Raw genomic sequence first — 57671 nt, 5'->3', positions numbered from 1 at the left:
CGACGATTCCAACTGAACGAGCCGTGTTAATTACGAGTGAGGGTGCCTTTAAATACTTTAGCAAGGCTTATGGTTTGAAGTCTGAGTATATTTGGGAAATCAACTCCGAAAATGAAGGGACACCAGCGCAATTAACGCGGATTATTGATTTAACAAGAGCGACGAAAATACCGAAACTATTTGTCGAAACAAGTGTCAATCCAAAGAGCATGGCAACCTTGTCACAAGAAACGAAGGTGCCGATTAATGAAGGGAAGTTATATACAGATTCGTTAGGTGTACAAGGCTCATCGGGAGCGACCTACTTAGCGATGATGGAGTGGAACATCACGCAAATTTACGAGGGGTTAAAATAAGTTTAATTATTTATCTGAAAAGGAAGCTTCTAACGCAAAAGATACTGTTGCTCCCGTATGGAGAACAACAGTATCTTTTTTATGTGTTTTGTGTTGTGAAACCATCAGAAAAATATTCGAATTGTTGATAGTTTTCCTCCGTAATACCTTGTGTAGCCAATAAGTTATGAGCTTTTTGTTGAAAAGCTGTTTCACTTATCAATGAAGCTGTTTCACTTATCAATGAAGCTGTTTCTCCATTGAAAAGGTATTGGCTAAGAAGATGTTGTAAGGAATGTTGTTGTTGTTTCGTTTGATCGAGTTCTAATTCTAACGAGAGCAATCGACTTTTTAAGCGCATATAATCATTCATAGTATTTGCTTGAGCAGAATGAGCGTTTGATGTAGCAACAGCAATGCTTGAAAGCGTGTGTAAACCATTAATTAGTTGGTGAACATCTGTTATTTTTTCAGCGTTTTCTGGGTTATGCGAAAGTATTTGGATATTGTTCATTGTATCGGAAAAAAGGCGGACGATTTCGGGATTCGAATAGCTGTGTGTTTCTCTTTGTTTGTTTTGTAATTTTCTTCTTTGTTGTGCTGATTTTTCTTCTTTTGATTTTCGTTTCCGGCCCGGTTTGCGTTTATGGATATCTTCAACTTGAATGAGCTGCTTTTTCAATTTATAAAAAGTGTTTTGTAATTGACTAGGTGTTTTGGGGAAGATTGCTGTTTCGTTAGCGCTTAGCATTACTGAAATGTCAGCGATTTTAAGGCCTTGATCTGAGCAGAAATGATAGGCGAGTAATAATAATTCCAACTCACTCTTTAACCAGCTGATATCAGAATGTTGATATTTTTCGATACCGCCTCGTTGTTCAATTTCAGTATAAGTATCACTGAGTAGTTGATTGAATTTCGATGCAGTTTCGAAATCAATGCCATATTTGATTGTTAAATCATTTAGCCTGGTGTTACTATGTTTTTTTTTGTCTGTTGGAAAATCTCTTAAATCTAAAAAAAATGAAATGAGTTCTGTTTTTTTCAATTGTTATCGCTCCAATCTAAGGTAATGTTTTATTAAATAAAATAATATTCGTTAGGATACGTTCATTCTGCCATACGACTACTAGCTTGTAAAACATAAAGAGTTAGTACAAAAGACTAAATGACAGTAAAAAAAACCCATCACCTTTGCAAAGCAAGTAGTGACGGGTTTTTTTGATAAAATTTGAGTGATTCATCAATTTATGCGTAATTCAAGGCATAAATTGATGAATCATTTAATGGTTAAAGATTGTAGCTGTTCCTCGACAAAAGAACGCTTAGCGCCCGTTGCTAAAAGGGCGGCGGCAGTGTAAGCACCTTCGATAAAAGCAGTATCGTAAATGACGATGTTTTTAGCGCTTAGTTCAGCAACCATTTCAAGATTCATCTTGGCGCTACCTAAGTCATAAAAGGCATAAATTTCGTCGCCGCTATTATTTGCTAAGGCAGCTTCAATGACAGAAAAACTCGTGCCGATTTCACCGTCATCGTTGCCACCTGAAAAAGTAATCGGCACATCTTTTGCGGCTTCTTTTAGTAAGCGAACGACGCCTTCCGCCAGTTCGGGAACGTGTGAGACAATAACAATACCAGCATTAGTCATCCAAGACACCTGCTTTCAATAAATTATTAAAGAAGAAGCCTGATGAGGCTGCCCCTGGATCGATGTGACCGATTGAGCGTTCGCCTAAGAAAGAAGCGCGACCTTTTGTAGCAAGGAGGTCTTTCGTAGCATCAACCGCCTCTTTAATCGTTGTGGTTGTAAGGTCATTTGCGCGAATGTGCGCAATGCTAGGCCCCCAAACATCGAGCATGGTCTTTTCTCCGACCGTCGATTTTCCACGCTTAGCAACCATGTCCATTCCTAATTGTAAGGCGTCGGCGAGTTCGGAATTCGCTAAAACAGTGCCGCTAATGTTGCTCATGCCCATAAAGGCAGAGCCATATAATGGGCCAGAAGCGCCGCCAACTTTGCTTAATAACGTCATTCCAGCCAGTTTGAATGTTTCTGATAAAGTGCCAGGTTGTTTTTCGATAAGTGCTTCTTTTAAAGCAAGTGCCCCACGTGACATATTGACACCGTGATCACCATCACCAATTGGTGAATCTAAATCACTTAAATAGGCTTTATTAGCAATTAAGTCATCACAAAACAAGTTGAGGGCAGTCATTAAATTAGCATTAGTTAACATTGGTTATTCCTCCTTTAATTCCATGCGATTGTTGTAACGGGTTCATTAAGCCAATCAAGATAGCGTGAGTCAGTCAAGGTTAGAACAGTCAACGAGACACCTGCCATATCGATGGCCGTCATATAATCCCCTAGTTTTTTAAAAACAATTGAAGCGCCTTTTGCTTCAAGCAGCCGTAAGGCGTCGTTAGCAAATACATATTGCTCCATCAACGGTGTCGCCCCGAGTCCATTAATTAAGACCGCAATCGATTGTTGCTCTAATGAAATACTTCGTTCCAGTGTGTCGACCAACTCGGTTGCCATTTCAGCGGATGTTTTTAATTTTTCACGACGGTATCCGGGTTCACCATGAATACCAATCCCGAATTCAATTTCATCAGCTCCTAATTCAAAACCAGGTTTACCGACTTCAGGTACCGTTGCCGGATTTATCGCAAGACCTAATGTTTTGATATTAGGAATCAGTGCATCGCCAATTGCTTTTAACTCGGCGAGCTTCAATCCCGAACGCGCAGCGGCGCCGAGAATTTTGTGTACCAAAATCGTGCCAGCAACACCACGACGCCCCTGTGTATAGGTGCTATCCTCAACCGCGATATCATCATCGACAATAACAAAGTCAACCGCAATACCTTCCATCTCTGCTAAGTCTTTCGCCATATCAAAATTCATGATATCGCCACTGTAATTTTTAATAATTAACAATACCCCTGCGCCACTATCTGCAACTTTAATTGCCTCAAGCACTTGATCAGGAGAAGGAGAGGTAAAAACAGGGCCGCAAGCAGCGGCTGCCAACATACCATCACCAACGAAACCGGCGTGTGCAGGTTCGTGGCCACTACCACCGCCGCTAACAAGTCCCACTTGGCCAGCTGACTGTGCCACTTTAGCGATTACAGAAGTGCCCGGCACACGATAAACGAGCTCTTTGTGTACAGTCGTGAGTCCCTCTAACATTTCATTAACAATATTTTCTGGTGCATTCATAATTTTTTTCAAATCAATCACTCCTTTTGTTGTATACGCTTTCATTTTACATCTTAAAGAAACAAACAGCAACTCCTTACTGGAGTAAATTCTGTTTGATTTCTTGAATGGTTGTGGCAGTGAGGCCACAGTCTTGTATTAAATACTGTTCAACCGATCCGAAATTGGTTGTAATAATCGTCAAGGCGGCATCTAAATAACTTTGACGGACCATTCTAATCGGCGCTAACGTCTCAGAACTTAAACGATTGAAACTAATCACTTTTAATAGACGAGCAGGTCCTCGTATGGAAGAGGTGAGTTCATCATTGGATGCGAGATAATGTTCTAAAACATCGTCATATGAGGCGCCAAGTAATAACTGGATGAGGGCACTGATAAAGCCTGTGCGATCCTTGCCGGCAGAACAATGAATCAGTAATGGTAATTGAGTGGCATCAGCCAGAAGAGTGAAAATTGTTTTGATTTCAGGTTGGCAATAGAGTACCATGTTTTTGTACGTATCAATCATCAACCGTTCGAAGTCAGCCTCAGTCGCTTTGCGCGTGATTAATTTCAATGTTTTTTTAGTGAAAAGTTGGCGGCTCTTATCGACTAATGGGACGTTGACAACATTATCAAAATCATATTTCGTATGTTGATAACGTTTTTCAACCAACGTTCTCAGATCACAAACTGTTGCGATACGATAAGTTGAAAAGGCTGGTGAAGCAGCTTTAACTTGCGCAAGATTACCCGATCGGTAGAGTGTTTCTTTTTTGATACATCGTCCATCTGCAATCTTTAAACCACCGATATCACGGAAATTGATAATGCTTCGTTTCATATGGGAACTTCCCTTCATTAAATGAAAACGCCAATTCAATCCGAAATTGGCGCTGCAGTATGTCTTTATTTTGCTTGGATAATTTCAATTCGATAACCATCTGGATCGGTAATGAAGTAATAAGAGGCCGCATTATTTGCTAAGCTTTTTAATGGACCAACATCAAATCCTGCTGCTAAATGACGCGCGTGCGTTGCTTCTAAATCATCAGATTCAACCGCGATATGACCATATCCTGTTCCGATTGTATACGGTTCTGTTTGGTCATAGTTATACGTTAATTCGAGTTCGTATTCATCCGTTGTTAACGAATTACTCAAATACACTAACGTGAATTTTGCATCAGGAAAATCGCGTTCTTTGACGATTTCAAAATCGAGTGCTTCTTTATAAAATGCGATGGATTCTTGTAAGTTTTTGACACGGTAACACGTGTGTAACATTTTAAATGCCATTTTTGTCAGCTCCTTTAGCTAGTTACTTTAATAGTAGTACATAAAAACAGTGATATCAACTGAATTGCTTAAAAAACACTCAGAAACAGCCTAGCTAGATTTAAAAATAACTTTCCACAAAGATAGCGGTAGCCTAGTGTTAGGTGTAAAATAGTCGTTTAATTGGAGTGAGTCTTGTTGAAGTAGTTCTATATCTTTGTTAAGGTTATAGGATAGTAGTAAGTGTTTTTTGGTGAATAAAAGGTCAAAATAACCAATTGGTTACTACGAAAGGATGGTTTAAATGTCGAAGTTCGAAGTCAAAGAATTAACAAAAGTGTTCGGTAAAAATACAATTAAAGCATTGGCTTTATTGGATAAAAAAGCATCAAAAGCCGAGATTTTAAAACAAACAGGTGCAACTGTCGGTGTTAATCGCGTCTCTTTTAATGTCGAAGAAGGAGAAATTTTCGTCATTATGGGCTTATCAGGAAGTGGTAAGTCAACACTGATTCGTTTGTTAAACCAACTGATTGAGCCAACATCGGGTGCGATGTTATTAGATGGTGAAAACTTAGCGACAATGACTAAAAAAGAATTGATTGATGTGAGACGTCGCAAGATGAGTATGGTGTTTCAAAATTTTGGTTTGTTTCCAAACCGCAGCATTCAAAAAAATGTCGAATTCGGTCTCGAAATTCAAGGTGTAGACAAAACAGAACGCTTCAAGTTAGCAGAAGAAGCCTTGAAAACAGTAGGATTAGAAGGATATGGTGAACAATACCCTAATCAATTATCGGGTGGGATGCAGCAACGAGTCGGCTTAGCACGGGCGTTGGCAAACAATCCGGATGTACTCTTGATGGATGAAGCTTTCTCAGCGTTAGATCCGTTGAATCGAAAAGATATGCAAGAACAATTGATCGAATTGCAGGCACATTTACAAAAAACAATTATCTTTATTACACATGATTTACATGAAGCCTTGAAAATTGGTGATCGCATCATGATTATGCGTGATGGTTCAGTTGTTCAAATTGGGACACCTGAAGAAATACTAATGAATCCCGCGAATACCTATGTTGAAGAATTTACAGAAGATGTCGATCGCTCGAAAGTATTGACTGCTGAAAATGTAATGATTCGCCCGACAACAATTGACATAGAACGTCGTGGCCCACGTTTCGCCTTGAAGTTAATGGGTGAAGAAGGTTTATCAAGTATTTTTGTAACGAAACAGCGTAAATTAATCGGTATGGTACATGCACTTGAAGTGTCAACCTTTATTAAAAAGAGTGAAGGTGAATTTTCTGATATCATCCACCGTGATATACCAACTACTGATGCTGATACACCAGTCAATGATTTAATCGAAGAAATGTCAAGCAGTCCTGTTCCGATTGCGGTCCTGAAAGATGAGAAGTTTATTGGGATTGTGATTCGTGGCTCATTACTAGCAGCGTTATCGGGAAATGGGGGCGATGAATAATGGATAAACTACCAAAATTACCATTAGATGTCTGGATTGATTGGCTTGTTGATAAATTAACGTTATTTGAAGGTTTTTTCAATGTCATCACAAATATTATTGGCGGTATCGTTAATGGTATTCAATGGGTATTCGATTTAATACCTGAATGGCTCTTTATTATCCTCTTGTTAGCTGTGATTTTTGCTGTTACACGAAAATCAAAAAAATATGGTTTATTAGTGTTTGCACTAGTTGGTTTACTATTGATTTGGAATCTTGGTTTTTGGCGCGATATGACACAGACGTTAACGCTTGTCATTACAAGTAGCTTAATCACCTTCATTTTTGGTGTGCCATTAGGGATTTTGATGGCTAAAAGTAAAACAGCTGAAAGTATTATTCGACCAATCCTCGATTTCATGCAAACGATGCCGGCCTTTGTTTATCTTATTCCGGCCGTTGCCTTCTTTGGTATCGGAATGGTACCTGGAGTTGTTGCATCCGTTATCTTTGCGATGCCACCAACGGTCCGGATGACGAATCTTGGTATACGCGAAGTGCCGCTTGAGTTAACCGAGGCATCCGATTCGTTTGGTTCGACAGCATGGCAGAAATTAATTAAAGTACAATTGCCACTAGCGAAACCAACGATTATGGCCGGTATCAATCAAACGATGATGCTAGCTTTATCGATGGTTGTTATCGCTTCAATGATTGGTGCGATGGGACTAGGAACACAAGTATACTTTGCTGTTGGGCGTAACGAAGCAGGTGCTGGCTTTACTGCCGGTATTGCGATTGTCATTGTAGCGATTATTTTAGACCGAATGACGCAAGCCTTTACGGCTAAAAGAAAGTAGGGTGATGAAATGAAAAAATATACATTAGTATTTTTACTGCTCATCACTACTGTTTTGTTGGCGTCATGTTCGGAGATTGCTGCGTATGATGACCACGAAAAACTTGGCAAGCAAATCAACTATACGATTACTGGCATTGATGCGGGCACCGGTATTATGAGTGGAACAGATAAGGCCTTATCTGTCTATAATTTACGAGAAGATAATTGGCAGTTACAAACGAGCTCGACAGCGGCAATGACCAGTACGTTGAGTAAGGCGATTAAACATAAACAAGCAATCGTTGTTACAGGCTGGACACCACACTGGATGTTTACCAAGTTCGATTTGAAGTTTTTAGATGATCCAGAAAATGTCTTTGGTGGTAGTGAGAACATTAATACGATTGTCCGAAAAGGCTTGAAGAAGGATAAACCAGAAGCATATACGGTACTTGATCGCTTTAATTGGAAACCAGCAGACATGTCAGAAGTGATGCTGCAGGTGAATGATGGTGATGATCCACAGGTTGCTGCTGCAGCTTGGGTGAAAAAACATGCAAATGAAGTCGCTAAATGGACGAAGGATGTACCTAAAGTTAAAGGTGAAACCTTATCGATGACGTATGTCGCTTGGGATTCTGAAATTGCCTCAACTAACGTGATTGCGGAAGCACTACGTGGTGTGGGCTATGACGTTACCATTCAAGCAATGGAAATTCAGCCAATGTGGATTTCAATCGCAACCAACAAGGCTGATGCAATGGTTGCGGCTTGGTTGCCAAATACATCAGGTAAATTGATGCAAGATTATAAAGCCGATATTGAAGACTTAGGTCCGAACTTAAAAGGTGCTAAAGTTGGATTGGCAGTACCGACCTATATGACAAACATTAATTCGATTGCCGATTTGAAGAATAACTAAAAAAAGGGTGTTCACTCGATGATATTGAGTGAACACCCTTTCTTTACATACCGGATTTTTGCGAGACTTTCTCGGTATAACTTGTCTCATATCCGTCCAAGCTTTCTAATGGCATTTTGACGATTTGTTCACCATTTTCAGCTTGTTTAGTGACAGCGGTAATTACTTGTTTCGATTGGCTTAATTTCAAAAAATCGCGTACAACTTGATCTGTTTGGTTGTCTGTACGAGTCGCGAGGATGGTGACATAAGCTTTCGGTACGACAACTTCGATTGTTAAGGCTTTGTCGTTGATAGTAAGCTTTTGCTTGCGAGCAGCTTCGTTCGTGAGAGCAACAGCTTCGTAGTCATCAAGGCGAACCTCATCAGCAGTAGTGAGTAAATGAAACTTAAGTTTCATTGGATTTTTGACGATTTTATTGAGGTCGCCTTTACCATTAAAGTTAGCGTTTAAAGTAATAACCTTGGCTTCGTTTAATAAGACAAGTGCACGTCCCAATTCGGCAGGATCTGCGGGTAAGGCAATCGTGTCGCCGTTGTGTAAATCAGTGAGTTGTTTGTATTTGCTAGAGTACAATCCGAGTGGTGCCCAATAAAGTGAACCGATTGACACAAGGGAATCAAGCTTAAGTTTCTGTTTGGAGTTATCGAAGGCACTGATTGTTTGTGAACCGGCAACATCGATTTCCTTCGCAGCCAAAGCTTGATTGAGCTCATCGTTCGTAGCATAGGTTAGGTAGGTTATTTTTAAAGAGTTATCGCTACTAGCGTCTTTAATTTGTTGCCAAATAATATTATCGGCTAAAATACCCACTTTAATAGAGGAAACAGTTTTTTGTTGTGAACCACATCCGGCTAAAACCAACGTCATTAGCAGAAGGAGGGTGAGCGGTAACATTATTTTTTTTTGCATGAGCAGTCTCCCGTAGATTGATTATGATACAACGATAATCATCAGTTAATGTAAAATAGCATAGCATACAATGGTTATAAGTCAATAATTTTGCTGAGATATGCTAAAATAATATATATGCAAGTTATCCTGACTTGTAAACTAGGAGGTTATTCAATGCAAATTAATCGATCAGAAATTAAAGTAGAAACATTTAATTTTAGTACACCTGAAAAACAGTTTGAGAAAACCACGCCAACAATTGAAACCAATATAATCGAATTAGCACCTGTCGGTACCGATGATAATGAGATGTTTAAAAAAGGGAAAATTTGTCGCCTCGAATTATCATTTGATATTCAATTAGAAGATTTTAAAGTTGTCGGTAAAATTAGTCGAATGGTTCAATTTGTCGATTACTTTGAAGCGGTTAATGAGATAGACGCGGCTATTGTCCGTGAATTGACAGAGGCGCTATTAGACTACGTCCAACGTATGACGTATGATGTTACCGAAATTGCCTTTGACAAGCCAGGTTATAAACTTCAATTTGAAGCGAATAACTAACAGATGATTTTTCAAATTCAATTGACAATGATAATCGTTATCAACTATAATTAAAGATATACTAAGAATTGAGGGGATTACAGATGATTATTGTTACGAATACAATTAAAATTGAACCTGGTTATGGTGAACATGTGATTTCACAATTTACGCAAGGTGATGTGTCACAGCGCATTGCTGACGTTGAAGGTTTCTTAGGCTTTGAATTGTTTCACAACCAAGCAAAAGACGAGTTTGAAGAAGTTGTTGTAACAAGTCGTTGGACGACTGATGAGGCGCAAAAAAACTGGGTGAAAAGCACTCATTTTAAAGAGGCTCATGGCCGTACAAAAGATACACGTCATCAAAAAGAACAACGCAAGGGTATTATTAGTAGTTCAATTAGCCGTTACGATGTTGTACATGAACAGTTACCTGTTCGTTAACATTAATTAAATAGTTATTGATTATCAAACACCGCGATTAGATATGCGGTGTTTTTTTAGTTCTCATATTACAGTCAGGCAACAAATAAGACAGCCGTTTTTTGTGCGATTAAGGAGGAAAGCTCTTGTGATAAGCGATTCTACCTCATTTTGACCGTCCATTAAATATTACAACTATAACAGTTGTGCTCGATTTCAGCATCTGAGCGTTACTAGCTCTTAATTTGAGTGTAACCCATGATATCTTTTTTGATGTTAAAGTTAATACATAATCTTAAGGAGGTTATTAAAACTTATGAATATCAAAAAATTAACGGCAACAATTATGGCAGGATTAACGCTTGCTACTGTGACATTTACAACAACTAGCGCATCAGCTAACACATATACTGTGAAAACAGGTGATTCATTATGGAAGATAGCCAATGAAAAGAACATCTCAATTGAAGAATTAAAGTCATTAAATAAATTATCATCTGATGTCATTTACGCTGATCAAGCTTTACAACTGACAGCTTCAGATGCAACCTATACTGTGAAAACAGGTGATTCATTGTGGAAAATAGCGACAGCTAAACATCTAACTGAAGTGAATCTTAAAAGTTGGAATAGTTTAACGACAGATATTATTATTCCTGGGCAAGTGTTGAAATTAACAGGTAGTTCAGCAGTTGCAACTACCACAGCACCAAAAGCAGAGCAAGCAGCACCAAAAGCAGAGCAAGCAGCACCAAAAGCAGAGCAAGCAGTACCAAAAGTAGAAGCCAATACAACAGGTGGTCGTCAAGTAACAGTGCAAGCAACTGCATATGATGCTGTCTCATTAGGTGGTCGTACAGCTTCAGGTTATCTTGTGACATCAACAAGTGAAAAAGTGATTGCTGTTGATCCGAGTGTTATTCCGTTAGGTTCAACTGTCTATGTTCCAGGTTATGGTACAGCTGTGGCCCGTGATACAGGTGGTGCGATTCAAGGTAATATTATTGATTTAAATATGTCTACAGCTGAAGCGGTTCAATGGGGTCGCCAAACTGTGACTGTGACTGTCAAATAAATATAGTTAAGTTTGGGAGATTAGCATCAGATGGAGAGCGGGACATTTTTCTTGAATAAAGAAGAGTGGCCCTAAGACAAAGTAGTAAACCGATAGGGTTTGCTACTTTTTTTGTCCTTCCAATTATGAGGGAAACAGTTGCGGGTGTTACCTTACCGCCATACTTTGGTGTGTTTTCCTAACGCAACCTCGCGTAGCCCACCTCAAAATGTTCGGAAAAAAAGCCCCACTGAAAAAACTGATTACTTTGTACATACATTTTGTTGTTATAAATTAGAGATAAATAAGGAGCTGGCGTTCCTATAGCATCCAAACAACAAATAGAAGATTGAAAGCAACTTCTATTAATTTCGATGGAAGAACTTGTGCCTAATGATAATCTTGTAGAAAAAAGTGGAGCTGCATGACATTTGATTTGATATCGCCAATGTTTAGTGGCAATAACAAACAAAGTTTCTCTATCGAAAATCAGCGATAGAGCATTCTTTTGTCTTTTTCATATCCTGAATAAGAAAAACACAATCGTTTTCACACATAAAAAGCTGCCAGTATAATGACTGACAGCTTGTTTCATTAATAAACGACGACAGGTGTTCCGACCTTAATGTTATCGTAAATCACTTTCATAACGGCGGGAGGGGTATTCACACAGCCGTGAGAACCGCTCGTTTTATATATGGTCCCGCCAAATTTAGGTCGCCAACCAGCATCGTGTAATCCGACACCAGTCCAATCAATGGGGAGCCAATAAGAAACGGGCTGTTTATAATCTTCACCAACTAAGGTAGCGTTCCGTTCTTTGTTCCAAACTGAGAAAACACCTCGAGGTGTATCGTGTTTTTTACTCGAATCACCTGTAACAACAGCTGTGTCGGTTACTTTTTTTCCGTCTTTATAAAACCACATATGCTGATCAGTTGTATCGACTTCAACATAGGTGCCACTAATCGTATGATCATTGTCACCATATCCCGAACCGAAATGGAGCGGTTCAATCGTTTGATTTTCACCTGTAAGTAGGGCGTTTGCTAACTTTTGTTCGGTATCAGAGGTGTTAAGTGACCAACCATACGTGCCACTCGCCGCTGTCGTAATGGTACCCTTGTTAGTTGTTTTGAAAGAGCGTGCTGTTTCGTTCGTATCATATTTTGCTGCTAAAGTAGCGACATAGTTTGTAATCGCACGTGTATCTGTGGCGATTTCGCCCTTATCTGTAACACGTAACGTTTCGATGATGGTCTTTTGCGGAATACGTACGCTATTTTTACTTATTGCTAATGTGATTGTTTGTTCTTTCAATTTATTTAAGGAAGCTAAACTCGCTAATAACGTTTTATTGGAGGCTAACAAAGTCGGTTTAATATAGGTATCGTTTAAATTAATCGTCGTTTTATCTTTACTGACTGTTGTTTTGATTTTCTTAATCACTTGTTGTAAATCAATTTCATCACCATAAATTTCGTTTTCGAGACTGAACTCGGTTTCGTTTTTAGCGATTGTTGCATTTTTAGACGCGGTGCGTTGACCGTCATTGAGGCTAAGTTGTTCTAATGTTCTCGTTAATTTTTTTTCATCAAGGAAGGTATTCGATGTCGTTTGATAGGACTGTTTCCTTATGAGAGCGATAGGCCAACTAAAGGCGGTCTGAGCTTGTTGTTTTGATGTTAGAAGTTGTTTGAACTGAGCCTTATAGCCAAGCTCTTTTCCTGTTAAAGTGAATCGTGTGGTCTCATTCTCAGTCAAATGATATTTTTTTGAATTGAAGTGATCGGTTAATTTTTTATCGGCTTCTTTGACTGTCAACCTGCTAATCGGTACCCCGTTAACGGATGTGTTAGGTAAGTATGTATCTTTATAGGTATAGGTGATGATACCGTAAATGCCAACTAATAACAGGATAAAGCTAATTAAAAGATTACGCGTTTTTTTAGACATCGTAATAGATGCTCCTTTCGTCTAGACAAATTCACTATTTACTAGCAAATATTACTTTAGAATACCATTTATCTGATGGGAAATCAAAATAACGCGACTGTATGTTTTTATTGGCTGGGTGTTTGTAACTATTGAGGGTGCGGTGTGTTTCTTTACACAAACAAAACAATACCTTTATTACAGCTTTACAATTAGTCGGTATAGTAATAACTGTAAGGAACACCAAACTTGAAATGGAGTGAATGAGATGAAAAAAACAATCGGGTTGTTTTCAATAATAGTGGTTGCGAGCTTAGTGCTGGTTGCATGTGGAAATAATGAAAAGGAAGGAAAAGCGTCAGCAGAAATGACTGGGACGATTACCGCTGTTGGTTCATCCGCTTTACAGCCGTTAGCTGAAGAAGTGGGCAAAGCCTTTACAGCTGAAAATAGTAAGGTGACCGTCAATGTTCAAGGTGGTGGGAGTGGACAAGGTCTCAGTCAAATTGCAGCAGGAACAGTCGATATTGGAAACTCTGATGTATTTGCCGAAGAAAAAACAGGCGTAGATACAGCGAAAATTAAAGATAATAAGGTGGCAGTTGTTGGAATGGGACCAATCGTTAATCCAGATACAGGTGTCACCAACTTAGCGAAAGAGCAATTGGTGGGGATTTTCACCGGCAAGATTACGAACTGGAAAGAGGTTGGTGGCAAAGACTTAGCGATTACGGTTATTAATCGTGCAGAGGGTTCGGGGACACGGGCGACATTTGAGAAATGGGCACTTGATGGCAAGGAATCAGTGAAGGCACAGGAACAAGATAATTCGGGGACAGTGCGTCAAATGGTCGCAAAAACACCAGGTGCGATAAGTTATTTAGCCTTCTCATATTTCGATGACGCAGTAACGGCTCTAACGATTGATAAAGTTAAACCGACAGAAGCCAATGTCCAAACAAATGATTGGAAGATTTGGGCTTATGAACATATGTATACGAAGAAAGATGCAAATAAACAAACAGAGGCGTTTATTGACTACATGTTATCTGATGATGTCCAAACAGGCGTTGTGACTGAGCTCGGCTATTCATCAGTCAATGCAATGAAAGTTGAACGTTCAGTTGATGGTAAAGTAACAACTAAATAACAACGAAAAAACCGTTGAAGCGACACTAGTTAAAGTGTTGCTTCAACGGTTTTTTTGATGCTTAATGTGAAAAGGCAATGCCTAAAATAGCAACGAGTAAAACAATATCAACAATCCACATGACAAGGCTTGTTTTTTGTTTTTTGATACGAATTAACAGCATTTCAGAAACACCCATCATGGCAATCGCTAAGACGGCCTTACCTAAGAAGGTCCAAGTAAATGAATTCATACCGCTGTTATCAATTGCTAAAAAGAGCATGCCGCAGCCAGAAACAAGCATTACGACGTACATTAAGCGCAAGATCATGTGAACGATTGTACCGACTTTGATAACCTTATTACTGTACAACATCGCAGCTGCAATCAATAGCACAATTAAAATCGCCCACGAAGAGGCATGAATCGCTAAAAAAGTTTTAAACATAAATAAATTCTCCATTCTGTAATAAATAATAAACACTCTCTTTAGTGTACCGTTTTGGCTAGCGCAAAGCAATCGTCAAATGAATGCCTAATTGTATTTACGATAGACGTATTTCTCTGCCGGTGTTTTAATTTTGCTAATGTCAGAGACTGTTAAGGTTGGGATTGTTTGTTTGAACGGCGCATAGAAGTCAGTGCCAATCGTCCCTGTTGCTTGGAGCCACGTATCATTCTGGTAATTTTGGTCGGTCGGTAAGTTTAACAGTAAGCCGAACACACCAGAATCGGCCACACAGTGTACGACACCGAAGCGGAAGAGAAAGAGTTGTTTGTTAGTGTTCGCCGTTTCTTCGTAGGCAAAGCCAGTCAGGGTTAATTGTTTGCCGGAAAATAAAGCAGGATAGTCATAAATCAATTCCATCACGGTTAAATAATTATCGTCGGTTAAGGTAATGTGCTCCTTATTAACATATGGTTTAAGTTCAGCTTGCATTGTTTTTGTATAATCTTCCTTATTATAGTAGAAACTAGTGTCGGGCTTGAGGTATTGATTGCGAACAAAGGAATCGCCAACGGCATCGGTATTTGTGGGAAACTTAAACCCTTTGGCAGCGACGATGTTTGAATCAAGTGAGACTTCAGGAAAGGTAAAGCCGGATAAGAGCGGAAAAGCTAATAGACCATAGACAATCACCTTTTTCCACCAACGATTTTCACCGGTATGAACATGTTCACCGGGAGCAGGTTTAGCGGTCACTATGTGTTTATGCGCATCCGCATCCTCGTCACGGAACACTAAAATGAGTTGAATCGTGCCTAAAATCAGGGTGCCAAAGAGGGCGATTAAACTTAAATAGGCATACTTCATATTAATGTATTGTTCGAGTTTGCCACTGACATGAAAATACGTCATTAAGGCGGCATAGCCGTATAACAAATAGACGCGTAACATTAAAAAAACCTCCTTTATATGAATAGGGCGAAAAGAATTGTAGTCACAGTTGTGGCACTGACGATAAACAAGGTCAGTTTCACTTTAAAGGCATTCATCATCATTAAGATGTTTTTGACATCAATCATCGGACCGAAAACTAAAAAGGCAACGATGGCTGATTGCGGAAACAAACCACGGAATGAGGCTGCAATAAAGGCATCGGCCTCGGAACAAAGTGAGAGGACAAAAGCCAGTACAATCATTACTAAAATCGCAGTTAATTTATTATCGCCGAGCGCACTTAAAACTGACGTTTTCACGTAGACTTGCATTGCAGCCGCTAGTAAAGCGCCAAACACTAAAAATTTACCGACCGCAAAAAATTCATCGATGGAATGTTGCAGCGAGTGCCATACTTTTACCCAAAAGTGTGGTTCGGCATGTGTGTGTGTACAATGGGCATGATCGTGGTGAGTAGCCGCAGTTTTTTTAGCAACAAAGTGTTGCAAAGCTTCACCTTTGTAACAATAAGCCACTAACGTGCCAACCACAATCGAGACGACTAAACTCCCGGCGACGCGTAACAGTGGAATCTCCCACGTGTTGCCAAACGCGATATAGGTCGATAAAAAGACGATGGGGTTAACAATTGGTGCTGTCAGCATAAAGGCAATCCCAGTATGCAAGGGGACGCCCTTCGTATGCAAGCGATGGACAATTGGAACAATCCCACATTCACACGACGGAAACAGCACACCAAGGGCTGAACCAAATAACACGCCAGTGAATTTACGTTGTGGCATCATTCGTGCAATCAATTTTTCAGACAAAAAGGCTTGGATGATGCCAGAAATAACGGTGCCAATAATAACGAACGGTAAGGCTTCGATTAATATCGAGATGAAAATGGTATTCATTTGTAGAAATGAATGAGGTAAAAAGGTAAACAAACGAGCCACATCCTTCTATTGTAAGTATCGCTAGTTTACTCTTTTTTCTTATATAATGTAAAGTGAAAGAACAATTGAAAGGGGGAGAAATAATGCAAAATAGTGGCGAACAAACAAATGCCTTTATTATGGGGGCGAAGGATTGCTTGCCGACCTTGCTCGGTTATATTAGTATCGGACTCGCCTGTGGCGTAATCGGAACGGCATCTTCTTTAACTGTATGGCAGGTGACGGTGTTAGCTCTGCTCGTCTATGCAGGATCAGCTCAGATGGTAATGGCGGGTTTATTAATGGTACATACACCCTTTCTTGTGATTGTTTTTACAGTCGCGATAATAAATCTGCGTATGCTGTTATTAAGCATGACAATCGCCCCCCACTTTAAAACCGAATCACTCGGTCAGCGCCTTTTGTTAGGGATGTTGTTAACGGATGAATCATTCGGAGTGGCAATGGTGCAGCAGGCAAAAAAGCCCCGACAGTTGCTTAATCCCTCATGGATGATGGGGTTAAATGTAACCGCCTATAGCGGGTGGTGTCTCGCCTGTTTTGTGGGTGCCTATTTAGGCGATTTATTGCCGAATCCGACGGTTTTAGGACTCGATTTTGCGTTAGTTGCGATGTTTATTGCCTTGTTGGTGTTACAACTCGAACTTGTGAGTCTCCCCGCGTTGCGAGCCTATTTAATCGCCTTGGCGAGCGCGGTGGTGCTGATGTTACTGCTGCTGGTATTTCTACCCGCTAGTGTCGCCTTGCTACTCGGTACGATCACTGGGGCAATCATCGGTGGGGGGTGTGAAAAATGCTGACGTTAGGTTATTTTAGCGCAGTCGTCGTCGGAGCAATGCTTGTGACGATTATCCCACGGGTACTTCCGTTTATCTTAGCAACTCGTTTTGATTTGCCACCTCGTGTTGTGAAGCGGCTACAATATATTCCGGTCTGTTTATTTGGTTGTTTGATTGTCGAAAACTTAATCAGTCTTAGTGATAGTGGCACCTATCGGGTTGATGAACGATTAGTAGTCGCGCTCCTAACGCTCGTTATCGCGTTGAAAACAAAAAAGTTATTGGTAACGGTTCTGTTTGGTATTCTCCTGATGGCAGGGGTGCGTTTTTTGTTTTGAAATTATCAGAATAATCTTGCGTTTTAAATGCTTTGTACGTCTATTTGCTAAAAAAACCCTTTATAATCTCTCTGAAAACGCTAACAAGGGTTATTTGTTAACGAAATCAAAAAAAAAGTTGAAAACGTTCGTGTTTATCTGTATACTGTGGAAGTGATATTAAATAGAACTTATAAAACTATTAGGGGTGAACAGTTTGTTAGACAAATTTTTTAAACTGAGAGAAAATGGTACAACGATTAAAACAGAGATTGTTGCAGGTTTAACAACGTTTTTAGCAATGGCTTATATTTTAGCAGTTAACCCAAGCCTACTTGAAATTGCCGGAATGGATAAGGGTGCTGTCTTTGTTGCTACTGTATTAGCAGCAGTGGTCGGTACGTTATTTATGGGCTTATTCGCGAATTACCCAATTGCCTTGGCGCCAGGGATGGGCTTAAATGCCTTTTTTGCTTTTACAGTCGCAGGTGCGTGGGGAATTCCGTGGCAAACGGCCTTATCAGGAGTATTCGTCTCTGGTGTTGTGTTTATGCTTTTAACTGCTTCAGGTATTCGTGAAAAAATCGTTAACATGATTCCCAGTGTGATGAAGTATTCTGTGTCGGCCGGAATCGGTTTGTTTATCGCTTTTCTTGGTTTGCAAAATGCAAAAGTTATTGTCCCTAATGAATCAACAGCCGTTGCCTTAGGTAACTTACATAATGGTTCGGTTTTACTGGCTATTTTTGGGATTGTCTTATCGGTTTGTTTAATGGCAGCTAATATCAATGGTGGTATTTTTATCGGTATGGTTGTGACAGCAATCGTTGGGATGTTAACCGGTGTGATTGCAACACCTGACGGTATTATTGGTGCTGTACCAGACGTCTCTTCAACGTTTGGTCAAGCCATTATTAACTTACCAAATATCTTCACTTGGCAAATGCTTGTCGTTATCCTCACGTTCTTCTTCGTTGATTTCTTTGATACAGCGGGAACATTAGTAGCAGTAGCGACACAAGCTGGTCTTGTGAACGAAAAACATGAAATTCCACGTGCAGGTCGGGCGTTGTTTGCCGATGCAGCAGCAACAACAGCGGGTGCTGTTTTTGGGACATCAACAACGACGGCCTTTGTTGAATCCGCATCAGGTGCGCAGGTTGGTGGTCGAACAGGTTTAACCGCCGTCGTCGTCGCGATTATGTTTGGTATATCAATCTTCTTCTCGCCGTTACTCGCTGTTATTACATCAGCAGTTACTGCGCCAGCATTAGTGGTTGTAGGGATTATGATGTTAGGTAATGTCCGTCACATTGACTGGACTAAATTTGAAGTCGCAACACCGGCCTTCTTCACGATTTTAATGATGGTGTTAACGTATAGTATTGCCGAAGGGATTGCCTTTGGGTTTGTCTTCTATGCGATTACAATGACCGTTGCTAAACGTGCCAAAGAAGTGCATCCCTTGATGTATGCCTTAGCCGTTTTGTTTATTTTATACTTCGCCTTTGTCTTACAATAAAAAATAATGAAATAAAGCAGTATCGATAGAAATTATCGATGCTGCTTTTTTGTCGTTATGTGGTAAGCTGGTCTGAGTCATTTTTTGATTGTTAGCTCTAAATCACGTATAATAAAATAAGTGTAAAACAAACGTATAATTTTGAGAAAATGGCTCAATTGTTTCTACCCGGCACCAATCTGCTGGACTACGTTAATATTATCAACACAACTAATATTAATGATAGGAGTAGATGAAAAATGTGTACGAACCATGATTATTTTATGCAATTGGCAGCTGATGAAGCGTCTAAAAACAACAAAACAAATGAAGGTGGCCCCTTTGGAGCTTGTATCGTTAAAGAGGGCGAGCTAGTTGTTGTGGCCCATAATCTCGTGTTAGCAACAAATGACCCAACTGCCCACGCAGAAGTCTCGGCAATTCGAGCAGCCTGTGCCAAATTGGGAACGCATGACTTGAGTGGTTGCACACTGTATACGAGCTGTTACCCCTGTCCAATGTGTTTAAGTGCAACGATTTGGGCGAATATCAAGGTTGTATATTACGGCAATTTAGCAGCCGACGCCGATGCGATTGGTTTTAGAGATGATTTCATTTATGATTTTATCGAAGGCCAAGCGGTTGATACAACTGTTTTACAACTGAGCCCATTAGGACGCGATAAAACAATTGTCGCTTTTAATGAGTTTGCGAATAAACAAGATAAAACAATTTATTAATTGGAGATGTTAAAGATGAACGAACAATCAATTACAGCCATGTGGGCCAATTTCAAACGTCAAAATCCAGCTGTCGGAGACGATTATGCGGCGTGGTCGTTTGGTGATTCACCACAGATGGCAGATGCGCTCGCACAACTCGTGTTAAAAGGGATTAAAACAGCGACCTCGTCAGCCTATGATCTGTATGAAGACGATAATGCGTTGCCCTATCCTGGTCTTTATAATGTCGTGTTAGATGGTAACGGTGAGGCGGTTGCCATCATTGAAACAACAGATGTGCAAGTTGTTTATTATGAGGACGTGACGGCTGAATTCGCCTATCTTGAAGGTGAGGGCGATCGCAGTATTACACATTGGCGTGAAGCGCATCGTGATTTTTTTATTAAAGAACTTGGGAGCGTCGACCTCGCTTTTACCGAAAAAATGGGTGTTGTCCTCGAAAAATTTAAAGTGGTTTTTAAGTAAATGACCTTGGTAGTTTATGAAAAAGTTGATTCGTTAGTTCTAGCGAATTAGCTTTTTTTTTACGAAATTCTTCATACTTTATCATGAAATCATCAGAAAAATGACATAATTAACTGTTAAACTGATATTAGATAGTAATCCATAGGAGGATTTCATTTATGAAAAAACAAACAGTTAAAAAACGTCAATTACTCGCAATCAATATCAATGCTTATATAGAAAAGATGCAAATAACACCACAAACATTTGTAAAAAACGTCGGTTTACAAATGACGACCTTTCTGAACCTCATTAGTGGTGCGAGTCTGTCGCACCAAACGTACGTCGATTGCATTGCAAAAGTCGCAAAATACGTCGGTATAACAACTGATGCGGTCTTAAAGCAGTTTTCAGAATGGCCGGCAGAAAAAGGATATAACTATCAACAGGCTGAACAACTCAGTTTGCTGTTGGCGCTTGAGAAACAAGCACAAGTTCAAACACATTGTTAAAAGGAGAATCAGATGATGGAAACATTGCCCCCAGTGACGGAGTTAAAAGAATGGCGTCAACTATTGTTATGGAATCAATTTGCGCTCGATGAAATGACGACGAAATTGAAAATATTAAATGAAGAATGTCAACATCATGATGAAGGGACACCGATTGAACACATCAAATCACGTGTTAAATCACTTGAAAGTATTGCGAAAAAATTAGAACGGAAAAAACAACCGTTCACAGCTGAGGCGGCGAAGGCCCATATTCATGATTTAGCGGGTGTCCGTGTTATTTGTTCTTTTACGTCGGATATTGAGAACATTTTTATGATGTTATCGCAACAAAATGATATCAATGTGATTAAGATTAAGGATTATGTGACGAATCCGAAAGCGAATGGTTACCGTAGTTTTCACATGATTGTTGAAATACCGATTTTTTTAAAGGAAGGGATGCAACTCATGCGCGTTGAAATTCAGTTGCGAACGATTGCGATGGATTTTTGGGCCAGTCTCGAACATAAAATTTATTACAAATTTGACCAAGTTGTGCCAGACGGATTAATTGCGGAATTAACGAGTACAGCAGCGATTGTTAATGAGTTAGATGATCGGATGCTATCGATTAACAGGCGGATTAAACATTAACGAGGGAACAAAGTTGGAAAATCATTCTGGCAGACGTTATAATAAAGAAAGCGTTATCACTTTAATGTTGGAAGGTAGGATGAAATGACAAAAAAACTATCGCTTTATTTTATTCGTCACGGACAAACATACTTAAATAAATATGAGCGGATGCAAGGTTGGTCTGATGCACCGCTCACACCAGAAGGCTTGGAAAATGTTAAAGCAAGTGGGCGTGGTTTAGCGGATGTTGAATTTATTGCGGCTTATTCAAGCGATTTGCAACGGACGGTTGCAACGGCAAATGCGATGCTCAAAGAGAATAAACATGCCTATGGGCTAGAGCTCGAACAACGTCCTGAATTCCGCGAAACTTTTTTTGGTTCATTTGAAGGGATGAAAGGCGACGAGGCTTGGCGGACAATCGCTGCTGAACGTGGTCTTGCCACAGCACAAGAATTGTTAGATCAATCGACCGTTCCACAAATTCTGAATGCGACCCGAGCAGCTGACCCAGCGGACGATGCTGAGGATTTCGAGATGTTTTGGTCACGGGTCGAAAAAGGTTTTTTAGATATAATTAATCGTCATCGTTCGATTGGGGGGAATGTTTTTATTGTGGCACATGGCGTGACAATTAGTAATATCATTCATGAGCTCGATCCTTCAGTGACACAACGAAGTTCATTAGACAATGCCAGTGTATCAATCTTGAGTTATGAAAATGGATTGTTCAAAGCAGAAAAGGTTAATGATACCTCTCATTTTAAGTTTGAATAAAACAAAAACGACATCCCGATGCGGATGTCGTTTTAGACTGAAGATAAACGCTGTTCTAGGTCGTCAATGCGTGCGTTTTCGGAGTCGAGTACCATTTGTACACTCACCTCGAATGCTCATTTTTCCTACTGTAACAGCATGTCTATTCAGACTTATCATCTTGTAACCAAAGTCGCTTGAATTATATTCACAAAAAAATAAGTTGAATTCAACTTTGTCTACAATCTGGAACGACCTCCTTTTTTGGAGGTCGTTTTTGTTTATTTAGCTCTATCATCCTTTGATTCGCTCGTTTTTACTGCTTCTGACGAGACTTTAACATCAGGTACTTTGTTACCGAACAGTGTTTCTAAATCGGATTGGGGCAAATAAATTTTAATGTCATAAATACCGGCAGTTAAGCCATTTCCCAAATCCCTTGTGAGTCGTTTAAACGTGATGTGGCGTTCGTTGTCCCAGCTTAAGAATAAATAGCTCTCGTTGGGTTCGAAATGAATGGCAGTCCAGCCGGTTTCCGAAACGAGTTGCTCGTTCAAGGCATAGGTAAAAGTAATCCGTTCACCTTTTAACAGCTTAACCATGTTGTTGCTATCGATTAAGTTCGCATCGTTTTCGCTACTGCGTTCAGGGATGCTAGACGGCAGTAACCCAGTCGAGTCTATAAAATGGTTAACTGAGATTTTGCCTCTTTCTTCTTCAAATTTAAAGAGCAGCTGTTGTTGAGTGGGTAACGATTTGATAAAGGGAATCGCTGTTTTTTCTTTCCATTTTTGGGCTAGAACAACTTTTCGATTGATGTTCTCACTGTCGATCATTGCATGAGTGTAGATCATGAATGAAAGAGAACAAAGCCCGGTAAAGAGTGACAGTGAGAGTATAGTTGTCAGTAATGTTGAGTGTAGAAAGTATTGAATGGACTTACGAAAGAAAACAGTGACTGCTAAAATGATAAGTAAACATATAAGCATGATAACAATGCTAGAAAACTGTTCGAAAATAATTGTCCATCGAGCGGTATCTAATAATTTGATATGACCTTTCGATATAACTGTTTCCATGAGGTCGCCTACCTTTAATGATAATATTGTAGAAAAATTCGCTATGTAGCGTATGTTGTCAGTCTGGAATGGAAAGCTTTATTTATACTACCTCATTAGTTTAGCAAATTATAATGAAAAGAAAAGAAGAAACACTTGTTCAGTGTAATCACTTTTATAGATAAGACCAATCGTTAAAAAGCATCACGTTTCGTGGCATATTGGCAATTGTATGAATTGTCTAATTTTTTTATAGACTGATAATTCAGAAATATACAGATTGATGAATAAAAATGAAGATGGATAAAGCGTTATCAATCGATAATAACGATGAAAAAGCGATTGGTTGGGAGTTTTCTATACTCTTTGTGAATAAAAAGTCATTTCAGACGTAAAAATATTCATTCGAAAGGTGATTGTCAGAGTAAAACTATTAGTATATAATAGACCTATTACCAAAAAGAACGAGCAGTTCGAAAATGTTTTTAAAGTTTATTTTCAGAATTTTTGATTTAATCAATCAACAGGAGGACTAAGATGGTAAGATATATTCTAAAACGTGTATTATACATGTTAATCACACTTTTCATTATTGCATCAGCAACATTTTTCTTAATGAAGTTTCTACCGGGTACACCTTTCAGTGCGCAAGAGAAGTTGTCAGCAGCACAGAAAGCAGCAATTATTGCACATTATGGTTTAGATAAACCGTTAATCGTACAATATTGGCATTACATTGTTAACCTCTGCCAGTTTGATTTAGGCACGAGTTATCAATTCCAGGGTCAAAGTGTTACTGATTTAATCATGGCACGTATTTCACCTTCGGCACAATTAGGTGTACAAGCACTTATTTTCGGTACTGTTATCGGAATCGTGTTAGGATGTATCGCAGCTATCTTCCAAAATACATGGGCAGATACAACAAGTACCTTTATCGCCATTGTCGGTAAATCAATTCCGTCATTCGTATTTGCAGCGTTATTACAATATTTTGTAGCTGTCAAATTAGGTCTGCTACCTGTTGCCTTCTGGGATGGGCCAGAGTACACAATCTTACCGACCATCGCTTTGATGATGTTCCCATTAGCGATTGCAGCACGTTACATGCGAACCGAGTTAATCGATGTACTTGGATCGGACTACATTTTATTAGCGAAAGCGAAAGGTAATTCAGCACCAGCCATTGCCTTTAAACACGCCATTCGTAATGCCTTAATTCCATTGATTACCGTTTTAGGACCGTTGGCTGTTGGGCTAATGACAGGTTCAATGGTTATTGAACAAATATACGCAATACCAGGAATTGGAGAGCAGTTTGTTAAAGCGATTCAATTAAATGATTATTCTTTAATTATGGGAACTACGTTACTCTACTCAGCGATGCTGGTAGCTGTCATCTTAATTACTGATATTCTCTATGGTATTATCGATCCTAGAATTCGTTTGGGAGGAAGTAAAGCATGATATATAAAGAAAATGATAAAATTCCTTCTGAAATGTTTACTCAAGTTGGAATTAGTACTGAAAAAAGCGAGAAAATTTCACGTCCGAGTCTGACTGCTTTGCAAGATAGTTGGATGCGGATTCGTAAAAACAAAGCAGCAATCGTCAGTTTGGTGATTTTAGTGCTAGTGATTATTATGGCGATTGCGGGTCCGTGGATGTCACCACATTCACCTAACGCCCAAAACGTTGAGTATTCCAATTTACCACCAAAGGTACAAGGCTTTGAAGATATGCCTTTTTGGAATGGTAAGCAAGACGTCGCAGGTGTTGAAACTGATGTTTATAAAGAAAATAACGTTAAAGAGTATTACTGGTTTGGGACCGATTCGCTCGGACGTGATTTGTTTTCACGTACATGGATAGGAACACGTATTTCACTATATATCGCTCTAATTGCAACGGTGATTAGTTTAGTAGTTGGGGTGACTTACGGAATGGTGTCTGGCTATGTTGGTGGACGTGTCGATAACTTCATGCAACGTATTATCGAGATTATTTCAGGGATTCCGAACTTAGTAGTTGTTATCCTTATGTTGCTAATAATGAAGCCGGGTTTAAATGCGATTATTATTGCAATTGCGATTACCGGTTGGATTAATATGGCAAGGGTTATTCGGGCGCAGGTGCTCATGTTGAAACAACAAGAGTTTGTTATGGCAGCACAGGCAATGGGCAAACCAACGGCCGGAATTTTGCTTAAACATTTAATTCCGAACTTATCGGGTGTTATTATTATCAATACAATGTTTACGATTCCAGATGCGATTTTCTTTGAATCATTCTTAAGTTTCATCGGGATTGGTTTACAACCACCGACAGCATCACTCGGAACATTGATTGAAGAAGGCTACAAATCATTGCGTTTCTTACCGTATCAAATTATTTATCCAGCAGTCGTTATTTGTTTAATTATGATTGTGTTTAACTTAATTGCTGATGGTTTACGTGATGCATTTGACCCTAAAATGCGTGATTAATTTACAGAATAGAGGTTGTATCAATGGATAAATCAAAGATTTTAAAGGTTGATAACCTCAATGTCTCTTTCCACACATTTGCTGGGGAAGTAAGAGCCATTCGAGGCGTAAGTTTTGAATTATACAAAGGTGAGACTTTAGCGATTGTTGGTGAGTCTGGTTCTGGTAAATCAGTATCATCGAAAGCAATCATGGGCCTTTTACCACCACGGAATTCAGAAATAACTAACGGGAGTATTACGTTTAAGGGTAATGATCTTGTGAAATATAGTGAGAAAAAAATGCAAAAAGTACGTGGGAAAGAAATCGCGATGATTTTTCAAGATCCAATGACATCGCTTAACCCGACGATTTCAATTGGGAACCAAATTATGGAACCCTTACGTAAGCACCAAGGTTTAGGTAAAGAAGCTGCGCGCAAGCGTGCGATTGAATTACTCGAATTAGTAGGGATACCTAACGCTGAAAAACGTTTGAAAGAATACCCGCATCAATATTCAGGTGGTATGCGCCAACGTGTTGTTATTGCAATTGCATTAGCTTGTGATCCAGAAGTGTTAATCGCAGATGAGCCAACAACGGCGTTAGATGTAACGATTCAAGCCCAAATTTTGGAATTATTGAAAGATATCCAAGCCAAAACGGGTACAGCCGTTATCTTTATTACGCATGATTTAGGTGTTGTTGCCAGCATCGCCGACCGTGTTGCCGTAATGTATGCGGGTGAAATTGTTGAAATCGGCACAGTCGATGAAATTTTCTACAATCCGAAACATCCTTATACATGGGGATTGATCAGTTCAATGCCGAGTTTAGAAGCAAGTACAGAAGCACTGTATGCGATTCCTGGGTCGCCACCTGATTTACTTATTCCACCAAAAGGCGATGCCTTTGCACCGCGTAACGAATTTGCCATGACGATTGATAGCGAACAAAAACCACCGTTGTTTAAAGTGTCGGAGACTCATTTTGCAGCCACTTGGTTATTGCATCCAGATGCTCCAGCAGTAGAAGCACCGGCGGAAATCCAACGTCGTCAAGCCGTTTTCGCTAAATTAGAGGAAGGGAAGCGTGTTTGATGGAAGATAAACGTCGTAAATTATTAGAAGTTAAAAACTTAAAACAATATTTTAACGCCGGTACTAAAAAAGAAGTACGTGCGATAAATGATATTTCATTTGATATTTATGAGGGTGAAACTTTCGGCCTTGTTGGCGAGTCGGGTTGTGGGAAATCTACGACCGGACGGACGATTTTACGTCTTTATGAAGCAACGAGCGGTGAGGTCGACTTTGAAGGAACTGACGTTCATGCGGTTAAATCACGTGAACAAATGTTAGCCTTCCGTCGTGAAATGCAAATGATTTTTCAAGATCCTTACGCATCACTTGACCCACGCATGACAGTACGTGACATCGTTGCTGAAGGTATCGACATTCATAAGTTAGCGAAGGATAAGGCTGAACGTAATGCGATGGTCGATGATTTACTTGAACGTGTGGGGTTAAACCGCGATCATGCAAGTCGTTACCCACATGAATTTTCAGGTGGACAGCGTCAACGGATTGGAATTGCTCGTGCACTAGCAGTGAAGCCCAAATTCATCATTGCCGATGAACCAATTTCAGCTTTAGATGTATCAATTCAAGCTCAGGTTGTTAACTTGTTAAAAGAATTACAATTAGAAAACAACTTAACGTATCTGTTTATTGCGCATGATTTATCGATGGTTAAATACATCAGTGATCGGATTGGTGTCATGTACGCGGGTCGTATTTTAGAGTTAGCGACATCAGATGCGCTCTATCAAACACCATTGCATCCGTACACGGAATCATTGTTATCAGCAATTCCAATTCCTGACCCCATTTATGAACGTTCACGTCAACGGATTGTCTATGATACAGCAGCGCATCAATACACTGAATCTGATGATGCCCAATTACGTGAAATTGAAGAGGGGCACTTTGTCTACTGTAAAGCGGATGAGGTTGCCATTTACAAACAAAAATTAGCAGCTAAAAAAGTTCAAGCTTAAACACACGGTTCATTGCGAAAAAACTTGCTGAGCATCCACATAGTGGATGCTCGAACCATGTAACAGTAATATGTTTTTTTAAAAAAGAAACAGGGGGAGAAATAAAATGAAAAAAATGAAATTATCAGTTGTAACAGCACTTGTCTTAATCGTTGGGTTAGTATTAGCAGCCTGCGGTGGTGGATCAAGTGCAACAAAAAAAGAAGCAACTAGCAGTAAAGAACAAACGATTCGCTTATTGGAAGCTTCACAAATTGCGACAATGGATTCAGTTATGTCAACCGATGTTGTATCTGGAACAGCGATGGACCAAGTATTTGAAGGTCTCTATATATTAGGTAAAGATGATAAATTTGAACTTGGTGTGGCAGCAGCAGAGCCAACAATCAGTTCTGATAATAAAACATACACGTTTAAATTACGTGAAGATGCAAACTGGTCAAACGGAACACCTGTAACAGCACAAGATTTTGTGTACGGTTGGAAAAAAGCAGTGAATCCAGACACAGGTTCACAATACGCCTACATGTTTGATGGATTTATTGCCAATGCCTCTGATATTATGGCTGGTAAAAAGGAACTTGATAGTTTAGGGGTTAAAGCAGTTGATGATAAAACATTAGAAGTGACGTTAGAGCGTCCAACTACATATGCCAAGTCATTATTTGCCTTTGTAACGTTCTTACCACAAAATGAAAAATATGTGAAAGAACAAGGTAAAAACTATGCGAAATCAAGTGATAACCTCATCTATAATGGTGCCTTCACCATGAAAGATTGGGATGGTAACGGTGACTCATGGGAATATGTTAAAAATGATAAATACTGGGGTGCCGAAGATGTGAAATTAGCAAATGCTAAAATTAGCGTTGTTAAACAACCTTCAACAGGAATTAACCTCTACACTAAAGGTGAAGCTGATGCGGTAACCTTATCAGCTGAGTATGCGAAACAATATGCGAATGATGATGATAAAATTACTGTGGCTCAAGCGTCAGTCTTTTACATGAAATTCAACCAAAAACGTAATGGTAAAGCAACGATTCTTGCAAACGAACACGTGCGTAAAGCGATTGCTCAAGCTTACAACAAAGAAGCCTATGTGAAAAACATCTTAGCAAACGGTTCAGTTGTGTCTGATCAACAAGTGCCAGCTGGCTTAGCTAAAAATGAAAAAACAGAAGAAGATTTCACTAAAACAGCAGCGGCAGCAAATGATTACTTAACATTTGATGTTAAAGCAGCACAAAAAGAATGGAAATTAGCGCAAAAAGAAGTGGGCGAAAAAGTGACGCTTGAATTATTAAGCGATGATACTGACAATGCTAAATCGTCATCACAATACATGAAAGATCAATTAGAAACAAACTTACCAGGCTTAACAGTTAGCCTTAAAAATGTACCATTTAACAACCGTGTTGATTTAGATAGTAAATCAGACTTCGATATTGAATTATCAGGTTGGGGTGCGGATTTCCAAGATCCATTAACATTCTTAGAGTTATATGTAACAGGTGGTACAAATGCAAACATTAACTACAGCAACAAAGAGTACGATGCCTTAATCAATGCAAGTAAATCAACAGATGCGTCTGATCCGCAAAAACGTTGGGATAACTTTGTGAAAGCGCAAAACATGTTAATCAATGAGGATGCAGCGATTTCACCAATTTACCAACGTTCGTTAGCAATCTTACAAAACCCAGCAATCAAAGATCTTTACCGTCATAACTTTGGTTCTGATTACAGCCTAAAAGCTGCTTATATTAAATAAAACAAAAAAGAGTCGCTTTATTATCGAGCTTAATCGATGATAAAGCGGCTCTTTTTATGTAATGAATAAGATGATGATGTAAACAATCGCTAAAACAGCGACGAGCAACCAAATTTTTTTTAATAAACCATTCATTGCAGCACCTCCGACTAGTAATGTAAGTATAACAAGAGTGGACTGCTTTTCAAAATGCGACTGAAAGCTGTACTTTTGATAGTTATTAGAAAATTCACATAAAAAAGTTATTTAAATGTCAGAATCTTGTGATTAATGAAACAACTTATGATACAATAGTGTTATAGCACATACTTGTTCGAACAAACAGGTATGTAATAGCGAGAAAGAAACTTATTTTTAGGGGAGGAATTTGTTTATGAAGAAGTTTAAGGCATCTGTGGTAATGGCAATCGTTTTAGTAGTAGGTCTTGTGTTAGCGGCCTGCGGTGGGGGAAGTAGTTCATCGAGTGATAAAAAAGAATCGAGTAAAGAAACAAAAGAGCAAAAAATCAGCTTACTTGAATCATCACAAATTTCGACAATGGATTCAGTAATGGCAACAGACACTGTCTCATTCACTGCGATGGACCAAGTATTCGAAGGACTTTATACATTAGGTAAAGATGATAAATATGAATTAGGTGTTGCTGCTGAAGAACCAAAAATCAGTGACGACAATAAGAAATACACGTTTAAACTACGTGAAGATGCCAAATGGTCAAACGGTGATGATGTCACTGCAGCCGATTTCGTCTTTGGTTGGCAAAAAGCTGTCAATCCAGAAACGGGTTCACAATATGCGTATATGTTTGATGGTGTTGTTGAAAACGCCTCAGATATTATGACAAAGAAAAAAGCTGTTGATACATTAGGTGTTAAAGCGATTGACGATAAGACACTTGAAATTACGTTAGAACGTCCGATCACATATATTAACTCATTATATGCATTTGGTACTTTCTTGCCGCAAAATGAAAAATACGTTAAAGCACAAGGCAAAGAGTACGGTAAAACAAGTGAGAACATTATTTATAACGGTGCTTTCAAAATGAAAGACTGGGATGGTAGTGGTGATACATGGGAATATGTTAAAAATGATAAATACTGGGATGCTAAAAACGTTAAGTTAGAAAGTGCAAAAATCAACGTGGTTAAACAACCATCAACGGGTATTAACTTATACACTAAAGGTGAAGCTGACGCAGTGACTTTATCAGCTGAGTATGCAAAACAATATGCAAACGATAAAAACCGTATCAGTGTACCGCAAGCGTCTGTTTTCTATCTTAAATTCAATCAAAAACGTGATGGAAAAGAGACTGCTTTAGCAAATAAAAATGTTCGTACAGCAGTTGCGCAAGCATTTGACAAAGAAGCTTACGTTAAAAACATTTTAGCGAACGGTTCAGTTGCGACAGATCAAGAAGTTCCTGAAGGTCTTGCAACTTTAGAAGGTGAAGACTTTACAAAGGCAGCAGCTTCTGCTAATGATTACCTCACATACGACGTGAAAGCAGCCCAAAAAGCGTGGGAAGCAGCTAAAAAAGAAGTAGGCGACAAAGTGACACTTGAATTATTAAGTGACGATACTGATAACGCCAAATCTTCATCACAGTACATGAAAGATCAATTAGAGAAAAACTTACCTGGCTTAACAGTTAGTCTTAAAAATGTACCATTCAACAACCGTGTTGATTTAGATAGCAAATCTGACTTCGACATTGAATTATCAGGTTGGGGCGCTGACTTCCAAGATCCAATGACATTCTTAGACTTATATGTGACTGGTGGAACAAATGCGAACATCAACTACTCTAACAAAGAATATGATGCATTAATTACAGCTAATAAAACAACAGATGCAGCAGATCCTGCCAAACGTTGGGACAACTTCATTAAAGCACAAAACATCTTAATTAATGAAGATGTTGCAATTGCACCAATTTACCAACGTTCATTATCAATCTTACAAAATCCAGACATTAAAGATATGTACCGTCATAACTTTGGTGCTGACTATAGCTTAAAAGCAGCTTACGTCAAATAGGCCACAAATAATCAGCTACCGTCACTAAGGGAGTAATCTTAGTGGTGGTAGCTTTTTGTTTGTTTGACAAAAGTGAGTTATAATAAGGTTAAGATACATTAGATGAGAGAGGAACATTTATAGTGAAAAAGAGTGGCTTTTATTTAGGCTTGAGTCTGTTGGTTGTCGTGTTAATTGTCACGTTTAAACAACCAGGATGGACCGTTGAAAATTTCATGAACGTTAGTTTTTTAGTGGGCATTATTTTCTTGTTACTCGGTTTATTATTAATGGTCGTACGTGGTGGCTTTTTTGATATTTTTCATTCATCGATGCGCTTGTTTTTTAATTTTGGACCGAATAAACGATCACAGGAAGACATTCAAGAAGCAGGGATGTTATCGGAATTAATCACCTTAACCTATGCACATTTTTTGTTGGTAGGGTGTGTTTATCTTGGTGTGAATCTGTTGTTGCTATTCATTTTTTATTAGAGGAGTAAAACAGTAAAAAAAGCAGAGTTAGAATCGAAGTGTCACGCGATTCTAACTCTGTTTTTTTATTTTATCAGCCCTTGTCGGTAAGCTGTGAGCAGCGATTTGAGATCGTTAATTTGCTGTTGTAAGTGCTGTCCGATATCAGTGTCTTTAACACATTGTCGTATAGTCTCTGTTTCAATAATACGACGGGTAGAAATAATGTCAGTTTCGTTCATAATGGCATCTTCTGTCGATGTGAATGGTTGGTGCTTCACTAACTGTAGCCCATAAGCATTATAGATTAAGGTGTATCCGGCAATGCTAGTCACGCTTTGATAAGCTTTGGAGAAGCCGCCATCAATCACAAGTAGCTTGCCATTGGCTTTGATTGGGCTTTCGCCAGCGCCTTCTTTCACAGGTGTGTGGCCGTTAATAATATGACCATCATCGGGTGAAAGATTGAACTCACGTAAAATAGTGGCGACTGTTTCCTCGTCATTGCGTTTAAGATAGTACGGATTCTTAACTTCGTGATGAGTTTCTGCTTCAGCGATGAAATAACGCTCGAAGGTGGTCATTGCCGTCTTGCCGAAAAGCGGTGATGTTTCGCCGGTCCATAAGTACCAAACGTAATCGAGCGCTGCTTCTTTCTCTTTCGACCCTTCAGGTTGTGAAAAGGCTTGTCGGGCATACTGATCGAATTTATCAAACAAGGCTCTCCCAGTATACGGTTTATTAGCAATCGTCAACGCTTTAAAGGAACCATCCTCATTTAATGGAATACAGCCATGGTAGATTAAATTGCCATTATAGCGTAAATACATGCTGCCTTTCGCATAGAGGAAGGCAACGTGTTCCTGTAATTTAGCAGAGTTGATAAAACCTAATAACAGCCGCTCAATCACATCGTTTTCTTCGGGAGTGAGTGTATAAGGATTAGCTGGATCAATCGTCGGGAAGTCGGTGTCAGTTAACGTGTAGGTGTGGTTGTTAACTGTGATAGTACCGTTAGTATAATTGATTTTATTCAACAGGAGACGGTCTGTCATATTGAATTCAGGGTGTCGCTGAATGATGGCACCTTCAAGTTTGAATTGAATAATGGCTATTGCTTTATGCATTCGAGCGATTTGATTGATTTCAGATGTTGTTTTAGCGCTTTCTTGGCTCTTTTTAGGCATAAAAGCGGTCGATGTGTTTTCGTACGTCGTGTCAGCGAAAATCGCAAGTGGACGCAGTGAGATACCATAGCTGTCTTCTACCGTATCGAGATTCAAATAGCGGGCTGAAATCCGTAAAACATTGGCGATGCAAACAGCAGACCCGCTCGCTGCTCCCATCCAAATCATATCATGATTGCCCCATTGGAAGTCGAGCGACTGGTGTTTTGTTAAACGGTTAATGATTTTGTCAGGCGCTGGACCACGGTCAAAGACATCACCGACGATGTGTAAATGATCAACCACCAAGCGCCGAATTAAGGTCGCTAGGGCGTGGATTAAATCAGCTGCGCTGTTCAGTTCAATCACGCTCGTGAGAATTTCATGATAATACGCCTCTTTTTCAATTTGATCATTATTTTGGTAAAGTAGTTCTTCAATGATGTAAGTGAAGTCTGGCGACATTAGTTTCCGTACTTTAGAGCGTGTGTATTTCGAAGAGACAAAACTTGTTAACTTAATGAGACGTAATAAGGTAATACGGTACCAGTCATTCTTTTCAGTAGCAGAAAAAGTCCGTAAGATGATACGCATTTTGGGACGGGGGTAATAAATTAAGGTAGCTAAAGTCGTCAATTCGGTCTCAGATAGTTCGTTGGCAAAGAGAACGCTTAGTTTCCGTTTAATGACACCGGATCCGTTACGAAAAACCTGTTCAAACGCATCATATTCACCGTGTAAATCACTTAAAAAATGTTCGGTTCCCTTTGGCAGATTAAGGATAGCCTCCAGATTAATAATTTCGGTAATCGTTTGTGCGGGTGTTGGATAATGTGAAGCAAGTAATTGTAAATATTTTGTTTGTGAATTGCTCATCAAAACGCTCCCTTCGCTGAAACTAAGTATAGAATAGGCTGCACATTACTATCATTCTAGAAAAGAAAGTCCAGTCATGCAAGGAAATGAGCATTGAAAATAAAAATAAGACGATTGGGGTAGACCGATTCAGTTAAAATGCATCTAAAAAGCCCCCCCAACTGCTTTCCACAAAGCAAAGATGTTGAGGGGGCTAGTGCAGTGACTATTTCACACTGCGCAGCGGACAGAACACGCTGCAAAAGACTCATCGCAAGTACTCAGTATAGCATACTTTCCAGCGTCTGACTATCTTTAAAAAAAGACATGAAAAAAGACCTACCCGAGGGTAGGTCTAACAGTTACTTACGCTTTTTCAACGTTAGCAGCTTGAGGTCCACGTTGTCCATCTTCAACTTCGAAGTTTACAGCTTGGCCTTCTTCTAAAGTTTTGAATCCTTCAGATTGAATAGCTGAGAAATGTACGAATACATCGTCACCGTTTTCGCGTTCGATGAAACCAAAACCTTTTTCTGAGTTAAACCATTTTACTTTACCTGTTTCCATTATAAAAAACCTCCAGTTATGCACTAAGTGCAAATAGTTGTAGTCTTGTTTAGGCATAAAAAGAAGTTTGAATTCATTTATTTACCTATCAAAAGCACATGTTTATCATACCACGTTAAAACAATAATAGCAAAACAATTCCAAATATATGTTATTCTTAATAGTATAAAGGAGTTGATTTATGTGTCAGAGAAAAAAGAAATCGTACCAGTAGGAGAAGTAGGCGACTTAGTTAAGTTTAAACGTGAGGATATGTCGGGTGAAGGTATCATTATTAAGTTTTTAACAAACTCAGCGGTGTTAACTATCACTAAACGAGATTCAGCAATTGAAGAAGTTAAAGCGAACCCAACAACAGTCGTAAACTTTAAAAACTATAAAGTGATTAAATAAGGCAAAAAAAGAAAGGGCAATCGCCCCTTCTTTTTTTTGCCTTATTTTTCGAACGGATAAGACATTCCCCATTGTTGGCGGACCTCAGTTAGGATGCTGATAACATCGTTGCTCAGTGATAAGGTATGTTCTTTCTGACTGGTAACAGCCGTTTCAAACGCATCAATCTCATACTGGAAGGCATCTGCAGCACGGCCAGCTTCAATCAATGTTGTTGTGCCAGTTTCGGTATTGAAAAAAGAGGCTTGTGTACCACGAGGGTAGTCTGTAATTGAAAAATAACCTTTATCGCCACCGATAATCGCTGTTTTGGGCATTTTTGCGCGGATACTTAGATTGATAACAGCGATTTCGCCTTCTTTCGTCTGCAATAAAATCCCAGACTGTTCATCGACACCTGTCTCGAATGGCAACATCGTTGTTTTAATGACGGTTGGTTGACTGCTTAAAAAATAGCGGGCGAAGGATACGGCATAGGTGCCAATATCGAGTAAGGCGCCACCAGCTAAGGCTGGATCAAAGAAACGATTCGATACATCGTCTTCCTTGACACTCCCGAACGAGGCTTGAATCATTTTAAGTGTTCCTAAGTCGCCTTTGTTAATCAATTGTTTGATTTTTTTGAAGAGCGGCATATGGAAAATGGTCATCGCTTCAGCCACAATTAACTGTTTTTGTTTGGCTAAGGCGGTGATTTCAGCTAATTGTAAGTTGTTGACAGTGATGGCTTTTTCACAGAGTACGTGTTTGTTATGAAGCAAACTAGCGATAATATATTCATAGTGATTGCTGTGTGGTGTCGCGATATAAACGACATCAATGTTTTCATCCGCCAGCATCGTCTCGTAGGAGCCGTATACAGCCGTTACATTATACGCAGCTGCAAATGTGTTTGCTTTTGTTTGTGAACGTGAAGCGACGGCATAAATAGTGCCATGTGCCTCTTGTAGAGCAGCTGCCATCTCCGTTGCGATTGAACCTAAACCGAGTATTGCCCAATTTAAATGAGTCATTTCTGCACCTCTTTCTATCATGATATAATCAGTATAGCAGTAATTAATAAGAGTCGTATCTCAAAAATATACACCTGTCACAAAATGGACATAAAAGGTGGTTGAAGGCGTCATTTTGTGTGTTAATCGTGACAGAGATTTTGCTATACTAACGGTAAGCGTTTAAAGGAGCGGTTTCAATGTTGAAAAAAAGACGATTTCATTCTGATAGTAAGATGGACGGGATTGTAAATGAGGTGAATGCATGTTGCAATTGCGTATAAGCCAACTCGGAACATTAATAGGATTGATTGTAGTATTGACGCTGATGCCATTGCAACTTGTATCGGCTCATGCTTATGTGCAACAAACAACCCCAGCGATGCAAGCGAATGTCGAGGAGAGCCCAGCACAGGTGTCGGTTCAATTTGATGAAGCGATTCAAAATCAAGCACCGACCATCGCGGTAACAGATGAAGCGGGGAATCGTGTCGATAAAGGGGCTGCTTTTATTGAACAAGAGAGCAACCGTATCGTCAGTGTCAAATTGACTGACGCTTTAAGTAAAGGGATTTATAGTGTGAATTGGCGGGTGATTTCAGCGGATGGGCATGCTGTTTCTGGCACGTTTATGTTTGGTTATCAAGCCACAGACGCGATTCCCGATGCAACCAGTGATCAGTCGAACACACCAATCATGCAATCGCTTGTTAAATGGCCGCTTTATATTGGTCTCAGCATGATTGCAGGTGTTCAATTAGCCTTGCTCTATCTTATTCCGACCGCAAGTAAACAGGCGTTAAAAAGCGCATTGAAAACACTGGTGATGACCGGAATGATGTTAGTGATTCTGGCGTTTATCCTCCAGTTTATTGCTCAAACGGCCCTGTTAAATAATGTCAGTCTTTGGCAAGCATTAGATTTTAAGTTAGCTTGGCAAACGCTCACCGAGACGACATTTGGTCGGCTTTGGTTTTGGCGATGTTGTGCCTTAATGGTCTTTGCAGTTAGTGGCCATTTTTATTTCAATCGTTCGACAGATAAATGGGCACTTAAACTGAGTGTTATGACGGTTGGTTTCATTGGGATGACACTCGCGACAGCAACTAGTGGTCATTCACAAGCGGCAACGATTATCGTGTTATCGACAGTGACCGACTGGCTCCATTTAACAGCGGCTAGCGTCTGGATTGGTGGGGTGATGATCATTTTAACCTTATATCTCACGCTACGTCGTGAATACTCCACCACAGTCAAGTTGGCGTATGACACAAGTCTCCAACGCTTTGCGCCAGTGGCCTTTGGCGCGGTGCTGACCTTGATTATGAGTGGTATTTTGTTAAGTGCGTTATATTTTAGTTCAATCATGCAAGTATTCACATCGACCTATGGACGAACACTGTTAATTAAAGCGCTAGTGGTGTTTATTATGGGTGTGATTGGGATTGGTCATTTCGTGGCGCGGGCAATGAAGCGTACAAATGTGCCAAATAAAGGCACGTTATGGGCTGAAATTGGAGCGGGAATTATCATTCTAGGCTTAGTCGGTTTTTTAACAAATACGGCGACACCACCCCCACCTGAGCCTACGCCACTCGTTTTAAAGAGTACGCTCAAGCAGCATCAAATCAATTTAACGATTGCGCCAGCAATCGTTGGTGAAAATGTCTTTGATGTGCAACTGGATCAAGCTGATGTTAAGGCTGATTGGCAGCAAGTTCAAATGATTGTTGCCAAAAACCGGAGCGAGGTATCAACCACAACCACCTTAGACTGGGATAAAGAGGCGCAACGTTATCGTGCCAAAGGGTTGTTTATTAGTCAAACTGGTAAATGGCAGGTGACGATTAAAGCCTTATCAACCGACTTTGAAACGGTTGAAGATACATTTGAAATTAGAATTAGCAGATAAGAAGGGAGCAAGACGAATGAAACAACTTAGCGTTATGATAGCTGTATTAATTGGTGTATTTGGATTTTCAATGTCGGTCAGTGCTCATGTTACGGTGAGCCCGGCAACTTCTCAAACAGAAAGCTATGAAACATATACAATGAAGGTGCCGAATGAAAAAGACAATGCGACTATAAAGGTGGTACTCGTTGTCCCTGAAACGGCCAACTTTTTAAACTATCAACCGCTACCAGGTTGGAAGGTAACGACCACCACAAATAAAGCAGATAAGATTGAACGTGTCACATGGGAAAAGAAAAATGAAGAGGGTGGAATTGAACAAGGTCAATTCCAATCGTTTCAATTTGTGGCTCAAAACCCTGCTCAAACAGGAGCGATGGACTGGAATGCCTACCAATACTATGAGGATAAAAGCATCGTAGAATGGACAGGTGACGCCGATGCTGATACACCACATTCGCAGACGATGATTGAACAAGCAAACACAAAAACAGATGCACATGGAAAAACAGCAACTGTGAGCAATCACGAAAAAACTGCTGAAACAAGCCAATCGATTGGACTTTGGTTTGTCAGTGGTCTTGCATTACTGTTAAGCTTAGCAGCGTTAGTCGTAGTTATTAGAAGAAAATAAAAGTTGAAAGTTTCTGGTTGATTGAACTAGAGAAATAAAGTTGAAAGCTTCTGGTTGATTGAACTAGAGAAATAAAAGTGAAAGCAACGCAGTCAACAGCATTGCTATTCAGTCTACATTCCCAAACCACAACTCGCTGTTGTGGTTTTTTATTGCTATTTGTGCATCTGTTGAGGAGAAGAACAATAATATAGTATGATGTAAGAGACAGTATACGCAGGAGGAGACAAATGAAAAAAGCATACAAAGTAATCAAACATAATTTCACACAATATATTTGTGCTTTTATGATTCCGTTAGTGGTAATGGCTTTGGTCTATTATAGCCTAGGTATTTATTGGGGCAGTGAACGCTCAATCTTAGCAAGTGATAGTTTTTCACAGTATAGCAATTTTTATGCAAGTTTTAATAATGTATTACATGGAAAGGGAAGTCTTTTTTATAATTGGAATTTAGGACTAGGCTTTAATTATTACGCCTTTATGTCTTATTATTTAGGCGGTGTTTTTCCGTTTTTAGTGTACTTTTTTTCGAATGCCAATATTCCCGATTTCATTTATTTATTAACGATTGTTAAAGTCGGTCTAATCGGTCTTACGTTTTGGATATATGCAAAAGCGACATTTAAGATTCATCCACTCATACAGATTGGTTTAAGTGTAGCTTATGCCTTGATGTCTTTTGTGGGGGCTTATTCAATGTCAATCATGTGGCTTGATGGTTTGATTTATCTCCCATTAGTTGTATTGGGTGTGAATCGTCTGATGGAGCATTTTAAGCCGACGTTATTGTTTGTGGCGTACGCCTTATTGTTTATTTCTAACTATTATATGGGCTTTATGATCGGCATTTTTAGTGTGTTATACATGTTTGCCTTACTCGTTATTGAGCCGCAAAAACGATTGCGCAAACTGGTGCTGTATTTTGCAACAGCTCTCTTAGCGGGCTTATCAGCGATGATTATGATTCTGCCGATGGTGTTGGATTTACGCAACAATGGTGAAGCACTTACAAAGGTGACCAGTTTTTTTACGAGTGAAACACATCTATGGGATGTTGTTGTTAAATCTATGATCGGCGTTTATGATACCACCAAATATGATAGTATTCCATTTACATATGCCGGGTTAATCCCCTTGATTATGGCGATTTACTTTTTTGTTACTAAAAAATGCAACTTGCGGACGAAATTAGCGTTTGGCGCTCTAGTGTTGATTGTCTTTATCAGCTTTAATATTTCGGCTTTGAATTTATTTTGGCAAGGAATGCATTCACCTTACATGTTTTTATTCCGCTATTCATTCTTGTTTTCATTTATCGTCGTGATGTTAGCGGGTTACGGTTTTACTAACTATCAACGGAGTGATAATGGCCGTGTAATTACAATTATTATTAGTTTAGCAGCGCTGTTTTTAGGCGTGAAATACTTACTGCCAGAGTCTCTCTATACGTATTTAGAACAAGATTCGCTCTATTTAACTGTAATCTTTTTAATCATTTATGCGATTGTATTTGCAATTTCCAGTTTGAACCGCACAATTATGAAAAAGTTAGCAGTTATATTGGTGATTGTGATGGTGAGTGAGGCTGTCATCAACATGAAAACAATGCTTAATGGCGTGTTAGAAGATTGGAATTATCCCGCGAGAACTTCGTATCAGCTCCCTTACACAAGTTATCGAGAAGTGATTGAGAAAACAATCACAGCCGATGCAACGACGTTTTATCGCACCGAAACAATGGATCCCGTTTCTGCCAATGATGCGATTAATTATGGCTTTAATGGGCTGAGTCAGTTTTCATCGGTCCGTAATCGTAACACGTTATCCTTTATGAATGACTTAGGATTTAAATCACGAGGTACAAACTTGAATATACGATATGCCAATAATACCTTGTTAATGGATTCGTTGTTTGGCGTGCGCTACAACATCACTAAAATGCCGATTAATAAATTTGGGTTTAGTCAATATTCGAATGATAAAGGCTACTATTTATTTAAAAATGAAAATGCGCTACCGTTAGGTATCTTAACCGATGCGAATATTAACAAATTCAAAGTGAAAAAAAATGATAACTTAGGAACACAAACGCAGCTGTACAGTCAATTAGCGCAATCACACAACACTTATTTTACGAGCGCAATACCAACTGTTATCTCGACCGATAATGTGTCCACGGTTACTGATCCAAACACTGAAAATGTGACGTATACAGCAATTAAAAATGAAGTTGATAAAAAAATCACTTGGAAGGTGCATGTTCCTGCCAATAAACAAGCATACATGAGTATTTGGCCAACAAACTATGGTCAGATTGGTTCATCATCGGTATTACTAACTGTTAATGGTGTTAATAAGGCAACCCAATTATCAATTAACGGACAATACTACGATTTAGGTTATTATCCAATGGCCCGTGATATTGAGTATACAACGAATTTTTATGGGACGGATGCCGTTTCGATTGGCAAGCCAATCGTGATTTTTCTGGATGTGAATCAATATCAAGAGGATGCGGGACGGATTAAACAAAGTGGCGTAGAATTTAAGGTCGACGGTCGGAAAGCGTCAGCGACTGTCAATGTTAAAGCGCGTAAGCAAACGCTCTTTACAACGATTCCAGCCGATAATGGTTGGGAGGTCAAAGTTGATGGTAAGGTAGTTGAAGCTAACACTGTTGACGATGCCTTTCTCTCAATTCCAGTAACAAAAGGGGAACATACAATTGAAATGGTGTTTACCCCCGAAGGATTTATGCCGGGTGTCATATTGTTCTTTGTTAGCATCTTTTTGTTTTATGGTGTGTTTACCATTAATCGACGTATGAATAAATATGAATGATCGTGAATTTAATTAGGAATAAAACCGTTTTTAGTGTAATATATCAGTATATTACTGTATAAAAAGGGGATGCAATCTTATGGCTCAATTCGAAATGGCAGACGTTGTAAAATCGTTGCCGATTAATTACTTCAGTGAGATAGACGATCGAATCAATGCAAAAATAAAGGTTGGTGACGATGTCATTGATTTAGCGAGTGGGAGTCCTGATCTAGCGACTGACCCTGCGATTCAAGCAGCGATGCAAGCGGCAATCATTGATCCGAGCAATCATAGTTATCCACCGTTTATGGGTAAGGATAATGTGAAAGACGCGGTGGCACAATTTTATAAGCGTGTTTACGATGTTGAGATTGATCCTGCTACAGAGGTGATGATTGTGAGTTCATCGGGTGTGAGTGTTGTAGCAGTGCCACAAACCTTACTCAATCCAGGTGATACCATTTTGTTGACGAATCCAGCCTATCCACCTTATTTCGCCGCAGCAAAATTAGCACAGGCAACGATATATGAAATGCCGGTGACTGCTGAAACTGATTTTTTACCTGATTTTGATGCGATTCCGGAGGAGGTTGCTGTAGCGGCAAAGGTGATGATGTTGAACTATCCGAACAATCCAACCGGAGCGGTTGCAACACCAGTCTTTTTTGAAAAGGCGATACGTTTCGCTGCAAAATATCAGATTGCAATTGTGCATGATTTTGCATATGCAGCGATTGGTTATAATGGCGTAACGCCGTTAAGTTTAATGCAAATGAAAGACGGTAAAGCACAAGGTGTTGAGTTATATACAGCTTCAAAAACATTTTCGATGGCTGATTATCGCTTTGGCTTTGTCGTCGGGAACGCCTCGATTATTGCCGCTTTAAAAAATTACCACAGCAATGCTTACACGATGGTGCCTGGCTTTATCCAAGATGGGATGACGCAAGCCTTAACAGGTTCACTTGAGCAGGTTGAAGCGAATCGTCTCGTGTATGAAACACGACTTAATACCTTAGTGAAGGGCTTGCAGGCAATTGGGTGGTCGGTCGAAGCATCGAAAGGTTCTTTATTTGCTTGGTTTAAAGTGCCAGATGGTTTTACAGGCGCTTCCTTTGCGAACTACTTACTTGATGAAGCGCAGATTGCGGTGGCACCCGGAGAAGGTTTTGGTTCGATGGGAGCTAATTATGTGCGAGTCAGTGTGTTGCAACCAACTGAACGTTTAGTAGAAGCGGTAGCTCGCATCGCAGCCTTAGGTTTATTTGGGGAGGCGAGATAATGAGCCAAACAAAACGTCGTGTGGGTGTTCTTGGTATTGGCAATGTCGGTATCGCAGCTGTATCAGCGTTAACGCATCAACAGCTTGTGGATGAAATACTCGTCTATGATTGTGATACAGATAGAGCAGAGGGTGAAGTGCTTGATTTTATGGATGGTATCGAAGTAACACAGACAGCTACTCAGGTTAAACTTGTTTCATTAACCGATTTAGCCAGCTGTGATATGATCCTCGTCGCCTATACTGAACGAGCAACTGCGCTTGAAGAAGACCGCTTGATGCTACTTGAAGGTTCGGCAACAATTGCTCGAAGCGTTATTCCAAAATTGAAGGAAGCGGGCTTTCTTGGCAAGTATGTGATTGCCACCAATCCTTGTGATATTATTACCTATTTAATTTGGCAACTATCAGGTTTGCCGCGAGCCTATGTGATTGGTACAGGTACAGCCTTAGATAGCATGCGTTTACGTCGGCAATTGTCACAACAGTTGGCAGGTGTTAATCCGAGCAGTATTCAAGCATTTATGATTGGTGAACATGGCAATTCGCAATTTGCTTGTTTTTCTCACGTCCGTATCGGCGGGCTAGCGTTAGCGGATTATGAAACATTACTTGGTCAAACAGTCGAACGCTTAGCGCTCGAAAAAAAGGTTGTTTACTTCGGTTTTGATATTTTTGAACGGAAGGGACATACACAGTTCGGTATCGGTAACGTACTTGCCGCCTTTGTACAGGCCATTTATAATGACGCCAAAATTATTACCGCGGCTGCTGCTGTCTTAGATGGTGAATATGGTGTAACGAAGATGGCGATGGGTGTTCCTGTTCTACTGGGCGCAGGAGGCATCGAGCGGATTATTCCACTAACGTTTGATTCACGTGAAACAATAGCGCTAGATAAGACGGTCGCAGTGATACGGGCAAATATTATGAAGTTAAACTAGAAAAAGAGCGATTATCCCACTAGGGATAATCGCTCCAAACTGAAGATAAACGCTGTTCTAGGTCGTCAATGCCTCGCCTTATCGGAGTCGAGTACCATCTGTACACTCACCTCCAAGGCTCGTGTTTCCTAGAACAAAAGAATTTAAAGCCGTTCTAAACGGCAGTGATTGGAAAAAATAACGTCTCGACTATTTCCCGTCGATGCGTTATTTTTGAAATCACCCAAGTTTAGGATTTAAATACGAGAGGATATAACAACATTTCTATTCAGTCTTATCATCTCGTACACAAAGTCACTGTAATAGCATTACAAAGAAAATGAAGTATGTTTAGACTTTGTCTACAATCTAAGCGATTATCCCACTAGGGATAATCGTTCTTTTCAATTACATGATAATAATCAACCCGAGCAAAATCACAGTCACACTCAAGTGAATCCATTTATGCAACATTAAAATAGCAACGTATTCACGGACGAAGGCGGTGGGTAAATAATAGGGTGCTGTGTGGGCACCGATACCGCCACTGTCGAGATGGGCACGCTTGGCAAAGATGCCGGCACGAAACGTATGGTAGTTATTCGTTACGAAAATACTGCTGTACGTATCTTTGAGACCATCCATGATTTTTTTTGAAAAGCGCATGTTTTCAGCTGTGGTGGTGGATTTGTCCTCTAGTAATAAATGCTGTTCAGGAACACCTTTACTTAATAAATAGTTTTTCATCGCAAAGGCCTCTGCGACAATTTCATCAGCACCTTGCCCCCCTGATAAAATAATCCGCGGGGCGGTCGTCCGATGTTTTTGTTTTAAATAAAAACTCAGCGCGCGATTTAAGCGACTCGCTAACAAGGGTGTTACTTTATCCCCATTCAATCCACAACCGAGGACAATGATAAAATCCTGATTGAGACGAGGGCGATTAAGTTGATATAAGGCGGCTGAGATAACACAGTTTACAAAAATAAAGATGTAATAACCAACGATGACAATAAAAACAAGATAGACTTTTTTGATAAATTCAAACTGTAAAAAGCCGTCTGTAAATGTCAGGCTAACAAAGAGACAGAGAACTATTCCGAAAGCCAATGATAAAATATTAGGAAGGGTACGTCCTTCTTTCTTAATGACGACAAGGCCATTAAGAATAAGAGCAAGACCGATTAAAATCACAAACAGACGTCCGACGAGGTAACCGTAATAAAGCGCATCACCGTTAATGTCATCTTCAACCCACATGACGAGAAACCCTAACAATAAAATGAATAGTCCGATTGTTAAAAATAACGAGTTGCTGACACGGCGATTATCGATTGCATTGAATAAAAAGAAAAAACTAATAAAGAGTAGTCCTGGAATGAGGAAATAAAACAAAAGCGTCACCTACCAATCTATGAGTGTATAACTTGTGGATATGTTTTCTCTCTTTATTATACAATAGCATTGGCAGATAAAGAAATTACAAATACAGTGCTTCATGATAGAATAGTAAAGAGAACCTTATTAAAGGAGAGATAGCGATGAATCCAAAAGCAATCATCTTTTTCGATTTAGATGGCACTTTATTAACAGGTCCGAACCAAATCGCGCCGAGTTCCTTAGCTGCGATTGAACGTTTACGTCGCAATGGCTATTTGCCAGTAATTGCAACCGGACGTGCGACGCATGAAATTGAAGGTGTCCTGCAACAAACAGGTATCGATTCGATTGTGTCGATGAACGGGCAATATGTTGTCAGTCAGGGCAATTCAATCTACACTAACCCCTTTCATCAAACAGACATCGAGGCGCTCAAAGTCGCGGCTCAGCAAAAGAACTATAATTTAACCTATTACAGTGACAGTGAAATCACGGCAGAAAAAAGCGATGATCATTGGACACGTGTTAATTATGAATCGTTACATAGTTCGTATCCACAATGTCATCCGCAGTTGTATTTAACAAAGGAGATCTATCTCATAATGCTCTTGAGTGAGCATGCAGATGCGGCCTTTGAAGCACAGTTTCCACAACTAACGTTTTTAAGAAATACGCCCCACGGCTATGACGTTGTTCCCAACGGTTCATCAAAAGCTGTCGGTATTGAAGCGTTTATCAAAAAACAACAGTATGAGAACATTCCAACCTATGCGTTCGGTGATGGCATTAACGATTTAGAAATGTTCAACTATGTTGATACCGCAGTAGCAATGGGCAATGCGGTTGAGCCATTAATAGCAGCTGCGGATTATGTGACCGCTGATTTTAAAGCAGATGGCATCATGAAAGCTTTAATCCATTTCGGTTTAATTGAGGAGGAAAAAGAATGTACGAACTAATTGCATTGGATTTAGATGAAACGTTATTAAATAATAAGGGTGAGTTATCCACAGGGAACCGTGACGCCCTAATTGAGGCGCAACTAGCAGGCAAAACAGTCGTGTTGGCATCGGGGCGTCCGTATGAAGGAATCACTGCTTTGGCAAAAGAATTACAATTAGAACAACATGGCGGCTATATTTCAGCGTATAATGGTGGTTATGTGTATAACTGTAAAACAAAAGAACCCCTCTTTGCCAAAATGATTCCAGTTGAACTAGCGCAACAAATGACAGCTGAAGCGGTTAAACGCGACCTTGATATTTTAACGTATAGCGAGGGCTCAATTTTAACGCGTCGTCAGAATGAGTGGGCAACGTATGAAGGCCAACTCGTGTCGATGCCTGTGATTGAAACGGCGACAATGAGTGAAGCCATTACACAACCGGTTAATAAGATGATGTTTTTAGCTGCAGAAGAAGATTTAGATGTGGTGGAACCGTTGATTAAGGCGGTTTTTTCGGAGAGCTTGCAAATTGTCCGTTCGAAACCATTCTTTTTAGAATGTACGATGAAGGGGATTACGAAAGCCTCTAGCTTAGACGTGCTTGCTAAATCACTTGGCTTAACCGCTGAAAATGTGATTGCTTGTGGTGATAGTAACAATGATGAGAGTATGATTATTTATGCCGGATTAGGTGTAGCGATGGCCAATGCTAATGCGAATATTAAGAGCCATTCCCAGTACGAAGCACCGAGCAATGAGGACGATGGTGTCGCAGCTGTTGTACGTAAATTTATGTTAAAACCGTAATTAGAGAAAAGAGGAAAAGAAAAATGTTAACATTTGAACAGAAAGAAGCGATTCTAGATCGTTATGCTGAACTAACGAAACAACCCGTATCATTAAAACGGGTGAACTACCACTATAAAGCGAGTGAACAAGCAAAAACAATGGTGGTTCGTCACTTACATCCTAATGGCAACATTTGGATATATGCTCCTTTTTTAACAATGGATGAGACGGATGAGAAAGGCTATGTCAATGGACGTGACTTTAGTAAAACCCAATTGATTGAAGCCATTGAAGCGGCAATTGATGAGTTGCAAAAAGATGAATCAGGCTTTAAGGCTGATTATAAAGAAACGTGGGAAAATACCCGCCTACACCAAACGTTGATTTTGGCACATGAAAAAGATATGTGGCAAGTGTTAACCGATGATGGCAAGGTCGAAATGGCTTTTTATGCGAAATCAGCAGCTGAAAGTTATTTAGATGACGAAGGTTTCTTCCGAACAGATAAATAACTATCCACAGCTTATACCACTAACGTGGATAAGTTAGTATCGAAAAAAGTTATCCACATGTGGGTAACTTTTTTGTTTGATTTACTTTTTGATGGTCTATCGTTATAATAACTAAAACACTAAAAAGGGGAGCGGAACAATGATAACGAAGAGTAGCATACAACAACGCGTGGCTGCAGCAACGAAAACAGTTATTGCTGATTTAGTAATTAAAAACGGACAGGTCTTTAATGTCTTTGATGGCACATGGCTGCAACAAGATATTGCAATTGCGAATGAAACAATTATTGGATTCGGTCACTATGAAGCGCAAGAAACAATTGATGCAACAGGGAAATACATCGTGCCTGGTTTTATTGATTCCCATGTTCATATTGAAAGTTCAAATGTGACGCCACAGGAAATGGGCCGTATTTTGTTACAAAACGGAGTGACTTCAATTGTGACTGATCCGCATGAAATTGCCAATGTCGCCGGTGTTAAAGGCATTGAATTCATGATTAAAGATGGTGAAAAAAGCAAGTTAGACACGTATTTTATGCTCCCTTCTTCAGTGCCGGCTGTTTCCTTTGAACATGCCGGTGCTATTTTAAAAGCATCCGATTTAAAACCGCTTTATCGCGAACAATCAGTGATTGGTTTGGCTGAGGTAATGGATTACCCCGCGGTTTTTGGAGCGGCATCCGATATGATTGAAAAAGTGACCGATGCGCTCGACGCAGGAGGTCATGCCGATGGACATGGCGCTGGTTTGACTCCTGAGCAGGTCAATGTATATATGGCAGCAGGCATTCGTACCGACCACGAAAGTACAACAGTGGAGGAAGCTCGGGCCCGTTTACAAGCAGGGATGTATGTTTTTATTCGTGAAGGCACGATTACACGTGATACCTTAAATGTAATTGATGCGGTCACACCCCAAAATGCACGCCGCTTTTCTTTTTGTACCGATGATAAGTTAATTAACGACCTCATTGATGAAGGCTCAATTAACTACTCGATAAAGTTAGCGATTGAAACGGGGATCACACCTGAGATTGCCTATCAAATGGCATCGCTGAACGCGGCGGAAGCACATCAATTACAGCATATTGGAGCGATTGCTGCCGGTTATCAGGCGGACTTAGTCATATTAGATAATCCAAAAACAGTGGCGATTAATCGTGTTATTAAACGCGGACAAGCGGTTGTCGTAAACGGAACACGTCAAGAAGATTACTTTGTGCATGAACCGTCAGCATTCGAGTCACCGGCCATTGTTCATAATGTCACAGCAACTGATTTGAAATTACCGTTGCAGAACGGAGCGGTTCATGTGATTGAGATACAGCCGAATCATGTTGAGACCAATCATCTAGAGTTACAGGTGACACCTCAAAATGGTCAGTTTGAAGCCGATTTAACACAGGATATCGTTAAAATGGTTGTTGTTGAACGTCATCAGGGAACAGGTTGTGTCGGTATTGGACTTGTAAAAGGTTTCGAATTAAAGGCGGGTGCCTTTGCCACAACCGTCGCGCATGATTCACATAATATTGTGGCAGTCGGCACATCTGACGAGGCAATATTAAAAGCAATTGAGCAGGTGACAACGATTAAAGGTGGTGTGGCAATGATTGATGCGAATTTAAACGTCATTGCGCAAATGCCATTGCCAATCGCGGGATTATTGTCAGACCAACCTTATGAGCGTGTCAATGAACAGCTACAGGCCCTGCAAGCCGGTTTTGAAACATTGAGCACAGCGCGAGGCTTTGATCCTGTTTTGACGTTATCATTTTTAACCTTACCAGTCATACCATCCCTGAAACTGACTGATCAAGGCTATTATGATTTTCATCAAGAACAGTTTATTGCGGTTGAGAAAAAAGGGTAAGCAAAAAGCGCCTTCCATTTTGGAAGGCGCTTTTAATATTAACGAGGTGTATCATCGTATAAATCAGTCTCGATTCGTAAAACTTTGAAGATGTATTGAACGAGCACTTTTAAGACAGAATAACCAGGGATTGCTAGTAAAATACCAACAATACCAAACAGATGACCTGCGATTAAGATAGAGAATAAAATAGTTAAAGGATGAGCGTCTAATGAACGTCCCATAATTTGCGGTGTAACAAACTTTCCTTCAAGAAACTGTACACAGCTCCAAACAATTACGAGTTTTAATAGCATCGCCGGTGACGTTATTAAAGCTAAAATTAAGGCCGGTGAAATCGCGATAATTGGTCCTAAATAAGGGACGATGCTAGTAGCCCCTGCTAAGACAGCCAAGGTTAAACTGTTAGGCATGCCGATAATTAAATAGCCAATATAAAACAGGATAGCAAGCACAAGCGCAACAAAGAGTTGACCACGAATGTAATGACTAACTTTTGAATTCATATCGCGTAACATTTGCGCTAACATTGGCCGTGCTTTTGTCGGGAAAGGTTTCACTAAAGCGGGCAATAACTTTTTATCGGCATCTTTTAACATGTAAAACAAGACGAGTGGTATTGTGACAATTGTTAAAACAACGGTTGATAATGCACTGAAAAAAGATGTCGAACCTGCGAAAAAGTTTTTGGTCCATTCAATGCCGTTGGTAGATGCAAGGTTGCCGATGTTACTAATCATATCGTCAATTTGTGTTTTATAGCGTGAGAGTATCCCGGTACTTGTTAAGTCGTTTAATTTGTTCTCTAGTAAATTTATGTAGTCAGGAATATCGTCGAACAATTGGACGATTTGTGTTTTGACGACAGGTACAATCCAAAAACCGAGCAATACAAGAATTCCGATGGTCATTAGAAAAATAATCGTAGTCGATAACCAGCGTTTCACTTTGTGGTGTGAAAGGAATTTTACAATTGGATTAAGCACATAGTAAATCGCACCAGCGAATAAAATTGGGTAGAAGACTGTTTCAATTACGACTGCTAATGGATGAAAAATAAATGAAATCTGAGTCAATCCCATAATAACGAGAATTATCAACAGGCAAACAATAAGTGTAATGATGTATTTATTATTTAAAAATGCCTCGCGAAAGGATGTTTTTTGTGTAGGTTTCATAAGAACGCCTCCTGAATCTTTATAGTTTTAATATTCCCTTTCGTTATCTAGTATAAACGATTAAACAGAAAAAACTAAACCAAAACATTGTAAGCGTTTTTATTAAAAAAAGACTATTTTCCGACCGTAAATAGGAGTATACTAGTTTTAATTAACTGACAATTCAGACAAAAAGGAGCTGTTCTTATGAATAGAGTACAAACAGACCGAAAATTGACGATGATGGATTATGTGTACCGTGTATCAGCAGGTGTAGCGAATGCGGTGCTTGTCATGTTAGGAATCGGATTGTTGATCGAAACTATTGGAGGCTTTATCCATTGGCCGGCGTTTGCTGGGATTGGTACAATCGCTAAATCGTTATTAGCACCAGCATTTGGAGTGGCGATTGCCTATCAATTAAAAGGAAACACCTTGGTTGTCTTTAGTGCGATGGTTGCTGCAACTGTCGGCGGTGCGGCGGTTCAATTTGTTGATGGAGCGAATGCGGCGACTGGTGGTGTAGGTCTCGTTTTCGTCTCTGGTCAACCAATTTCAGCTGTGATTGCGGGTATTATTGCAGCAGTGGTAGGAATTTGGTTAACTGGAAAAACAATCTTAGATATGGTCTTTATTCCACTAGTTGCAGTCGTAGTCGGCGGAGTTGCTGGATTGGGACTTGCTGCCGTGACAACACCGCTGTTGGTCGATTTGAGTGCTTTTATGGCTCAATCTATCACCATTTCACCATTAATTGGTTCAAGTGTGATTGCGCTTGTTTGGAGCGTATTACTAATGACACCCGCGTCATCAGCCGCTTTAGCGATCGCAATTCAGCTCGATCCTGTGTCGTCAGCCGCTGCCTTAATCGGTTGTACTGCTCAGTTTGTTGGCTTTACAGTGATGTCTTTCCGTCAAAATGATCTAGGCGGTAACCTCGCGCAAGGATTGATTACGCCAAAAGTTCAGTTTCCTAATTTAGTGAAACATCCACAACTGGTAGCGGGTCCATTTTTAGCGGCGCTTATTTGTGCTCCGATTGCGACCATGTTATTCGGTTTTACAACAAGTTATGAGTTAGCGGGATTAGGACTCAATTCCTTGATTGCTCCGATTGCTATTTTTGGGAAGCAAGGTCAAAGTGATTTTATCATCTATGTAATCGTAGGAGTTATATTGCCGGCTATCATTACGTATAGTGTACATCGTATCATGCTAAAATGTGGTTGGGTAAAACCGAAGGATCTTTCGATGATTGTCATGTGAAACTTTCTTTACCAGAGATAAAAGTCCAATTTTGTAAGGATTATAACATATCCGAAACATGCATACACTAGTGTTTGAGTAGCTTTTAAGGTATGATAAACATAAGTCAATAAAAAGAAGGACGGAATAAGTGCATGTATGAAATTAAGAAATGGGCAGTAAGTAACATCAATGGTGGTTTTCCGCTAATTACAAAAGATATCTTCTATAACAAAGTACCGAAAGAAGAAGGTACGGTTGTAGAATTAATGAATGAAAAAAAACATTATGTCGCTACGGCGTTAATTGGTAAACAAAATAAAGGAATTGGTTGGGTCATCTCGACTGAACAAGGGCAAGCATTTGACTATGCATTCATCCTTATTAAAATACGTGAAGCGATTGAAAAACGCGATATGTTATTTAAATCAGAAGAAACAAATGCGTTTCGTTTGTTTAATGGTATCAGTGATGGTATTGGTGGTTTAACAATTGATTGGTATGACGGATTCGTGCTGTTTAACTGGTACAGTGAAGGTATCTTCTTACACTCAGATACGATTTACTCGGCCTTTGAAAAGGTTGTTTCTTTTAAAGGTATTTATGCGAAGAGTCGTTTTGGTGAACAAGGTAAATTTGTTGAGGATGATAACTTCATTAAAGGTGAAAAAGCGCCAGAGCCGTTAATCATTAAAGAGAGTAACATTAATTTTGCGACTTACTTAAATGATGGGGCGATGACTGGTATTTTCCTCGATCAACGCGATGTTCGTCGTTACATTATGGAAGAACTGTCAGCAGGTAAACGTGTGTTGAATACGTTCTCTTACACCGGTGCTTTTTCGGTTGCAGCAGCAATGGGTGGTGCTGTTCATACAACGAGTGTTGACGTTGCTAACCGTAGTCGTGCAAAAACAGCGGAACAATTCGAAGTGAATAACTTGGATCCGAAAGATCATAGTATCATTGTTGAAGATGTGTTTCACTATTTCAAATATGCCAACCGTAAGGAATTGGAATTTGACTTAGTGGTGCTTGATCCACCAAGCTTCGCAAAAACGAAGAAAGTGACATTTAGTGCCGCGAAAGATTACGGAAGTCTACTTGAGCAGGCGATTACTATCACCGCTAAAAAAGGTCATATTATTGCGTCGACAAACCATAGTGGTATTTCAATGGCTGATTTCAACCGCACAATTAAAGCGACCTTTGCTGCTCAAAATCGTCCGTATGAAATTGTGACAACGTTTGAACAACCAACTGATTTTGCCTCGCTAAGTAGTTTCCCAGAGAGCGCATACTTAAAAGTTGTTGTTATTAAAGCGTTAGCGTAGATAAACGAAAGAGGGTATTGAATATGACGGATCAAGTAGCGGTAAAAAAAGTAACCTATAATGTTGCAGAGGAGATTGCTAATGCCATCACACATGGTATTGGCTTCCTATTAAGTATTCCTGCATTAGTCTGTTTAATTGTAGTGGCAGCATCAAGAGGAAGTGCGATTGAGGTTGTCAGTTTTACTATTTTTGGAATTTCGTTAATGACGTTATATTTTTGCTCAACGATGCTTCATAGTTTAAAACCATCTAAAACAAGGTATGTTTTTAACATTCTTGATCATGCCGCTATCTATTTATTAATAGCGGGAGGTTATACCCCTTATGCACTCATTAGTTTAGGTGGGGCGTTGGGATGGTCACTGTTTGGTGTCATCTGGGGGATGGCGTTATTAGGGATTGTTTATAAAGTGTTTTTCTTGGAAAAATTCCGTGTGGTGTCAACGATTGTTTATGTCATTATGGGATGGGGCATCGTTTTTGCGATGAAACCGCTCTACTATGCGATTACTGGTGATGGCATTATGTTGCTTATTATCGGTGGGCTTATTTTTACGATTGGTGCTGTGATATACAGTTTTCCAAAGTTGAAGTTTGGCCATGCAATTTGGCATCTGTTTGTGCTAGCTGGTACGGGGTTTATGTACTTCAGTGTTTTATTATATGTATAGAAAAAGCCTTTCTCATCTTTGTGAGAAAGGCTTTTTTATGGTGTCATGTTTTTGTCAACGTTTAGTTAAGGTTGCTGTGGTCACTCCTTTAATTCCGAGTAAAGTCAAGACAGTTAGTAATACACGTTGTGGCCCTAAATGTGAATCTGTTGGATCGAATGATTCGTTGGTGGAATGTTCGTCATAGGCTTTGCCGCCGCCTCCAATTGCAATTGCCGGAACGCCGATGCTAAGCGGTGCGTTGATATCGGTACTGGCAGGCTCTGACAATCTCGGCGTGAGTCCCAATGAGCGAGCAGCATTCATCGCTGCTAAGACGGGAATAGCTGTATCGGATTGTGATCCGGCGGGTCGATCACCTTTTAATTCAGACATTACGTTAATAGCAAAGGGAGAATCCGTCATTGACCAGTGTTCATTTTCTTCATCAACAGCCTGAGCAACAAGATTTGTTATTTGCGAGTGAAGTAATGTTAATGCATTTGCATCGATTGAACGCATATCAACGTATATCATCGCTTCTTCCGCGATGGCAGTTGGGATTGTTCCGCCGTTCATCACACCAACATTAAAAGTAGTTTTCGGATTTGTTGGTGGCGTTAAATTGGCGATATGTGTAATAGCTCGAGCTGCAGCATGGACAGCGCTTGGGCGTCCAAAATCACTATAACTATGACCACCGCTACCATTAAACGTATAGATATAGCGTAAACTACCAGTTGCACGATAAATAACTTCATTAGGTGCATCGATATCAACTGAGATAAAGGCGTCTACTTCCGGATGGGTTTTAAAGAAGTATTTAGCGCCTCTTAAATTACCGGGGCCTTCTTCACCTACTGTGGCACCAATCATTAATGAAGCATCTAACTCGATATTGAATTTGTTCAATACAGCAGCAATCGAAATGACCACCGCTAAACCTCTTGCGTCATCATAAATACCAGCGCCATAATACTTATTATTTTTATACGTAACGGTTACGTCAGTTTCAATCGCAAAAACACTATCTAAATGAGCTGCTAAAAAAAGTGTGGGACGACCCGCTACATGATGATAGTAACCATAGACGTTCCCTTCGCTGTCAATTGTGAGATTATTAAGGCCGGCCTCGGTTAGTAATTTAATGAATAGCTTTCGGCGTTTATCTTCATTAAATGGTGGGCTAGCAGTTTCTGCTAGTTTAATTTGTTGTTTGATTATGTGTTCATTGCTGTTAATTAAGTGAGCTAACGCTTGTTTGACATTGTTGTCGCTAGTTAATGAGGTTAAAGTTTGTTGAATCGTTGTTTCTACTGAATTAATTGACATCTGGAGTCCCTCTTTTCTAATACTAATTATACAACAAATAAAATATAAAAAGAAAAACACAAATTATTAAGCTTAATTATTTGTTAATGTATGTTATTAAGCTGTGATTGAAGAGTGAATCGGAGCGAGTCGTGATTTTTTTAGTGAAACACAGAATAAGTTTAAAAAGAGAGGGGGGATCCTAACTAATCGTAATACTAATGATGTTGACAGAGTTGATGAAACATAGTATATTAATAAAGTTCTTAAGAAACACCTTCGTCTTTTTAGAAGTTGTGTGAAATAATAAGAATAAATATTTTTTAAAAAAACGTTGACGAAAGTCAATAGATGTGCTATACTAAAGTAGTTGTCAGCGAGAGCCGATAACGATTGACCTTTGAAAACTGAACGAACAAAAAGATGTTATATGCTTAAACTCTTAGGAGTTTAACCAATTAATTTCGTAACGACAATAAGTAATAAATTTTTAGCTAGCGAACTAGTTAAGGATCATTTGACGGTTTAAACACCGTTACTTTTTAACGAGAGTTTGATCCTGGCTCAGGACGAACGCTGGCGGCGTGCCTAATACATGCAAGTCGAACGAACGGATAAGGAGCTTGCTCCTTTGAAGTTAGTGGCGGACGGGTGAGTAACACGTGGGTAACCTGCCTCACAGCTGGGGATAACATCGAGAAATCGATGCTAATACCGAATGTGCTGAACATCATAAGATGTTCAAGTGAAAGACGGTTTCGGCTGTCACTGTGAGATGGACCCGCGCTGGATTAGCTAGTTGGTAAGGTAATGGCTTACCAAGGCGACGATCCATAGCCGACCTGAGAGGGTGATCGGCCACATTGGGACTGAGACACGGCCCAAACTCCTACGGGAGGCAGCAGTAGGGAATCTTCGGCAATGGACGAAAGTCTGACCGAGCAACGCCGCGTGAGCGAAGAAGGCCTTCGGGTCGTAAAGCTCTGTTGTTAGAGAAGAACAAGGGTGAGAGTAACTGTTCACCCCTTGACGGTATCTAACCAGAAAGCCACGGCTAACTACGTGCCAGCAGCCGCGGTAATACGTAGGTGGCAAGCGTTGTCCGGAATTATTGGGCGTAAAGCGCGCGCAGGCGGTCTTTTAAGTCTGATGTGAAAGCCCCCGGCTCAACCGGGGAGGGTCATTGGAAACTGGAAGACTTGAGGACAGAAGAGGAGAGTGGAATTCCAAGTGTAGCGGTGAAATGCGTAGATATTTGGAGGAACACCAGTGGCGAAGGCGGCTCTCTGGTCTGTTACTGACGCTGAGGCGCGAAAGCGTGGGGAGCAAACAGGATTAGATACCCTGGTAGTCCACGCCGTAAACGATGAGTGCTAAGTGTTAGGGGGTTTCCGCCCCTTAGTGCTGCAGTTAACGCATTAAGCACTCCGCCTGGGGAGTACGACCGCAAGGTTGAAACTCAAAGGAATTGACGGGGGCCCGCACAAGCGGTGGAGCATGTGGTTTAATTCGAAGCAACGCGAAGAACCTTACCAGGTCTTGACATCCTTTGACCATTCTGGAGACAGAACTTTCCCTTCGGGGACAAAGTGACAGGTGGTGCATGGTTGTCGTCAGCTCGTGTCGTGAGATGTTGGGTTAAGTCCCGCAACGAGCGCAACCCTTGATTTTAGTTGCCAGCATTAAGTTGGGCACTCTAAAGTGACTGCCGGTGTAAGCCGGAGGAAGGTGGGGATGACGTCAAATCATCATGCCCCTTATGACCTGGGCTACACACGTGCTACAATGGATAATACAAAGGGTCGCGAAGCCGCGAGGTGGAGCCAATCCCATAAAATTATTCTCAGTTCGGATTGCAGGCTGCAACTCGCCTGCATGAAGCCGGAATCGCTAGTAATCGTAGATCAGCATGCTACGGTGAATACGTTCCCGGGCCTTGTACACACCGCCCGTCACACCACGAGAGTTTGTAACACCCAAAGCCGGTTTGGTAACCTTCGGGAGCTAGCCGTCTAAGGTGGGATAGATAATTGGGGTGAAGTCGTAACAAGGTAGCCGTATCGGAAGGTGCGGCTGGATCACCTCCTTTCTAAGGAATAGGAACACACCTTCGGGTGTGATAAGTTACATTAATTGTTGTATGACATCTGCTTGTTCGTTTAGTTTTGAGAAGTCAATCTTCTCATTTATGTTTGTTCTTTGAAAACTGAATACTAATTGATATGAAATAGAAAGACCAAGTAACAACCGAGACTCATTTTAGGTGATTTATAATCATCAGGTCGTATCGCACGACCAACCAGACATATGTTCATTATGTCGAACTAAAAGCCGTAAGGTGATTAGTAAAGAGGCGTTAGTAGTTGTTTAACAACGAACACAAATCTGAAGGTTAAGTTAGAAAGGGCGCACGGTGAATGCCTTGGCACTAGGAGCCGATGAAGGACGGGACTAACACCGATATGCTTTGGGGAGCTGTACGTAAGCTTTGATCCAGAGATTTCCGAATGGGGAAACCTACTATGCTTGATCGCATAGTGTCTACAACTGAATACATAGGTTGTTTGACGGCAGACGCAGGGAACTGAAACATCTTATTACCTGCAGGAAGAGAAAGAAAAATCGATTTCCTGAGTAGCGGCGAGCGAAACGGAAACAGCCCAAACCAAAGAGCTTGCTCTTTGGGGTTGTAGGACATTCTACACGGAGTTACAAAGGAAGCGTTTAGTTGAGTAACCTGGAAAGGTTAACCAAAGAGGGTAACAGTCCCGTAAACGAAAAGCGCTTCTCTCCAGAATGTATCCTGAGTACGGCGGAACACGAGAAATTCCGTCGGAATCCACGGGGACCATCCCGTAAGGCTAAATACTCCCTAGTGACCGATAGTGTACCAGTACCGTGAGGGAAAGGTGAAAAGAACCCCGGAAGGGGAGTGAAATAGTTCCTGAAACCGTGTGCCTACAAGTAGTTAAAGCCCGTTAATGGGTGATAGCGTGCCTTTTGTAGAATGAACCG

Annotated in this window: 54 protein-coding genes, 2 rRNA genes and 1 riboswitch (2 of these 57 running past the window's edge); of the genes, 38 read left to right on the top strand and 18 right to left on the bottom strand. The window is 40.1% G+C overall.

The window, feature by feature from the left end:
- A protein-coding gene (locus tag ACJYYY_RS10385) for a metal ABC transporter substrate-binding protein (RefSeq protein WP_035313632.1) crosses the window boundary here: on the top strand, positions 1–356 show its 3' end. The gene continues 580 nt to the left of window position 1, outside the view; only the last 356 of its 936 coding nucleotides appear in the window; its start codon lies beyond the left edge, outside the window; the stop codon is at positions 354–356.
- A gap of 79 nt (positions 357–435) precedes the next feature.
- On the opposite strand, the gene ACJYYY_RS10380 is transcribed toward ACJYYY_RS10385, so the two are convergent.
- The 6 genes from ACJYYY_RS10380 to ACJYYY_RS10355 form a co-directional block, all read right to left on the bottom strand.
- Positions 436–1383 (bottom strand): DNA-binding domain-containing protein, encoded by a 948-nt coding sequence (locus ACJYYY_RS10380; RefSeq protein ID WP_051456852.1) that lies wholly within the window; start codon positions 1381–1383, stop codon positions 436–438.
- A gap of 231 nt (positions 1384–1614) precedes the next feature.
- Complete coding sequence (dhaM, locus tag ACJYYY_RS10375) at positions 1615–1986, bottom strand: dihydroxyacetone kinase phosphoryl donor subunit DhaM (RefSeq protein ID WP_035313631.1); 372 nt, start codon at positions 1984–1986, stop codon at positions 1615–1617.
- Positions 1979–2575: a dihydroxyacetone kinase subunit DhaL gene (dhaL, locus tag ACJYYY_RS10370; RefSeq protein WP_035313629.1), complete on the bottom strand. Its 597-nt coding sequence runs from the start codon at positions 2573–2575 to the stop codon at positions 1979–1981. The genes dhaM and dhaL overlap by 8 nt, the downstream gene beginning before the upstream one ends.
- A 14-nt stretch (positions 2576–2589) precedes the next feature.
- Positions 2590–3579 carry a dihydroxyacetone kinase subunit DhaK gene (gene dhaK / locus ACJYYY_RS10365; RefSeq protein WP_035313700.1) on the bottom strand — a complete coding sequence of 330 codons (990 nt, stop codon included), beginning with the start codon at positions 3577–3579 and terminating at the stop codon, positions 2590–2592.
- Between the two features lie 64 nt (positions 3580–3643).
- A complete protein-coding gene (locus ACJYYY_RS10360) occupies positions 3644–4393 on the bottom strand; it encodes a tyrosine-protein phosphatase (RefSeq protein WP_051456851.1) in 750 nt (249 codons plus the stop codon).
- A 65-nt stretch (positions 4394–4458) separates the two neighbouring features.
- Entirely contained in the window at positions 4459–4848 is a 390-nt protein-coding gene (locus ACJYYY_RS10355) for a VOC family protein (protein ID WP_035313628.1), read from the bottom strand.
- A gap of 283 nt (positions 4849–5131) precedes the next feature.
- Here ACJYYY_RS10355 and ACJYYY_RS10350 point away from each other — a divergent pair, with 283 nt between their 5' ends.
- Genes ACJYYY_RS10350 through ACJYYY_RS10340 form a run of 3 tightly spaced genes read left to right on the top strand, consistent with a single transcriptional unit; the run spans position 5132 to position 8061 of the window.
- The gene (locus ACJYYY_RS10350) at positions 5132–6316 is read left to right on the top strand and encodes a glycine betaine/L-proline ABC transporter ATP-binding protein (RefSeq protein ID WP_035313626.1); all 1185 of its coding nucleotides are present in this window, start codon (positions 5132–5134) and stop codon (positions 6314–6316) included.
- Positions 6316–7158, top strand: a complete 843-nt coding sequence (locus ACJYYY_RS10345) for a proline/glycine betaine ABC transporter permease (RefSeq protein WP_035313624.1) — start codon at positions 6316–6318, stop codon at positions 7156–7158. The genes ACJYYY_RS10350 and ACJYYY_RS10345 overlap by 1 nt, the downstream gene beginning before the upstream one ends.
- 9 nt (positions 7159–7167) lie before the next feature.
- Positions 7168–8061 (top strand): glycine betaine ABC transporter substrate-binding protein, encoded by an 894-nt coding sequence (locus ACJYYY_RS10340; RefSeq protein ID WP_035313622.1) that lies wholly within the window; start codon positions 7168–7170, stop codon positions 8059–8061.
- A gap of 43 nt (positions 8062–8104) precedes the next feature.
- Here the strand turns inward: ACJYYY_RS10340 and ACJYYY_RS10335 are convergent, their stop codons facing one another.
- Complete coding sequence (locus tag ACJYYY_RS10335; RefSeq protein ID WP_408868913.1) at positions 8105–8974, bottom strand: MetQ/NlpA family ABC transporter substrate-binding protein; 870 nt, start codon at positions 8972–8974, stop codon at positions 8105–8107.
- A 156-nt stretch (positions 8975–9130) separates the two neighbouring features.
- On the opposite strand from ACJYYY_RS10335, the gene ACJYYY_RS10330 reads away from it, so the two are divergent.
- The 3 genes from ACJYYY_RS10330 to ACJYYY_RS10320 all read left to right on the top strand — a co-directional run bounded on the left by ACJYYY_RS10330 (position 9131) and on the right by ACJYYY_RS10320 (position 10999).
- Positions 9131–9520 (top strand): DUF1149 family protein, encoded by a 390-nt coding sequence (locus ACJYYY_RS10330; protein ID WP_035313618.1) that lies wholly within the window; start codon positions 9131–9133, stop codon positions 9518–9520.
- 83 nt (positions 9521–9603) lie between these two features.
- A complete protein-coding gene (locus tag ACJYYY_RS10325; RefSeq protein ID WP_408868912.1) occupies positions 9604–9945 on the top strand; it encodes an antibiotic biosynthesis monooxygenase in 342 nt (113 codons plus the stop codon).
- Positions 9946–10240: 295 nt separating this feature from the next.
- Complete coding sequence (locus ACJYYY_RS10320) at positions 10241–10999, top strand: 3D domain-containing protein (RefSeq protein ID WP_051456850.1); 759 nt, start codon at positions 10241–10243, stop codon at positions 10997–10999.
- A 573-nt stretch (positions 11000–11572) separates the two neighbouring features.
- Here the strand turns inward: ACJYYY_RS10320 and ACJYYY_RS10315 are convergent.
- Complete coding sequence (locus tag ACJYYY_RS10315) at positions 11573–12934, bottom strand: L,D-transpeptidase family protein (protein WP_035313616.1); 1362 nt, start codon at positions 12932–12934, stop codon at positions 11573–11575.
- A gap of 247 nt (positions 12935–13181) precedes the next feature.
- Here ACJYYY_RS10315 and ACJYYY_RS10310 point away from each other — a divergent pair, with 247 nt between their 5' ends.
- Positions 13182–14063, top strand: coding sequence for a phosphate ABC transporter substrate-binding protein PstS family protein (locus ACJYYY_RS10310; protein ID WP_035313614.1), 882 nt, complete (start codon positions 13182–13184; stop codon positions 14061–14063).
- A gap of 61 nt (positions 14064–14124) precedes the next feature.
- On the opposite strand, the gene ACJYYY_RS10305 is transcribed toward ACJYYY_RS10310, so the two are convergent.
- The 3 genes from ACJYYY_RS10305 to ACJYYY_RS10295 form a co-directional block, all read right to left on the bottom strand.
- Positions 14125–14490, bottom strand: a complete 366-nt coding sequence (locus tag ACJYYY_RS10305) for a DUF1516 family protein (RefSeq protein WP_408868911.1) — start codon at positions 14488–14490, stop codon at positions 14125–14127.
- Between the two features lie 87 nt (positions 14491–14577).
- Positions 14578–15441, bottom strand: coding sequence for a TIGR03943 family putative permease subunit (locus tag ACJYYY_RS10300; protein WP_035313612.1), 864 nt, complete (start codon positions 15439–15441; stop codon positions 14578–14580).
- Between the two features lie 14 nt (positions 15442–15455).
- Complete coding sequence (locus ACJYYY_RS10295; RefSeq protein WP_408868910.1) at positions 15456–16373, bottom strand: permease; 918 nt, start codon at positions 16371–16373, stop codon at positions 15456–15458.
- A 92-nt stretch (positions 16374–16465) separates the two neighbouring features.
- On the opposite strand from ACJYYY_RS10295, the gene ACJYYY_RS10290 reads away from it, so the two are divergent.
- From ACJYYY_RS10290 to ACJYYY_RS10255, 8 genes are all read left to right on the top strand, one after another.
- Complete coding sequence (locus ACJYYY_RS10290) at positions 16466–17182, top strand: AzlC family ABC transporter permease (protein ID WP_035313609.1); 717 nt, start codon at positions 16466–16468, stop codon at positions 17180–17182.
- The gene (locus tag ACJYYY_RS10285) at positions 17176–17499 is read left to right on the top strand and encodes an AzlD domain-containing protein (RefSeq protein WP_035313608.1); all 324 of its coding nucleotides are present in this window, start codon (positions 17176–17178) and stop codon (positions 17497–17499) included. The genes ACJYYY_RS10290 and ACJYYY_RS10285 overlap by 7 nt, the downstream gene beginning before the upstream one ends.
- A gap of 196 nt (positions 17500–17695) precedes the next feature.
- Complete coding sequence (locus ACJYYY_RS10280; RefSeq protein ID WP_408868909.1) at positions 17696–19000, top strand: NCS2 family permease; 1305 nt, start codon at positions 17696–17698, stop codon at positions 18998–19000.
- Positions 19001–19111: 111 nt separating this feature from the next.
- Positions 19112–19210: riboswitch (purine riboswitch) on the top strand.
- 29 nt (positions 19211–19239) lie between these two features.
- Positions 19240–19719: a nucleoside deaminase gene (locus ACJYYY_RS10275; RefSeq protein WP_198015689.1), complete on the top strand. Its 480-nt coding sequence runs from the start codon at positions 19240–19242 to the stop codon at positions 19717–19719.
- 15 nt (positions 19720–19734) lie between these two features.
- A complete protein-coding gene (locus tag ACJYYY_RS10270) occupies positions 19735–20187 on the top strand; it encodes an ASCH domain-containing protein (protein WP_035313606.1) in 453 nt (150 codons plus the stop codon).
- A gap of 158 nt (positions 20188–20345) precedes the next feature.
- Positions 20346–20678, top strand: a complete 333-nt coding sequence (locus tag ACJYYY_RS10265) for a hypothetical protein (protein ID WP_035313604.1) — start codon at positions 20346–20348, stop codon at positions 20676–20678.
- A 15-nt stretch (positions 20679–20693) separates the two neighbouring features.
- Positions 20694–21314, top strand: coding sequence for a GTP pyrophosphokinase family protein (locus tag ACJYYY_RS10260; protein WP_035313603.1), 621 nt, complete (start codon positions 20694–20696; stop codon positions 21312–21314).
- A gap of 84 nt (positions 21315–21398) precedes the next feature.
- Positions 21399–22073 (top strand): histidine phosphatase family protein, encoded by a 675-nt coding sequence (locus ACJYYY_RS10255; protein ID WP_035313601.1) that lies wholly within the window; start codon positions 21399–21401, stop codon positions 22071–22073.
- 260 nt (positions 22074–22333) lie between these two features.
- Here the strand turns inward: ACJYYY_RS10255 and ACJYYY_RS10250 are convergent, their stop codons facing one another.
- Positions 22334–22906, bottom strand: coding sequence for a hypothetical protein (locus ACJYYY_RS10250; protein ID WP_408868908.1), 573 nt, complete (start codon positions 22904–22906; stop codon positions 22334–22336).
- 741 nt (positions 22907–23647) lie between these two features.
- On the opposite strand from ACJYYY_RS10250, the gene opp3b reads away from it, so the two are divergent.
- The 7 genes from opp3b (at position 23648) to ACJYYY_RS10215 (ending at position 31925) form a co-directional block, all read left to right on the top strand.
- Complete coding sequence (gene opp3b, locus ACJYYY_RS10245) at positions 23648–24577, top strand: oligopeptide ABC transporter permease (protein ID WP_035313597.1); 930 nt, start codon at positions 23648–23650, stop codon at positions 24575–24577.
- On the top strand, positions 24574–25596 hold the full coding sequence (gene opp3C / locus ACJYYY_RS10240; RefSeq protein ID WP_084038489.1) for an oligopeptide ABC transporter permease: 1023 nt from the start codon (positions 24574–24576) through the stop codon (positions 25594–25596). Before opp3b ends, opp3C begins: the two co-directional genes overlap by 4 nt.
- 23 nt (positions 25597–25619) lie before the next feature.
- Positions 25620–26675 (top strand): ABC transporter ATP-binding protein, encoded by a 1056-nt coding sequence (locus ACJYYY_RS10235; RefSeq protein ID WP_035313596.1) that lies wholly within the window; start codon positions 25620–25622, stop codon positions 26673–26675.
- On the top strand, positions 26675–27634 hold the full coding sequence (locus ACJYYY_RS10230; protein WP_035313595.1) for an ABC transporter ATP-binding protein: 960 nt from the start codon (positions 26675–26677) through the stop codon (positions 27632–27634). Before ACJYYY_RS10235 ends, ACJYYY_RS10230 begins: the two co-directional genes overlap by 1 nt.
- Positions 27635–27740: 106 nt before the next feature.
- Entirely contained in the window at positions 27741–29408 is a 1668-nt protein-coding gene (locus ACJYYY_RS10225) for an ABC transporter substrate-binding protein (RefSeq protein ID WP_408868907.1), read from the top strand.
- 373 nt (positions 29409–29781) lie between these two features.
- The gene (locus tag ACJYYY_RS10220; protein ID WP_035313593.1) at positions 29782–31452 is read left to right on the top strand and encodes a peptide ABC transporter substrate-binding protein; all 1671 of its coding nucleotides are present in this window, start codon (positions 29782–29784) and stop codon (positions 31450–31452) included.
- A 122-nt stretch (positions 31453–31574) separates the two neighbouring features.
- Positions 31575–31925, top strand: coding sequence for a DUF3899 domain-containing protein (locus ACJYYY_RS10215; RefSeq protein WP_035313591.1), 351 nt, complete (start codon positions 31575–31577; stop codon positions 31923–31925).
- A gap of 65 nt (positions 31926–31990) precedes the next feature.
- On the opposite strand, the gene ACJYYY_RS10210 is transcribed toward ACJYYY_RS10215, so the two are convergent.
- Entirely contained in the window at positions 31991–33946 is a 1956-nt protein-coding gene (locus ACJYYY_RS10210) for a fructose-bisphosphatase class III (protein ID WP_035313589.1), read from the bottom strand.
- A gap of 345 nt (positions 33947–34291) precedes the next feature.
- Entirely contained in the window at positions 34292–34492 is a 201-nt protein-coding gene (locus ACJYYY_RS10205; RefSeq protein ID WP_035313588.1) for a cold-shock protein, read from the bottom strand.
- Between the two features lie 183 nt (positions 34493–34675).
- Between ACJYYY_RS10205 and ACJYYY_RS10200 the strand changes: the two genes are divergently transcribed.
- Positions 34676–34885, top strand: coding sequence for a DUF2187 family protein (locus ACJYYY_RS10200; RefSeq protein ID WP_035313586.1), 210 nt, complete (start codon positions 34676–34678; stop codon positions 34883–34885).
- Between the two features lie 41 nt (positions 34886–34926).
- On the opposite strand, the gene ACJYYY_RS10195 is transcribed toward ACJYYY_RS10200, so the two are convergent.
- Positions 34927–35898 carry a Gfo/Idh/MocA family protein gene (locus ACJYYY_RS10195; protein WP_035313584.1) on the bottom strand — a complete coding sequence of 324 codons (972 nt, stop codon included), beginning with the start codon at positions 35896–35898 and terminating at the stop codon, positions 34927–34929.
- 244 nt (positions 35899–36142) lie between these two features.
- Here ACJYYY_RS10195 and ACJYYY_RS10190 point away from each other — a divergent pair, with 244 nt between their 5' ends.
- The 5 genes from ACJYYY_RS10190 to ACJYYY_RS10170 all read left to right on the top strand — a co-directional run bounded on the left by ACJYYY_RS10190 (position 36143) and on the right by ACJYYY_RS10170 (position 43474).
- Positions 36143–37789, top strand: coding sequence for a copper resistance protein CopC (locus ACJYYY_RS10190; protein WP_035313582.1), 1647 nt, complete (start codon positions 36143–36145; stop codon positions 37787–37789).
- Between the two features lie 16 nt (positions 37790–37805).
- The gene (locus ACJYYY_RS10185) at positions 37806–38423 is read left to right on the top strand and encodes a YcnI family protein (protein WP_035313581.1); all 618 of its coding nucleotides are present in this window, start codon (positions 37806–37808) and stop codon (positions 38421–38423) included.
- Between the two features lie 230 nt (positions 38424–38653).
- Positions 38654–41266: a YfhO family protein gene (locus ACJYYY_RS10180; protein ID WP_408868906.1), complete on the top strand. Its 2613-nt coding sequence runs from the start codon at positions 38654–38656 to the stop codon at positions 41264–41266.
- Positions 41267–41345: 79 nt separating this feature from the next.
- Positions 41346–42530 carry an aminotransferase class I/II-fold pyridoxal phosphate-dependent enzyme gene (locus ACJYYY_RS10175; protein ID WP_035313580.1) on the top strand — a complete coding sequence of 395 codons (1185 nt, stop codon included), beginning with the start codon at positions 41346–41348 and terminating at the stop codon, positions 42528–42530.
- The gene (locus ACJYYY_RS10170; protein ID WP_408868905.1) at positions 42530–43474 is read left to right on the top strand and encodes a lactate/malate family dehydrogenase; all 945 of its coding nucleotides are present in this window, start codon (positions 42530–42532) and stop codon (positions 43472–43474) included. The genes ACJYYY_RS10175 and ACJYYY_RS10170 overlap by 1 nt, the downstream gene beginning before the upstream one ends.
- A 387-nt stretch (positions 43475–43861) precedes the next feature.
- Here the strand turns inward: ACJYYY_RS10170 and ACJYYY_RS10165 are convergent, their stop codons facing one another.
- The gene (locus ACJYYY_RS10165; RefSeq protein WP_408868904.1) at positions 43862–44848 is read right to left on the bottom strand and encodes a YdcF family protein; all 987 of its coding nucleotides are present in this window, start codon (positions 44846–44848) and stop codon (positions 43862–43864) included.
- Positions 44849–44994: 146 nt separating this feature from the next.
- Between ACJYYY_RS10165 and ACJYYY_RS10160 the strand changes: the two genes are divergently transcribed.
- The 4 genes from ACJYYY_RS10160 to ade all read left to right on the top strand — a co-directional run bounded on the left by ACJYYY_RS10160 (position 44995) and on the right by ade (position 48956).
- A complete protein-coding gene (locus ACJYYY_RS10160) occupies positions 44995–45792 on the top strand; it encodes a Cof-type HAD-IIB family hydrolase (protein WP_035314522.1) in 798 nt (265 codons plus the stop codon).
- Entirely contained in the window at positions 45780–46586 is an 807-nt protein-coding gene (locus tag ACJYYY_RS10155; protein WP_035314524.1) for a Cof-type HAD-IIB family hydrolase, read from the top strand. The genes ACJYYY_RS10160 and ACJYYY_RS10155 overlap by 13 nt, the downstream gene beginning before the upstream one ends.
- A gap of 23 nt (positions 46587–46609) precedes the next feature.
- Positions 46610–47080, top strand: coding sequence for a hypothetical protein (locus ACJYYY_RS10150; protein ID WP_035314525.1), 471 nt, complete (start codon positions 46610–46612; stop codon positions 47078–47080).
- Positions 47081–47219: 139 nt separating this feature from the next.
- Positions 47220–48956 (top strand): adenine deaminase, encoded by a 1737-nt coding sequence (gene ade / locus ACJYYY_RS10145; protein ID WP_035314527.1) that lies wholly within the window; start codon positions 47220–47222, stop codon positions 48954–48956.
- Between the two features lie 38 nt (positions 48957–48994).
- Here ade and ACJYYY_RS10140 read toward each other — a convergent pair whose 3' ends face one another.
- Complete coding sequence (locus ACJYYY_RS10140; RefSeq protein WP_035314529.1) at positions 48995–50134, bottom strand: AI-2E family transporter; 1140 nt, start codon at positions 50132–50134, stop codon at positions 48995–48997.
- A gap of 186 nt (positions 50135–50320) precedes the next feature.
- Here ACJYYY_RS10140 and ACJYYY_RS10135 point away from each other — a divergent pair, with 186 nt between their 5' ends.
- The 3 genes from ACJYYY_RS10135 to ACJYYY_RS10125 all read left to right on the top strand — a co-directional run bounded on the left by ACJYYY_RS10135 (position 50321) and on the right by ACJYYY_RS10125 (position 53366).
- On the top strand, positions 50321–51379 hold the full coding sequence (locus ACJYYY_RS10135; RefSeq protein ID WP_035314530.1) for a PTS transporter subunit IIC: 1059 nt from the start codon (positions 50321–50323) through the stop codon (positions 51377–51379).
- A 134-nt stretch (positions 51380–51513) separates the two neighbouring features.
- Complete coding sequence (locus ACJYYY_RS10130) at positions 51514–52692, top strand: class I SAM-dependent rRNA methyltransferase (RefSeq protein WP_035314532.1); 1179 nt, start codon at positions 51514–51516, stop codon at positions 52690–52692.
- Between the two features lie 23 nt (positions 52693–52715).
- Complete coding sequence (locus ACJYYY_RS10125; RefSeq protein WP_408868903.1) at positions 52716–53366, top strand: hemolysin III family protein; 651 nt, start codon at positions 52716–52718, stop codon at positions 53364–53366.
- Positions 53367–53420: 54 nt separating this feature from the next.
- Here ACJYYY_RS10125 and ACJYYY_RS10120 read toward each other — a convergent pair whose 3' ends face one another.
- The gene (locus tag ACJYYY_RS10120) at positions 53421–54677 is read right to left on the bottom strand and encodes a M20/M25/M40 family metallo-hydrolase (protein WP_408868902.1); all 1257 of its coding nucleotides are present in this window, start codon (positions 54675–54677) and stop codon (positions 53421–53423) included.
- 520 nt (positions 54678–55197) lie between these two features.
- On the opposite strand from ACJYYY_RS10120, the gene ACJYYY_RS10115 reads away from it, so the two are divergent.
- A 16S ribosomal RNA gene (locus ACJYYY_RS10115) occupies positions 55198–56745 on the top strand.
- A gap of 301 nt (positions 56746–57046) precedes the next feature.
- Positions 57047–57671: ribosomal RNA gene (locus ACJYYY_RS10110) — 23S ribosomal RNA — on the top strand; it runs 2305 nt beyond the window's last position.
- Together the 16S and 23S rRNA genes form the textbook arrangement of a ribosomal RNA operon.

The sequence above is a fragment of the Brochothrix campestris genome, assembly GCF_046058945.1.
Taxonomy (GTDB): Bacteria; Bacillota; Bacilli; order Lactobacillales; family Listeriaceae; genus Brochothrix; species Brochothrix campestris.
Note: the sequence above shows the minus strand (reverse complement) of the source record. Positions and strands in the feature narration are given on the sequence as shown.

Bases quoted from the DNA above. Each gene is read 5' to 3' on its own strand.
- ACJYYY_RS10345 (WP_035313624.1), top strand. From the start codon at position 6,316: ATGGATAAACTACCAAAATTACCATTAGATGTCTGGATTGATTGGCTT.
- ACJYYY_RS10285 (WP_035313608.1), top strand. From the start codon at position 17,176: ATGCTGACGTTAGGTTATTTTAGCGCAGTCGTCGTCGGAGCAATGCTT.
- ACJYYY_RS10185 (WP_035313581.1), top strand. From the start codon at position 37,806: ATGAAACAACTTAGCGTTATGATAGCTGTATTAATTGGTGTATTTGGA.
- ACJYYY_RS10355 (WP_035313628.1), bottom strand. From the start codon at position 4,848: ATGGCATTTAAAATGTTACACACGTGTTACCGTGTCAAAAACTTACAA.
- dhaL (WP_035313629.1), bottom strand. From the start codon at position 2,575: ATGTTAACTAATGCTAATTTAATGACTGCCCTCAACTTGTTTTGTGAT.
- ACJYYY_RS10275 (WP_198015689.1), top strand. From the start codon at position 19,240: ATGTGTACGAACCATGATTATTTTATGCAATTGGCAGCTGATGAAGCG.
- ACJYYY_RS10230 (WP_035313595.1), top strand. From the start codon at position 26,675: ATGGAAGATAAACGTCGTAAATTATTAGAAGTTAAAAACTTAAAACAA.
- ade (WP_035314527.1), top strand. From the start codon at position 47,220: ATGATAACGAAGAGTAGCATACAACAACGCGTGGCTGCAGCAACGAAA.
- ACJYYY_RS10320 (WP_051456850.1), top strand. From the start codon at position 10,241: ATGAATATCAAAAAATTAACGGCAACAATTATGGCAGGATTAACGCTT.
- ACJYYY_RS10205 (WP_035313588.1), bottom strand. From the start codon at position 34,492: ATGGAAACAGGTAAAGTAAAATGGTTTAACTCAGAAAAAGGTTTTGGT.
- opp3C (WP_084038489.1), top strand. From the start codon at position 24,574: ATGATATATAAAGAAAATGATAAAATTCCTTCTGAAATGTTTACTCAA.
- ACJYYY_RS10180 (WP_408868906.1), top strand. From the start codon at position 38,654: ATGAAAAAAGCATACAAAGTAATCAAACATAATTTCACACAATATATT.
- ACJYYY_RS10155 (WP_035314524.1), top strand. From the start codon at position 45,780: ATGTACGAACTAATTGCATTGGATTTAGATGAAACGTTATTAAATAAT.
- ACJYYY_RS10340 (WP_035313622.1), top strand. From the start codon at position 7,168: ATGAAAAAATATACATTAGTATTTTTACTGCTCATCACTACTGTTTTG.
- ACJYYY_RS10220 (WP_035313593.1), top strand. From the start codon at position 29,782: ATGAAGAAGTTTAAGGCATCTGTGGTAATGGCAATCGTTTTAGTAGTA.
- ACJYYY_RS10130 (WP_035314532.1), top strand. From the start codon at position 51,514: ATGTATGAAATTAAGAAATGGGCAGTAAGTAACATCAATGGTGGTTTT.
- ACJYYY_RS10270 (WP_035313606.1), top strand. From the start codon at position 19,735: ATGAACGAACAATCAATTACAGCCATGTGGGCCAATTTCAAACGTCAA.
- ACJYYY_RS10170 (WP_408868905.1), top strand. From the start codon at position 42,530: ATGAGCCAAACAAAACGTCGTGTGGGTGTTCTTGGTATTGGCAATGTC.
- ACJYYY_RS10135 (WP_035314530.1), top strand. From the start codon at position 50,321: ATGAATAGAGTACAAACAGACCGAAAATTGACGATGATGGATTATGTG.
- ACJYYY_RS10195 (WP_035313584.1), bottom strand. From the start codon at position 35,898: ATGACTCATTTAAATTGGGCAATACTCGGTTTAGGTTCAATCGCAACG.
- ACJYYY_RS10235 (WP_035313596.1), top strand. From the start codon at position 25,620: ATGGATAAATCAAAGATTTTAAAGGTTGATAACCTCAATGTCTCTTTC.
- ACJYYY_RS10300 (WP_035313612.1), bottom strand. From the start codon at position 15,441: ATGTTACGCGTCTATTTGTTATACGGCTATGCCGCCTTAATGACGTAT.
- ACJYYY_RS10210 (WP_035313589.1), bottom strand. From the start codon at position 33,946: ATGAGCAATTCACAAACAAAATATTTACAATTACTTGCTTCACATTAT.
- ACJYYY_RS10335 (WP_408868913.1), bottom strand. From the start codon at position 8,974: ATGCAAAAAAAAATAATGTTACCGCTCACCCTCCTTCTGCTAATGACG.
- ACJYYY_RS10330 (WP_035313618.1), top strand. From the start codon at position 9,131: ATGCAAATTAATCGATCAGAAATTAAAGTAGAAACATTTAATTTTAGT.
- ACJYYY_RS10290 (WP_035313609.1), top strand. From the start codon at position 16,466: ATGCAAAATAGTGGCGAACAAACAAATGCCTTTATTATGGGGGCGAAG.
- ACJYYY_RS10310 (WP_035313614.1), top strand. From the start codon at position 13,182: ATGAAAAAAACAATCGGGTTGTTTTCAATAATAGTGGTTGCGAGCTTA.
- ACJYYY_RS10315 (WP_035313616.1), bottom strand. From the start codon at position 12,934: ATGTCTAAAAAAACGCGTAATCTTTTAATTAGCTTTATCCTGTTATTA.
- ACJYYY_RS10325 (WP_408868912.1), top strand. From the start codon at position 9,604: ATGATTATTGTTACGAATACAATTAAAATTGAACCTGGTTATGGTGAA.
- ACJYYY_RS10250 (WP_408868908.1), bottom strand. From the start codon at position 22,906: ATGATCTACACTCATGCAATGATCGACAGTGAGAACATCAATCGAAAA.
- ACJYYY_RS10350 (WP_035313626.1), top strand. From the start codon at position 5,132: ATGTCGAAGTTCGAAGTCAAAGAATTAACAAAAGTGTTCGGTAAAAAT.
- ACJYYY_RS10125 (WP_408868903.1), top strand. From the start codon at position 52,716: ATGACGGATCAAGTAGCGGTAAAAAAAGTAACCTATAATGTTGCAGAG.
- ACJYYY_RS10150 (WP_035314525.1), top strand. From the start codon at position 46,610: ATGTTAACATTTGAACAGAAAGAAGCGATTCTAGATCGTTATGCTGAA.
- ACJYYY_RS10190 (WP_035313582.1), top strand. From the start codon at position 36,143: ATGTTGCAATTGCGTATAAGCCAACTCGGAACATTAATAGGATTGATT.
- opp3b (WP_035313597.1), top strand. From the start codon at position 23,648: ATGGTAAGATATATTCTAAAACGTGTATTATACATGTTAATCACACTT.
- ACJYYY_RS10360 (WP_051456851.1), bottom strand. From the start codon at position 4,393: ATGAAACGAAGCATTATCAATTTCCGTGATATCGGTGGTTTAAAGATT.
- ACJYYY_RS10140 (WP_035314529.1), bottom strand. From the start codon at position 50,134: ATGAAACCTACACAAAAAACATCCTTTCGCGAGGCATTTTTAAATAAT.
- ACJYYY_RS10260 (WP_035313603.1), top strand. From the start codon at position 20,694: ATGGAAACATTGCCCCCAGTGACGGAGTTAAAAGAATGGCGTCAACTA.
- ACJYYY_RS10225 (WP_408868907.1), top strand. From the start codon at position 27,741: ATGAAAAAAATGAAATTATCAGTTGTAACAGCACTTGTCTTAATCGTT.
- ACJYYY_RS10305 (WP_408868911.1), bottom strand. From the start codon at position 14,490: ATGTTTAAAACTTTTTTAGCGATTCATGCCTCTTCGTGGGCGATTTTA.
- dhaM (WP_035313631.1), bottom strand. From the start codon at position 1,986: ATGACTAATGCTGGTATTGTTATTGTCTCACACGTTCCCGAACTGGCG.
- ACJYYY_RS10120 (WP_408868902.1), bottom strand. From the start codon at position 54,677: ATGTCAATTAATTCAGTAGAAACAACGATTCAACAAACTTTAACCTCA.
- ACJYYY_RS10175 (WP_035313580.1), top strand. From the start codon at position 41,346: ATGGCTCAATTCGAAATGGCAGACGTTGTAAAATCGTTGCCGATTAAT.
- ACJYYY_RS10255 (WP_035313601.1), top strand. From the start codon at position 21,399: ATGACAAAAAAACTATCGCTTTATTTTATTCGTCACGGACAAACATAC.
- ACJYYY_RS10160 (WP_035314522.1), top strand. From the start codon at position 44,995: ATGAATCCAAAAGCAATCATCTTTTTCGATTTAGATGGCACTTTATTA.
- ACJYYY_RS10265 (WP_035313604.1), top strand. From the start codon at position 20,346: ATGAAAAAACAAACAGTTAAAAAACGTCAATTACTCGCAATCAATATC.